The sequence below is a fragment of the Gelidibacter maritimus genome (assembly GCF_014062315.1).
GTDB lineage: Bacteria > Bacteroidota > Bacteroidia > Flavobacteriales > Flavobacteriaceae > Gelidibacter > Gelidibacter maritimus.
The window spans coordinates 74,975-132,645 of the sequence record NZ_JACGLT010000009.1; the positions used below are offsets into that span (position 1 = coordinate 74,975).

47 protein-coding genes (1 of these 47 cut by a window edge) are annotated in these 57,671 nt (G+C 38.2%); 28 read left to right on the forward strand and 19 right to left on the reverse strand.

Annotated features, from left to right (window positions below):
* The first annotated feature begins 437 nt into the window (after nt 1–437).
* Both H3Z82_RS12155 and H3Z82_RS12160 read left to right on the forward strand, forming a co-directional pair.
* On the forward strand, nt 438–722 hold the full coding sequence (locus tag H3Z82_RS12155; protein WP_182205783.1) for a GIY-YIG nuclease family protein: 285 nt from the start codon (nt 438–440) through the stop codon (nt 720–722).
* A gap of 313 nt (nt 723–1,035) precedes the next feature.
* Entirely contained in the window at nt 1,036–1,320 is a 285-nt protein-coding gene (locus H3Z82_RS12160) for a GIY-YIG nuclease family protein (protein ID WP_182205784.1), read from the forward strand.
* 157 nt (nt 1,321–1,477) lie between these two features.
* Here H3Z82_RS12160 and H3Z82_RS12165 read toward each other — a convergent pair whose 3' ends face one another.
* A complete protein-coding gene (locus tag H3Z82_RS12165) occupies nt 1,478–2,803 on the reverse strand; it encodes an MATE family efflux transporter (protein WP_182205785.1) in 1,326 nt (441 codons plus the stop codon).
* A 183-nt stretch (nt 2,804–2,986) separates the two neighbouring features.
* Between H3Z82_RS12165 and H3Z82_RS12170 the strand changes: the two genes are divergently transcribed.
* Complete coding sequence (locus H3Z82_RS12170; protein ID WP_182205786.1) at nt 2,987–3,673, forward strand: response regulator transcription factor; 687 nt, start codon at nt 2,987–2,989, stop codon at nt 3,671–3,673.
* 213 nt (nt 3,674–3,886) lie between these two features.
* Entirely contained in the window at nt 3,887–5,272 is a 1,386-nt protein-coding gene (locus tag H3Z82_RS12175; protein WP_182205787.1) for a HAMP domain-containing sensor histidine kinase, read from the forward strand.
* A gap of 84 nt (nt 5,273–5,356) precedes the next feature.
* Here the strand turns inward: H3Z82_RS12175 and H3Z82_RS12180 are convergent, their stop codons facing one another.
* Nucleotides 5,357–6,313: a cadherin repeat domain-containing protein gene (locus H3Z82_RS12180; RefSeq protein ID WP_182205788.1), complete on the reverse strand. Its 957-nt coding sequence runs from the start codon at nt 6,311–6,313 to the stop codon at nt 5,357–5,359.
* A 348-nt stretch (nt 6,314–6,661) separates the two neighbouring features.
* Here H3Z82_RS12180 and H3Z82_RS12185 point away from each other — a divergent pair, with 348 nt between their 5' ends.
* From H3Z82_RS12185 to H3Z82_RS12215, 7 genes are all read left to right on the forward strand, one after another.
* Nucleotides 6,662–7,921 (forward strand): TolC family protein, encoded by a 1,260-nt coding sequence (locus H3Z82_RS12185; protein WP_182205789.1) that lies wholly within the window; start codon nt 6,662–6,664, stop codon nt 7,919–7,921.
* Nucleotides 7,921–8,925 carry an efflux RND transporter periplasmic adaptor subunit gene (locus H3Z82_RS12190; protein WP_182205790.1) on the forward strand — a complete coding sequence of 335 codons (1,005 nt, stop codon included), beginning with the start codon at nt 7,921–7,923 and terminating at the stop codon, nt 8,923–8,925. Before H3Z82_RS12185 ends, H3Z82_RS12190 begins: the two co-directional genes overlap by 1 nt.
* 11 nt (nt 8,926–8,936) lie before the next feature.
* On the forward strand, nt 8,937–9,236 hold the full coding sequence (locus H3Z82_RS12195) for a DUF190 domain-containing protein (RefSeq protein WP_129017367.1): 300 nt from the start codon (nt 8,937–8,939) through the stop codon (nt 9,234–9,236).
* A gap of 52 nt (nt 9,237–9,288) precedes the next feature.
* Entirely contained in the window at nt 9,289–12,432 is a 3,144-nt protein-coding gene (locus H3Z82_RS12200) for an efflux RND transporter permease subunit (RefSeq protein ID WP_182205791.1), read from the forward strand.
* A gap of 424 nt (nt 12,433–12,856) precedes the next feature.
* Nucleotides 12,857–14,149 (forward strand): S28 family serine protease, encoded by a 1,293-nt coding sequence (locus tag H3Z82_RS12205; RefSeq protein ID WP_182205792.1) that lies wholly within the window; start codon nt 12,857–12,859, stop codon nt 14,147–14,149.
* 551 nt (nt 14,150–14,700) lie between these two features.
* Nucleotides 14,701–15,189 carry a YqiA/YcfP family alpha/beta fold hydrolase gene (locus H3Z82_RS12210; RefSeq protein ID WP_182205793.1) on the forward strand — a complete coding sequence of 163 codons (489 nt, stop codon included), beginning with the start codon at nt 14,701–14,703 and terminating at the stop codon, nt 15,187–15,189.
* A gap of 202 nt (nt 15,190–15,391) precedes the next feature.
* Nucleotides 15,392–16,381, forward strand: a complete 990-nt coding sequence (locus H3Z82_RS12215) for a bile acid:sodium symporter (RefSeq protein ID WP_182205794.1) — start codon at nt 15,392–15,394, stop codon at nt 16,379–16,381.
* A gap of 138 nt (nt 16,382–16,519) precedes the next feature.
* On the opposite strand, the gene H3Z82_RS12220 is transcribed toward H3Z82_RS12215, so the two are convergent.
* The 3 genes from H3Z82_RS12220 to H3Z82_RS12230 all read right to left on the reverse strand — a co-directional run bounded on the left by H3Z82_RS12220 (nt 16,520) and on the right by H3Z82_RS12230 (nt 18,260).
* Nucleotides 16,520–16,882 carry a hypothetical protein gene (locus tag H3Z82_RS12220; RefSeq protein WP_182205795.1) on the reverse strand — a complete coding sequence of 121 codons (363 nt, stop codon included), beginning with the start codon at nt 16,880–16,882 and terminating at the stop codon, nt 16,520–16,522.
* Nucleotides 16,879–17,373 carry a thermonuclease family protein gene (locus tag H3Z82_RS12225; RefSeq protein WP_235982446.1) on the reverse strand — a complete coding sequence of 165 codons (495 nt, stop codon included), beginning with the start codon at nt 17,371–17,373 and terminating at the stop codon, nt 16,879–16,881. Before H3Z82_RS12225 ends, H3Z82_RS12220 begins: the two co-directional genes overlap by 4 nt.
* A gap of 236 nt (nt 17,374–17,609) precedes the next feature.
* Entirely contained in the window at nt 17,610–18,260 is a 651-nt protein-coding gene (locus H3Z82_RS12230) for a fasciclin domain-containing protein (RefSeq protein WP_182205796.1), read from the reverse strand.
* Nucleotides 18,261–18,571: 311 nt separating this feature from the next.
* On the opposite strand from H3Z82_RS12230, the gene H3Z82_RS12235 reads away from it, so the two are divergent.
* From H3Z82_RS12235 to H3Z82_RS12290, 11 genes are all read left to right on the forward strand, one after another.
* Nucleotides 18,572–23,560 (forward strand): translocation/assembly module TamB domain-containing protein, encoded by a 4,989-nt coding sequence (locus H3Z82_RS12235; protein ID WP_235982447.1) that lies wholly within the window; start codon nt 18,572–18,574, stop codon nt 23,558–23,560.
* 85 nt (nt 23,561–23,645) lie between these two features.
* Nucleotides 23,646–25,928 carry a translocation and assembly module lipoprotein TamL gene (gene tamL, locus H3Z82_RS12240; protein ID WP_220459188.1) on the forward strand — a complete coding sequence of 761 codons (2,283 nt, stop codon included), beginning with the start codon at nt 23,646–23,648 and terminating at the stop codon, nt 25,926–25,928.
* A gap of 64 nt (nt 25,929–25,992) precedes the next feature.
* Nucleotides 25,993–26,238 carry an AbrB/MazE/SpoVT family DNA-binding domain-containing protein gene (locus H3Z82_RS12245; RefSeq protein WP_182205798.1) on the forward strand — a complete coding sequence of 82 codons (246 nt, stop codon included), beginning with the start codon at nt 25,993–25,995 and terminating at the stop codon, nt 26,236–26,238.
* Nucleotides 26,229–26,552, forward strand: coding sequence for a type II toxin-antitoxin system PemK/MazF family toxin (locus H3Z82_RS12250; RefSeq protein WP_182205799.1), 324 nt, complete (start codon nt 26,229–26,231; stop codon nt 26,550–26,552). Before H3Z82_RS12245 ends, H3Z82_RS12250 begins: the two co-directional genes overlap by 10 nt.
* An 11-nt stretch (nt 26,553–26,563) precedes the next feature.
* Nucleotides 26,564–27,043 carry a nucleoside deaminase gene (locus H3Z82_RS12255; RefSeq protein ID WP_182205800.1) on the forward strand — a complete coding sequence of 160 codons (480 nt, stop codon included), beginning with the start codon at nt 26,564–26,566 and terminating at the stop codon, nt 27,041–27,043.
* Between the two features lie 192 nt (nt 27,044–27,235).
* Entirely contained in the window at nt 27,236–27,571 is a 336-nt protein-coding gene (locus H3Z82_RS12260) for an arsenosugar biosynthesis-associated peroxidase-like protein (RefSeq protein WP_182205801.1), read from the forward strand.
* Nucleotides 27,572–27,736: 165 nt separating this feature from the next.
* Nucleotides 27,737–28,789, forward strand: a complete 1,053-nt coding sequence (arsS, locus tag H3Z82_RS12265; protein ID WP_182205802.1) for an arsenosugar biosynthesis radical SAM (seleno)protein ArsS — start codon at nt 27,737–27,739, stop codon at nt 28,787–28,789.
* Between the two features lie 328 nt (nt 28,790–29,117).
* Nucleotides 29,118–29,792, forward strand: a complete 675-nt coding sequence (locus H3Z82_RS12270) for a TIGR04282 family arsenosugar biosynthesis glycosyltransferase (RefSeq protein WP_182205803.1) — start codon at nt 29,118–29,120, stop codon at nt 29,790–29,792.
* Complete coding sequence (locus H3Z82_RS12275; RefSeq protein WP_182205804.1) at nt 29,789–30,601, forward strand: purine-nucleoside phosphorylase; 813 nt, start codon at nt 29,789–29,791, stop codon at nt 30,599–30,601. The genes H3Z82_RS12270 and H3Z82_RS12275 overlap by 4 nt, the downstream gene beginning before the upstream one ends.
* Nucleotides 30,602–32,396: 1,795 nt before the next feature.
* Nucleotides 32,397–33,293, forward strand: coding sequence for a sterol desaturase family protein (locus H3Z82_RS12285; protein WP_182205806.1), 897 nt, complete (start codon nt 32,397–32,399; stop codon nt 33,291–33,293).
* Nucleotides 33,294–33,551: 258 nt separating this feature from the next.
* Nucleotides 33,552–33,920 (forward strand): hypothetical protein, encoded by a 369-nt coding sequence (locus tag H3Z82_RS12290; RefSeq protein WP_182205807.1) that lies wholly within the window; start codon nt 33,552–33,554, stop codon nt 33,918–33,920.
* Between the two features lie 39 nt (nt 33,921–33,959).
* Here H3Z82_RS12290 and H3Z82_RS12295 read toward each other — a convergent pair whose 3' ends face one another.
* On the reverse strand, nt 33,960–34,715 hold the full coding sequence (locus H3Z82_RS12295) for a metallophosphoesterase family protein (RefSeq protein ID WP_182205808.1): 756 nt from the start codon (nt 34,713–34,715) through the stop codon (nt 33,960–33,962).
* A complete protein-coding gene (locus H3Z82_RS12300) occupies nt 34,712–35,734 on the reverse strand; it encodes a glycoside hydrolase family 113 (protein WP_394368112.1) in 1,023 nt (340 codons plus the stop codon). The genes H3Z82_RS12295 and H3Z82_RS12300 overlap by 4 nt, the downstream gene beginning before the upstream one ends.
* 92 nt (nt 35,735–35,826) lie before the next feature.
* On the opposite strand from H3Z82_RS12300, the gene H3Z82_RS12305 reads away from it, so the two are divergent.
* The 5 genes from H3Z82_RS12305 (at nt 35,827) to H3Z82_RS12325 (ending at nt 42,912) form a co-directional block, all read left to right on the forward strand.
* Nucleotides 35,827–37,125, forward strand: coding sequence for an NAD(P)/FAD-dependent oxidoreductase (locus H3Z82_RS12305; RefSeq protein WP_182205809.1), 1,299 nt, complete (start codon nt 35,827–35,829; stop codon nt 37,123–37,125).
* A gap of 55 nt (nt 37,126–37,180) precedes the next feature.
* Complete coding sequence (locus H3Z82_RS12310) at nt 37,181–38,779, forward strand: 4Fe-4S binding protein (protein WP_182205810.1); 1,599 nt, start codon at nt 37,181–37,183, stop codon at nt 38,777–38,779.
* Nucleotides 38,780–38,990: 211 nt separating this feature from the next.
* Complete coding sequence (locus H3Z82_RS12315; protein ID WP_182205811.1) at nt 38,991–39,683, forward strand: glycosyltransferase family 2 protein; 693 nt, start codon at nt 38,991–38,993, stop codon at nt 39,681–39,683.
* On the forward strand, nt 39,680–41,170 hold the full coding sequence (locus tag H3Z82_RS12320) for a cellulose synthase family protein (protein ID WP_182205812.1): 1,491 nt from the start codon (nt 39,680–39,682) through the stop codon (nt 41,168–41,170). The genes H3Z82_RS12315 and H3Z82_RS12320 overlap by 4 nt, the downstream gene beginning before the upstream one ends.
* Nucleotides 41,171–41,493: 323 nt before the next feature.
* Nucleotides 41,494–42,912, forward strand: coding sequence for a mannosyltransferase (locus H3Z82_RS12325; RefSeq protein ID WP_182205813.1), 1,419 nt, complete (start codon nt 41,494–41,496; stop codon nt 42,910–42,912).
* A gap of 343 nt (nt 42,913–43,255) precedes the next feature.
* Here the strand turns inward: H3Z82_RS12325 and H3Z82_RS12330 are convergent, their stop codons facing one another.
* From H3Z82_RS12330 to H3Z82_RS12370, 9 genes are all read right to left on the reverse strand, one after another.
* Nucleotides 43,256–43,669 (reverse strand): VOC family protein, encoded by a 414-nt coding sequence (locus H3Z82_RS12330; RefSeq protein ID WP_182205814.1) that lies wholly within the window; start codon nt 43,667–43,669, stop codon nt 43,256–43,258.
* Nucleotides 43,670–43,870: 201 nt separating this feature from the next.
* Complete coding sequence (locus H3Z82_RS12335; RefSeq protein ID WP_182205815.1) at nt 43,871–44,218, reverse strand: hypothetical protein; 348 nt, start codon at nt 44,216–44,218, stop codon at nt 43,871–43,873.
* Nucleotides 44,219–44,220: 2 nt separating this feature from the next.
* The gene (locus H3Z82_RS12340; protein ID WP_182205860.1) at nt 44,221–45,201 is read right to left on the reverse strand and encodes a deoxyhypusine synthase family protein; all 981 of its coding nucleotides are present in this window, start codon (nt 45,199–45,201) and stop codon (nt 44,221–44,223) included.
* Nucleotides 45,188–46,132 carry an agmatinase gene (speB, locus tag H3Z82_RS12345; RefSeq protein ID WP_182205816.1) on the reverse strand — a complete coding sequence of 315 codons (945 nt, stop codon included), beginning with the start codon at nt 46,130–46,132 and terminating at the stop codon, nt 45,188–45,190. The genes H3Z82_RS12340 and speB overlap by 14 nt, the downstream gene beginning before the upstream one ends.
* Before the next feature lie 70 nt (nt 46,133–46,202).
* Nucleotides 46,203–47,612, reverse strand: a complete 1,410-nt coding sequence (locus H3Z82_RS12350) for a type III PLP-dependent enzyme domain-containing protein (RefSeq protein WP_182205817.1) — start codon at nt 47,610–47,612, stop codon at nt 46,203–46,205.
* An 883-nt stretch (nt 47,613–48,495) separates the two neighbouring features.
* A complete protein-coding gene (locus H3Z82_RS12355) occupies nt 48,496–49,407 on the reverse strand; it encodes a pseudouridine synthase (protein WP_182205818.1) in 912 nt (303 codons plus the stop codon).
* A 67-nt stretch (nt 49,408–49,474) separates the two neighbouring features.
* Nucleotides 49,475–50,377 (reverse strand): geranylgeranylglycerol-phosphate geranylgeranyltransferase, encoded by a 903-nt coding sequence (locus tag H3Z82_RS12360; protein WP_182205819.1) that lies wholly within the window; start codon nt 50,375–50,377, stop codon nt 49,475–49,477.
* A gap of 60 nt (nt 50,378–50,437) precedes the next feature.
* Entirely contained in the window at nt 50,438–51,367 is a 930-nt protein-coding gene (locus tag H3Z82_RS12365; RefSeq protein ID WP_182205820.1) for a mevalonate kinase family protein, read from the reverse strand.
* 58 nt (nt 51,368–51,425) lie between these two features.
* Complete coding sequence (locus tag H3Z82_RS12370; protein ID WP_182205821.1) at nt 51,426–52,541, reverse strand: diphosphomevalonate/mevalonate 3,5-bisphosphate decarboxylase family protein; 1,116 nt, start codon at nt 52,539–52,541, stop codon at nt 51,426–51,428.
* A 434-nt stretch (nt 52,542–52,975) separates the two neighbouring features.
* Here H3Z82_RS12370 and H3Z82_RS12375 point away from each other — a divergent pair, with 434 nt between their 5' ends.
* The gene (locus H3Z82_RS12375) at nt 52,976–55,189 is read left to right on the forward strand and encodes a response regulator (protein WP_182205822.1); all 2,214 of its coding nucleotides are present in this window, start codon (nt 52,976–52,978) and stop codon (nt 55,187–55,189) included.
* A gap of 18 nt (nt 55,190–55,207) precedes the next feature.
* On the opposite strand, the gene H3Z82_RS12380 is transcribed toward H3Z82_RS12375, so the two are convergent.
* The 3 genes from H3Z82_RS12380 to H3Z82_RS12390 form a co-directional block, all read right to left on the reverse strand.
* Nucleotides 55,208–56,437: a BaiN/RdsA family NAD(P)/FAD-dependent oxidoreductase gene (locus tag H3Z82_RS12380; protein WP_182205823.1), complete on the reverse strand. Its 1,230-nt coding sequence runs from the start codon at nt 56,435–56,437 to the stop codon at nt 55,208–55,210.
* The gene (locus H3Z82_RS12385; protein ID WP_182205824.1) at nt 56,434–57,120 is read right to left on the reverse strand and encodes a glycerophosphodiester phosphodiesterase; all 687 of its coding nucleotides are present in this window, start codon (nt 57,118–57,120) and stop codon (nt 56,434–56,436) included. The genes H3Z82_RS12380 and H3Z82_RS12385 overlap by 4 nt, the downstream gene beginning before the upstream one ends.
* Before the next feature lie 190 nt (nt 57,121–57,310).
* Nucleotides 57,311–57,671 carry the final stretch of an acyl-CoA thioesterase gene (locus tag H3Z82_RS12390; protein WP_182205825.1) on the reverse strand. 500 nt of this gene lie beyond the right edge of the window, so 361 of the gene's 861 nt are visible here — the last part of the coding sequence; its start codon lies off the right edge, out of view — the gene reads right to left on this strand; its stop codon occupies nt 57,311–57,313.

Here is a 57,671-nt window from a genome sequence, read left to right on the forward strand (position 1 = left end):
CTCCGACGCTTCGGAGCTGGAGGCACCACCATCAATCCCGAAGTATCGGGACGGACATTCGTTCGGGTTTTTTGGTTTTAGCAGGTTTTTAATTGATTCCTGTTTCGCGCAATGTACGATAAGATGGCCCCTGGCTCCTCCGACGCTTCGGAGCTGGAGGCACCACCATCAATCCCGAAGGGTCGGGACGGACATTCGTTCGGGTTTTTTGGTTTTTAATTGGTTCCTATTTCGCGCAATGTACGATAAGATGGCCACTGGTTCCTCCGACGCTTCGGAGCTGGAGGCACCAAAATAATCTCTGATCATCTTAATTGTTTCGAAACCAATTGTTTGTTCAGGTTTATTAGTTGTTTTACTTTCTTAGCTTAGCCTAAGTACACAGATTTACGAAGTGCCTAATTGCTAATCTATTGATTGTATTAAATCCCAAACCTATGTCGCACAATCTATATATTATATACAGTAAAAGTCAAGACAAGTATTATGTAGGAGAAACTATTGACATTAACCTAAGGATAACGAAGCACAATAATCATAGCTATAAAGGAAGTTTCACGAAAATCGCAACGGATTGGAAGATTGTTTTAGACTATGAATGTTCAACAAAAGATGAAGCATTATTCTTAGAAAGATTTATTAAACGTATGAAAAGTAGAAAGTTTATTGAAAAGATTATTGAAAACAATCAAATTTTGAATGATATTCTCAACAAGCGATAAGATTCCCCTAGTTCCTCCGACGCTTCGGAGCTGGAGGCACCACCATCAATCCCGAAGGGTCGGGAAGGACATTTGTTCGGGTTTTTTGGTTTTAATTGGTTCCTGTTTCGCGCAATGTACGATAGGATGTCCACTGGTTCCTCCGACGCTTCGTAGCTGGAGGCACCAAAATAATCTCTGATCATCTTAATTGTTTCGAAACCAATTGTTTGTTCAGGTTTATTAGTTGTTTTACTTTCTTACCTTAGCCTAAGTACACAGATTTACGAAGTGCCTAATTACTAATCTATTGATTGTATTAAATCCCAACCCTATGTCGCACAATCTATATATTATATACAGTAAAAGTCAAGATAAGTATTATGTAGGAGAAACTATTAACATTAACCTAAGGATAGCGAAGAACAATAATCATAGCTATAAAGGAAGTTTCACGAAAATCGCAACGGATTGGAAAATTGTTTTAGACTATGAATGTTCAACAAAAGATGAAGCGTTATTCTTAGAAAGATTTATTAAACGTATGAAAAGTAGAAAGTTTATTGATAAGATTATTGAAAACAATCAAATTTTGAATGATATTCTCAACAAGCGATAAGATCCCCCTGGTTCCTCCGACGCTTCGGAGCTGGAGGCACCACCATCAATCCCGAAGGATCGGGACGGACATTTGTTCGGTTTTTTGGTTTTAATTGACAGATACACACTACATTATTTTAGTGGAGACGCAATGCATTGCGACTCTAATTACATATTTATTTCACCTCCAACATCCTCAAAATCCCAGGATAATAAAGCCCCAATGCAAGCCCTCTTACCACCACATAAAAAATGAACGACAGCCACAATCCTGTATTTCCGTAATAATGCACCAATAGCATTCCTAAACCAATAAATGCCACCATGGACAACAAGGTCGCGTTTCGCATTTCCTTACTTCGGGTTACCCCGATAAAAACGCCATCCAACTGGAAAGCTATAAAAGAAAACAAAATATAAAATACCGCATAGTTCTTATAATTGGAAGCTATGGTTTGCACTTGAAGATCTTTGGTCAGTAAGGGAATGATGGTATTTCCACTTATATAAACAAGCAGGGCAAGCACCACCGCAGTAGCACCAGCCAACACTGTCGATTGTTTGACCTGACGCATAAAAAGTGATTTGTTCTTAGCTCCAAAGGCTTTCCCAGCCAGCATTTCTACTACATGGGCGTAGCCATCCAAGAAAAACGCCGATAAGGTCACAAATTGCAACAACACGTGATTGGCGGCAAGCGTATGATCTCCAAACTTTGCGCCTTCATTGGCAAACCAAGCAAAGCCACTCAACAAGGCCAAGGTGCGAATCATGATATCCGAATTGACCCTAAACAAGGCTATAAGCTTGGGCATATCAAAAATTTGTGTCTTCAATTCTTGAATTCGCTCCCACGGTCGGTTAAGTTCGAGTCTTTTAAACAATATATATCCCGCAAAAAATAAGGTCAACCATTCTGCCAAAACGGTTCCGAGGGCAATACCCGTCACCCCCATTCCAAATCCGACGACAAAAGTGACATTAAACGCAATATTTAAACCGTTCAAAAACAGTTGCACCCAAAGCAATCGCTTGGTCCACCCCATACCGATGAGCGTGCCCAATAGTGAGAAGGTAATTAATGTTGCCGGTGCACCCCAAATTCGAATGTAAAAATAATCTTTAACTAAATCTTTAATTTCATCACTCGCACTCAATAAATAAACCGACAGTTCGCCAATTAACTTTTGTAATATAACCAATACCAAACCAATGGCTGCCCCAAGAAATACAGATCGGAACACCAAAGCGTGGAGCTCATCCTTGTCTTCTGCGCCCGAGGCTTGAGCGATAAACCCAGTAGTGCCCATTCTTAGAAAACCAAATCCCCAATACACAAAACTAAAAATCAGAGCGGCAAGCGCAATGGCACCCAAATCGGAAGCCGAGGCGGTTTGGCCTATCGCAGCGGTATCTACCAATCCCAATAGTGGCACGGAGGCATTGGCAATGATGATTGGGATTGCCAATTTGATGATATAGAGATAATTGTTTTGTTTCATTAAAAGATAAAGGTTGAGAATAAAAACCGCATCCGATTTAAACCTCAGCAAACCTACTTAACTTTTTAGGAAACACTTTAAAGAATTTTGATTTTTTGAGACGATAAAATGCTATGACTACAATCAAATAAGTATTATTTTGTTCCCATGTAAAAGCGCCAATGAATTTGTAAATTTGCATCTATGAGGATTTTAATTATTGAGGACGATTTGCGGGTGGCCGAACTTTTACAAAGAGGGTTGGAAGAGCACGGCTTTACCCCGACATTGGCGTATGATGGCGTCTCTGGTAAAAAACTTGCGCTACAAAATGATTACGATCTCATCATCACCGATATCATCCTGCCAAAAATGGACGGTATTGATTTGTGTAAATCTCTTAGACAATCCAAACCCAATATGCCCATCATCATGCTGACCGCTTTAGGCACCACCGATGATAAAGTGGATGGCTTTGATGCTGGTGCGGATGATTATCTGGTCAAGCCTTTTGAAATGCGCGAACTCATAGCACGGATCCGTGCGTTGCTGAACAGACGGACAAACAGCAATAACAGTTCCGTTACCATTCTCAATTATGCCGATCTCGAAATGAATTTGCATACAAAAATGGTCAAGCGCAACGGACAGGATATCAGCTTAACACCGAAAGAATTTAAGCTTTTGGAGTATATGCTTAAAAATCCTGAGCGCGTGCTCTCGCGAACTGAAATTGCCGAAAAAGTCTGGGATACGCATTTTGATACCGGCACCAACTTTATCGATGTCTATATCAATTATTTACGCAGGAAAATAGACCGAGAATTTGAACACAAACTCATCCACACCAAATCCGGAATGGGTTTCGTATTGAAACGGGAAGACAGTTGATTTTTTTTAAAACAGGCTGAAAGTCTGTTTAATTCGTGAAATGGATCGCGACCTATTTTTTCAAAACTTTTAGGAAGAAATCCGTGACTATCCGTGATCCCGACTGATATCGTAACGTGTCTAAAACTTTTCCAGAATTGGGCGGTATACACTAAATAAATAAGTTTAATTCTAAATGAGACTAATAAACACTTTTAATTTTTAATCCCTATTTTGAAAACCAGAACACGACTCGCCTTATTATTTACAGTAATTACTGCCACCATTTTATTGGCCTTTGCAGCTGTGATTTATTTTTCCACCCAAGAAAGTCGCGAACGTGAGTTCTATGCTTTGCTTAAAAAAGAAGCCGTCACTAAAGCCAACTTGGTTTTTAATGCTAAAGTTAATCCACAGACCCTACAGGATATCTACCGCAGTAACCGTCAAGTTTTAAACGAAGTTGAAGTGGCCATCTACGATCAGGATTTCAATTTGTTGTACCACGATGCCGTGGATATCGATTTTGTCAAGGAAACTAAACCGATGATTGACGACATATACAAAAAAGGTGAAATAAAGTTTTACCAAGAAGGTTGGCAAGTGGTGGGAATGCGATTTGAGTTTGAAGACCAAACCTATATTATTACCGCTACTTCGTATGACCAATACGGATATAACAAGTTGAACAACTTACTTAAAACCAGCATTTATGTTTTCGTTATTTCCATTGTTTTTATTTATATCGCTGGGGTTTTCTTTTCAAAAAAAGCGTTTGAGCCAATCAGTAAAATGACCGAAAAAGCACAAGAAATCACCGCGACAAATTTGGATTTACGCTTACCTTCCAAAGACAATAAAGATGAATTATCCGAACTCGCACAAACCTTTAATGCGATGTTGGATCGGTTGGAACAGTCCTTTGAGGCCCAGAAACATTTTGTATCGAACATTTCACATGAACTCCGAACGCCCTTAGCGGCAATAATTACTGAGTTGGAACTATCTCTCGGAAAAGAGAGAAAGAGTGATGATTATAAACTCGCCATCCAGAACAGTTTAAAAGATGCAAAAAAAATTGTGCGGCTTTCCAATAGTCTTTTGGATATGGCGAAAGCAAGTTACGACCCTTCTGAAATCTCTTTTAAATCGGTACGCATTGACGAGGTTTTATTGGATGCCAGGCAGCAAGTGCAACAAGCCAATCCTCATTATAAAATTGACATTCACTTTGAAAATGATTTTGAAAACGATGATCAAATTTCCATCTACGGGAATGAATATCTCTTAAAAGTCGCTTTTGCCAATCTCTTTGAAAATGGTTGTAAATTCTCGGATAATCAGCATTCAAAAGCATCCATTCTCTTTAAAGACGATAGCATCCAATTGAAATTTTCAGATCGTGGGATTGGGATTTCAGAAATTGATCTAAAAAACATCTTCAAACCATTCTATCGTGGTGACAATCAGAAATTTGCCGATGGCAACGGCATAGGCTTGTCACTTACCAAAAAGATCATCGACCTGCATCATGGTCAAATCAGCACCTCTTCGCAAGTATCTAAAGGCACGGTTTTTAAAGTCTCATTAAAAAATTTGGTGGATTTGCCTCCGCTTTAAAAAAAAGTGTTGATTTAAAAAAACCTTACTTCTGTTTGAAACAAATAAAAGTAAGGTTTTTTAAATACTCTAGTCAATTTATAACTACCACTGTTTTTGGGTTGTACTTAAACCCTGATACAACAATCTTCCACCGTAGGATTGGTCTAAGTTTTTTCGATCACCGTTTTTATAGACATACTTGTCATTTCCCGTCAAATTCACATAACCGATCTCACTTCCTGATGGTTTATAAAATGCTAAATACCCCGTATCATTTGCCTGGGTATCATTTCCCTTTAGAACAAAATAGAGATCTTCATTAATTCCAGAATGTTTTGGCAACGCATATCCCAAATCAGAATATCCTTCAGTTACGGAGGCAGTTGACAGTTTGATTTTTGTATTATTACTATTATCAACTGAAACAGCATGATATTTTATCGCAAAAACATAACTATCCTTTACCATTGAACTATTGATTGCGTTTGCTAAGGTAGCTTCTGAAGAGCTGGTTCCGTTTATTGGCGTTCTATTATAATTAGCATCAGATGTCACCACTTTGGACACCTTATTTAAATTATTGGCCAAGCTATTGTATTCCTTTTTACTAATTTCAATCCAGTCGCCATCAGAAGCATTCTGATAATCTTCCTTAGAATCTGACAACCAATGTTCAATATCATCTAAATCGTTCAGATTAATAGTCACATTAATATTTTTTGAAGTTCCTGACGTAATTACACTGACTACCGCAGTAATGACCGGATGGGTTTCAAAATCGAATAACACTGGATTCGCAACTTTCAATTCTCCTGTATCAGAAACTATACTGATAGCTCCAGCGGGTTCTTGCGATACAATCCCAAAACTCAGAGTCTGTTCACTGGCCGCTTGTACAGTACCAATACTTTCTCCATCTGTTGGGTTTTCATCAAAATTGACCGTGAAATCTGTTGTATTAATTCCACCGCTATTAGAATCGTCATCGCTACTACATGAAAATATAGTCAATAAAATGGTTAAAATTAAAAATTTCGAATACTTAAAAATTGTTTTCATAATGGGGTTTTTTTAAAGATTTGTAACTCCACAACAATACAAATTTAGGCTCCCAAGCCCAATACGGATTGTATGCTTGGCTGTAAATATTGTATAGTTGGTAGCATCTATGTATAGTTGGTAATTATCCCAACATAAAGTGCATAAACACAGCCAGCTCATAATCAGAAAACTAGGACTCTCGATGATTTCATGAAATTTTTGACATGCATAACTTATTTTAAGCTTAAAGACCTTTCTAATGAAATTCTAATAATTTTCTATGGGTTCTCTAACTGACAAATAGAGAAATGAGGTCAATATTTGTAATTCTATGCAAACCGAAAAAGAATTCACTAAAAAGCTGACATGACCTTCATTTTTAAAATATTTCTCTATTTAGCTATCGTTGTCGGAGGATTACAGTCTCTACATGCGCAAACACCATATACTTTGGAAAAGGTCTTAAAAACGACAAGGCTCAACAATCCTATTTTGAAATCTGAGCACTATAATGTAGCTATTGCTGAAAGTGATATCCTAAGTGCTGAGTTGCGGCCGAATCTTGTATTGAGCAATGAAACCATTCAGATTGCCAATTCGTCAGATTTTGAGAATAGCACGAATTGGGGCCATCCTAAAAACCGTGAGGTCCTTTGGCAATTATCCAAGACCTTCCAAATTATGGGTCAGCGTCAAAACAAAATTGAGGTCGCTCAGAAAAGCGCCCAATTATCACAAAAGGAATACACCGAAATAGAAAGTGCCGTGCTTTTTGAAGTGGCCCAAAAATGGAACGACGTTTGGACCGCACAGAAACAACTGGAACTTATAAAATCTGCAAAAGATAATATTGACAGTTTGGTGATCACCAATCAACATCGGTTCAGAAATCAAGTCATCACCCAAACAGACGTTTTTCGAACGGAATTATTAGCCAAACAATATGCCTTACAATACGCTACAGAGCGTCAAGAATTGGCCAATCGTAAAAAGGAGCTTCAATTTATTATGGGTATTCAAGATACTATCCAAATTGATACCTCGGAAGATTTAGGTAGATACGGACTGACTTCCTTAAACGAATTGTTACAGCAATCGATGGAGTTTCGAAGTGATATCCAAGTTGCCAAATCCATGATTGAAGTTTCTGAAAGCAATATCCATCTGCAAAAAAGCATGGCCTATCCACAACCTGAAATTGGCGTGATTTATAATGCACAAAACAAAGTACCCCATTTCGGATTTGCCGCGTCCATCGATTTACCGTTTTTTGATCGGAATCAAGGTGAGGTCAAAAAATCACTTATCCAAAGAGATCAGGCTGAACAGCAATTTCACACCCTGCAGACCCAACTTCAAACTGAAATCACCACGGCTTATGAAAGTCATCGAGTTCAGCTACAAAATATAAAAAATTATCAATCGGTTTTGGAGCAATCACAAACCATTTTAGATAATATAAAGTACGCCTACCTCCGAGGAGGCACCAGCATCGTCGATTTCCTGGAAGCCCAAAGCAGTTGGCTGGAAACGCAAGAACAATACAACGACGTTTTAGAGCAATACCGTCAAAGTCACATACAACTGCTGTACGTAGCAGGTTTAATCAATCAATTAGCACAATAATGAAGAACGTAATTTTCACCGCTTTTGTTTTACTGTTGTTGTCCTCCTGTGGCAGCGAAACCAAAACAGAACCGACCCATAGAGCCTCACCCGTTATCACCAATGGTGGGACGACCATTCAATTTCCAGAAGCTGCACACTTGGAGTTTTTCAAGACGGAGCATCTCAATAACGATACGCTTTCGGCAAAATTTACGGCACCGGCAAACGTCGCCGCCACCGTATTGCCATCACGCGAAGGTGCAGGACGACATCTGATTTTGTTCGAAAACCCTGAACTATCGAGCCATTATACACAGCTGAATCAATTACAGATCAGCATCAATCAGATTGCCAACGTCAACCTCAAGCAGCGTCAGTTGGAATTGGAACGAACAAAAGATTTGAGTGCTCACGGCGTCGCAACAGGTCAAGATCTGATGGATGCTGAAAGTGCTTTGACCATGGAGCAAAGCGCACTTTCCAATGAGAAAGCAGCCCTGACTGAACACGAATCCAAATTGATTTCCGAAGGATTTTCACCTGATGTCTTGCGAAAAGCAAAGGCGGGAACGGCATTCCTGATTTGTGATATTCCAGAAAATCAAATCGGAAATATTAAAGAAGGTGACACGTGCGATATTCGATTCAATGCCTTCCCGAATACCGAATTCACTGGAAAAGTGGATGCCATTGCCGACGTTGTCGATCATAGCACACGCATGGTCAAAGCGCGAATTATCGTCAATAATTCCTCTAAAAAACTGAAATCAGGCATGTTTGCCAATGTGAGTTTTGATCTGAGCGATGACCATAATGTTAGTGTCAACAAGAATGCACTGGTCACGGTCCAGGGCAAGCATTATGTATTTATAAAAACTTCCGAAAACGAATTTGAGTGTAAAGAAGTCAAAATCGGTCAACATATTGGCGATCGGATTATCATTTTTGATGGCATTTCTGCCGATGATGAAATTGCCATTGAAGGCGTTTTACAGCTTAAAGGTCTATCGTTCGGATATTAAAAAATAAAAACATGTTACAAGCACAAATTTTCATCGATAAAGACGAACTCAAAGGCGTCAAACCTTTACATGAGTTTATTATGAATTTACTCATAGACAATGGGATTGCAGGTGCAACCTCCGTGATGGGATATTCGGGTTTCGGCAGACATCATCGATTGAAACAACCTTCCCGACTATTTTCCTTTGATGAAGCATCCATGCTGATCACCTTTGTTGATTCTGAAGAAAAAGTAAAAACAACATTAAGCGTTCTAAGAGAACAGTATCGCGGCGGATTCATCATCACCCACCGGGTCGATCTCTGGTAGATCATCTTTACCTCCTCCAAATAAAACATTTAATTTTTAAATCATTTTTCCTGTGATTAAAAATCTCCTCATATTTTCACATAAAAACCGCCCTTTGGTAGTCGTTTTAAGTCTACTGATCATGGCCATCGGGTATTATAGCTTTACTGAACTTAAAATTGAAGCCTATCCGGATATTGCCGATACCAACGTGATTGTGGTGGCGCAATACCAAGGTCGCGCTGCCGAAGAAGTGGAGCAGCAAGTCACCATTCCTTTAGAGCGGGTACTGCAAGACGTACCTAATGTCATTGACCGAAGAAGCCGAACCATTTTTGGACTTTCTGTGGTTCAACTGACATTTAAGGATGATACGGACGATTATTTTGCACGTCAACAAGTGATGGAGCGACTCGCAAGCGCCGAATTACCAGATGGCGTTATCTCCGAATTGGCGCCACTTTCCACCGCTGTGGGTGAGATTTTTAGATACGTGGTAGAAGCACCGCCAAGCTATTCGCCTACGGAGTTAAGGGATTTACAAGATTGGGTCATTGAACCGTATTTACTACAAACCAATGGCGTTGCCGATATTACCACCTTTGGAGGTCCGTTAAAACAGTTCCATATTCTTATTGATCCTGACAAACTCCGCAAATACGATCTGTCGTTTTCTGATATTGAAGAGGCTGTGGTTGCCAACAACCATAACACAGGAGGCAATATCATGGAACGCGGCGGTCAGGGTTTTGCCGTACGCGGTTTGGGTGCCATAAAAGGCGAAAAAGACATTGAGAATATCGTCTTAAAAGTGGTTAATGGCGTACCAATATTTATACGTGATGTGGCGAGTGTAGAAATTGCACCTCCGCCGCCGAGTGGCGTTTTAGGTTATTCGGTACCTGACGAAAATATCGAGGTCTACAATGGCGTAGAAGGTATTATTTTACTTCGGAAATTTGAAAACCCGAGTGAAGTTCTGGTAGAACTCAAACAGCGTATTGCCGATTTACAAGCAAATGAACTCCCGCAAGACGTGACCATCCGAACGCTATATGATCGTGGATTTTTAATTGATCACTCGTTAAATACTGTGGGATGGACCTTGTTTGAAGGTGTGAGTATTGTGGTCATCATCCTAATTTTCTTTTTGGGAAGTGTCCGAAGTGCTTTAGTTGTGGCCTTGACCATTCCATTTTCAATGTTATTCGCGTTTATCATTATGCGATTCACAGGAATTCCAGCCAACCTCCTCTCGTTGGGCGCTATTGATTTTGGAATTATTGTGGATGGCGCCGTGGTCATGACCGAACATCTCATTCGGAAATACCGTACCTCAACCCCTGAAGAACGCAAAAGTGGGATTGTTAGAATTACCCTATTGTCTGCCCAAGAAGTTGGTCGTGAAATCTTTTTCTCAGTAACGATTATTATTTTGGCTTATCTACCAATTTTATTAATGACACGTGTAGAAGGCAAACTGTTTTCGCCAATGGCATTAACGCTATCGTTTGCCGTTTTAGGATCGATGTTGGCAGCACTGACTTTCATTCCTGTGGTCATTTCGTATGTGTACAGTAAAACCATGTCGCAACCCGACAAAAAATTCAAAGAACCTAAAAACTTTGTCCTTACATTTTTAGAAAAACAGTATGTCAAGGTTTTGAATGTTTTTACATCACATTACAAAAAAACCGTGGTCATTGGGTTTGCCATTGTACTGGTCTTGATTTCTTTTGGAACGAAGTTAGGCTCGGAATTTTTACCGGAATTAGATGAAGGGTCGATTTTTCTGCAAGCCAACTTTCCAGCAGGAATCACCATTGCAGAAAATGCGAAATACGCACCTAAAATCAGAGAGGTGATTTCCAAATTCCCTCAAGTGTCCTATGTCATTACACAAACCGGACGTAACGACGATGGTACGGATCCGTTTCCAGCCAATAGAAACGAGGTATTAGTTGGCTTAAAGGATTATTCTACTTGGAGTGATACGCTTTCAAAAAACGAATTGGTGCAAAAAATGCGCAGCGATCTGGAACATGAATTCCCAGGGGTTGCCTTTGCTTCCGGACAACCTATTATTGACCAGGTGATGGAAATTGTAACGGGTAGTGCTGCCGATTTAGCCGTCTCCATTGTTGGTGATGATCTAATCATGATGCGCGAAAAGGCTGAACTCATTTCGGAAATTATGCGTGGAATGGAAGGAAGTGAAGGAGTAAACATTGAGCAAGAAAACACCCAAGACCAATTGGTGATTAATATCAATCGGGAGCAGGCGGCACGTTATGGAATTAACGTAGCAGATGTTCAAGATATGATTGAAGCCGCTATTGGTGGCAAGGAAATCTCTGTCTTGTATGATGGTGCCAAACGCTATGATATTGTGGTGCGCTATCTTCCAGAATACAGAGAGAACATTAATGACTTAAAAACCTTGTTGATTCCTTCAGCTACTGGCGCATTGATCCCGATGGATCAATTGGCAGATATTGGTTACGTGGACGGACAAACCAACATTTACCGTCTTAATAATAAACGTATGGTGACGGTGCGTGCCAACATCCAAGGCAGGGATCAAGGCGGCTATGTGAAAGAGTTACAGGATAAAATAGAGGCACAAATAGATATCCCTAAAGGTTATGAGATTGTTTATGGCGGACAGTATGAAAACTTGGAACGTGCCGGAAAGCAGCTGGCATTTACCATTCCGCTGACCTTAGTTCTGGTGATTGCCTTTTTATTTATGTTGTATAAAAACTTCGGACACACTTTAATCACGGCCAGCTGTATTCTATTTGCTTTGGCGGGAGGCGTCATTGCCTTGCTGCTTAGAGGCTATTATTTTAACGTCTCTGCTGGCGTTGGATTTGTTTCTATTTTGGGTATTTCGGTGATGGCGGCCGTATTATTGGTCTCCGCATTGAACAGAGCCTCCGCAAATAAACCGCTGAGCAAAACCATGATTACAGCAACCTCAAAGGAGCAATTAAGAGCGGTATTGACCATTCTTGTTTTGGCCATTTTCGGATTGGTACCAGCAGCCACTTCAAGCGGCATCGGTTCGGATGTTCAAAGACCGTTGGCAACAGTGATTATTGGTGGATTGACGAGTACCTTAGTGTTTGCGCCACTTATAATTCCGCCATTGTATTGGTGGGTGAATAAGCCGAAGGGAAATGACGTTGAAGTTGAAATTGAAAATGAAGAGTAGTCCCTAAACAAAGACCTTTCAGGTTTTTAAAAGCTGAAAGGTCTCGATCATAGGTTCGACCCCGCTGGGGTCAGGATCAATCTACATGCTAGATTCTATAAACGTTTGAATCCTACGGATTCAGGATATCGGCTATTTCAGTTGCGGGGATTTATAATGGTTTTGATTTGTTTTGTAACCTATTGTTGGCAAAAAAAACATCTTCGTCCGATCACAAACAAATCTCGTAGAGACGGAATCTTTGTAACAAAATAAAAATTACCTGTGACCTCAGCAGGTCGATCAAAATATCAACACACGTATGGGTCCACTGAATTCATATCAATAGCTTGAAATTTTAGACATATTTAAAATTTTGAGCCCGTTTTCTCCGAGTAGTTCTTAATTTTACCAAAACACATCTTTACTCTATTTCAAAGTACTTATGAAAAAATCAATATGCACTGTGCTTTTAATCTTCGGATTATCATCTTTTTTAAATGCGCAATCAGAGACACTGGAACAACTCCTTTACGAATTGCCCGATGTTATTTTCACAAAAATTGAAACTCCCGATAATTATGAAGCGGCTTATGAATTAAAGATTAAACAGCCTCTTGATCATAAAGACCCTTCCAAAGGCTATTTTTATCAAAGAGCTTATTTGTCCCACAAAGATTTTAAGCTGCCCACAGTGATGATCACGGAAGGTTACACTGCTATCAGAAATAGGGTTGATGAATTAACGCATTTTATCGATGCTAACCAGCTCAGGATTGAGCATCGCTATTTTGGAAAAAGCAATCCCGCCGAAACCGATTATCAATACTTGACTTTAGAGCAAGTTGCCGCCGATTTACATCACATCAACACTCTTTTCCGAAATTTATACCCGATAAAATGGGTATCTACAGGGCGTAGCAAAGGAGGTGCAACGACCTTATTTTACCGCTATTTTTATCCTGAAGATGTTGATGTTAGTGTCAATTATGTGGGACCAATCAATACGTCGTTTGAAGAGCAACGTGTTTATAAGTTTTTAGATACTGTAGGAACTGCAGATTGTCGTAAGAAAATCGAAAAATTCCAGAGACATGTTTTAGAAAACAAAGACGAGATTCTACCACTAATGAAAGCTTACAGCGTGGGTGCCAAAGCGAATTTCACTTATCAAAATATCGAAAAAGCCTTTGAGTTTTCAGTGATGGAATACCCGTTTTCATTTTGGCAATACGGCTCAGACTGTGATTCAATTCCTGATGAAACCGCTTCTGCTTATGATTCCTTTTTATACTTAACCCAAGTGTCGGATATCACCTTTTTTAGTGATCAGACCATGACGGATTATGCCTCTCATTATTATCAATCGGCCAACGAATTTGGTTATTACGGTTATGACACCAGTAAATTCAAAGGACTTTTGGACGAACTACCTACCGATAAAAATCCACATGCCGCTTTTACACCTAATCATATGAAGGTTCCGTATAACGACAAAGCTTTAAAAGGACTTAATGCTTGGCTTCCTAAGCATGGTAATAAAATCATACATATTTATGGAACTTTAGACACTTGGTCTGCTTCAGCTGTGCCAAAATCTGATAAAGTGGATGCCTTATGGTTTATGATGAAAGGAAAACATCACGGCACGGCAAATATCACAGAAATGACACCAAGTGAGAGAGAAAAACTCACAAAAGCATTGGAACGTTGGCTAAATATTAAAATTGGAAACTAAAATTCCTTTATATTTTTGAAGGCGTTTTTGATTAGTGTTTTATCTTATCTTTAAGGATTGTTGGTGGAAAACACTAACATTGACGTCTATCATCAACAATGACCGAATCAATATCCATAATATCGACACATTAACTCCAAATTAAAAAAAGTGGAAAGCACGCCTGAAAAAAGAGTCGCACTGATAAATAATGTGGCGAGAATAACAATTTTTTTTGGTGAACGGAAATTGACATAATTCAGCACCACTTGAAAAATCAAGGCAATAGATTGCGCGATCAACATTCGTTTGGCACAGTCTATAAAAGGCTCTTTGTAGTACACAAAATATGTCGCTAATATTAAACCGATATACAGTGCGGTGATTACAGATACCACTGTCTTTGGGAATCTAAATCGCTGAAGGTTTGTCATGAGAACCAGCTTTACTCCAAAGATAGTGAATCAGGAAACACACATCCTATATTATACAGTCTAAAAACAAAAAACCTACTAAGAATTCTGTATGAGATTCATAAAAATTTCTTAGTTTGAGCACAAATACTTGACAACATGAAAATCCTATATATCCACGGCCTTAACGGTAGCCTAACCCCCGAAAAACGAGAAATTTTAGAGCGCTACGGTAATGTTGAGGCGCCATCCATTGATTATGAAAACAGTCCAGATAGCATTTTATGGCTGCATGATCAATATAAAGATGCCAAATTTGATCTGGTCATGGGCAGTAGTATGGGCGGATTTGCGGGCTATCATCTATCAAAATTACTGCAATTACCCGCGTTGGTATTCAACCCCGCGCTGGCCGAAAGAAGCGTGCCACAAAATCTACCTGCTACACCGGAGACCAATAATGACCACATCTCTATTGTATTAGGCTCAAAAGACACTGTTGTCAATCCTAAAGATACGCTCCACTTTTTGGGCGATTTATTAATGCAGGAACAAGATTATAAAATCAGCATCAGGCACGACTTGGAACATCGGATTCCGTTGGATGTTTTTGAGGAAGAAGTGGTGAGATTTATGGGAGGCTTGTAATTAAGATTGTTGGTAGAAAACACCAACAATGGTGCTGTTGATTGAGAGCATTTCGGGCATCACAATTTATAAACAGTATTTCTTCAGTAAATTCAATTACCGCCAAGAGATACTAACACTATCAAACGTCCTGAATCTTTGATATTTTATCACATTCATAACGTCTATGCTCCTTATATTTGCACTAAACCCAACGACTTAAATGCTCAAAAAATCACCAATAGACACTTTTGTCATCGCCATTGTCATTAGTATTGTCATTGCATATTTCTTTCCGCAGCTCGGCGCTTCTGACAGCCCCGTACCGATGAATTTCATTAGCAGTTTGGGTATTTCCTTAATCTTCTTTTTTTATGGTCTGAGCATGAGCTCTCAAGCCATTAGAAACGGACTTAAAAACTGGAAACTGCACATCTCCGTTCAAACCTCAACCTTTGTGCTCTTTCCGCTGCTGATTTTACCTTTTTTCCCGTTGGTAAAAGACACCTCCTATGAATTGCTTTGGTTGGCTTTCTTATTTATGGCAGCCCTACCTTCTACCGTGTCCTCGTCGGTGGTCATGGTCTCCATGGCAAAGGGCAACTTGCCTGGCGCCATCTTTAATGCCAGCATCTCAGGGATTATCGGAATTATTCTGACACCTCTATGGATGATGCCGTTTATAAAGCAAACGGATGTGACATTCGACTTTTCTACAATTTACTTCCAACTGATTACCGAGATCGTCATTCCATTGATATTGGGATTGTTGCTCAGACGATTCCTTGGTGCATGGGCACAGAAAAACAAACGCACCCTGAATAAGTTTGATAAGTCCATCATATTATTGATCATTTATAAAAGCTTTGTACAGTCCTTTGAAGACGATATTTTCAGTAGCGTCAGCCTACTCGAAATGATAGCCATGGTCGTCTTAGTGCTATTTTTATTTTTCTTGGTGTATTTTTTAACCGGTTGGATTGGGAAATTATTAAAATTCAATCATGCTGACCAAATCACCAATCAGTTTTGTGGCACCAAAAAATCGCTAGTTCATGGCACGGTCTTCTCTGAAGCCTTATTTGGTCAAACGGGTATCGTGGGCATTATGTTATTGCCGTTGATGTTTTATCACGCCCTGCAGATTTTGATCATCAGTGTGATTGCGACGAATAAAGGGAGAGAACAAATGGAAGCGGTGGACAAGCTATGAGTGCCCGCCTCCGCTAGAGCTAAGGAAGGGTGGCCAGTGTTCCCGCCTCCGCCAAAGCCACGGACGGGCAGGCAGTGCTTTAAGCGATCATTAAAAATCACAACCACCTAAATTTTAATGAACTAATAAAAGAATGTTTTAATGTTGATAACAGCGCCCATTTACGCTTTTGGTCATGCGTTTACAGCGTGCTCCGGCTTTCGTTTTCCCAGTACATTGGGTGCTTTCGGTAGTTTTCACGGTTGGGGTGGTGGTAGATTTTGTCGATGTAGATCTGATGTCTAACGATCTCACATTGGCAGTTGGTTTGCATATTAAACAGGCAGTATAATAAAGATCTATCGCCTTTTCAAAAGTGATTTCAGTTTTGGAGTTTTTCAGGTAATGGCAGTTGGATTTATGATATTTCTTACCCGTTTTAGTGACGTAAACGGTTTGCGCTGAGAGCTCACAAACAAATGTCATTACCCCGATAAACAGGAAAAGTCGAAATAGTTTCATTCAGATTTCACTTTTTTCTTCTTTTTAGAACTACGCCATTCCCAAGGTGCTATGGGCTGAGGATCTTGCCAGAGTCCCACTTTAGCAGCTTTGGCCTTATCTTCCATTTCCTGTAAGATTTTATCCTTTGAGTATTTTACATAATGCCAAGCCAAGCCATTTTTAACCAATTCATGGCACAAGCTTAAAGAGTCATTATAGATCACGTTGCTGATATAACGTCTATAGCGATCTGTTTTCTGGATGTTGATGGTCACCATTTTACCGAAAATGGCATCGGCGGTGAATTGTGTAGCCTTTGCAGAAAAAGGCTGCTTTTTTTCTGGGCAGTCAATATTGGCCAATCGCACTCTAACCACTGTCGAATCAAGCGTAAGGAGTTTAAAACTATCGCCATCCATGATGCCTACAACCTTTCCGGTTAGTGATTGGGAGAAGACAATGGCACAAAAGCATTGAAAAACAACAAACAGTATAATATGCTTAATCAAAAAGAGGTCTTTAAATTTCTCACAAGATACATTATTCTTTGAATTCTAATTTTTTGTTACAACACTAAGTGCCATCGTCAAAATAACTCATTTGCCATTATACAAAAACTTGAGTTCTGAATTTATTAACTCATCGTCCATAAGACTCTGATCACTACCCCATTCGACCTTATACTTAATAAAAAAAGACCCAACTTTAGGTTAGGTCTTCATTTATCAAAAAAATAAAATAGGTCTTATTTTTTAGCCATCAATACGGTATCAATAATATAAATAATCCCATTTGAAGCAGGTACATTACCCAAAATAACTTGTGCCTTCTTACCTGAGCCATCTTTAATAACAAATTGATCTCCGTTCATTGAAGCGGTCAATTCTTCACCCGTTACAGTTTTAAACGTATAAGATCCATCAGCGCCTTTTATAGCTGCTGCGAATTTTTCAGAATTAATTACTCCAGGAACCACGTGATAAGTCAAGACCTCACTTAGCATTTCCTTGTTTTCCGGTAGCATTAATTCATCACGTTTTTTCTGCGATAATTTTTCAAAGGCGTGATTTGACGGTGCAAATACCGTGTACTCTCCCGGTTCAGAAAGCATGGTTGACAAGTCAGCAGCTTGCAAAGCACCTGCCAAAGTAGTCAAATCCTCATTCATCATGGCTTGTCCGGCAACACTATTGGCTCTTGCCTCTTCTTTAATCTTAGCCTCTTTAGCCTTTTCGGCTTCCTGTTCCATTTTAGCCTTTTCAGCAGCCTCCATTTCCACACGTTCGGTTTCAATTCTCATCTGCTCTTCTTTCTTTTTTCCGTCCTCACATGAGGTAATAAAAACAAATGCTGTAACAACAGCTGCAAATAATATACTCGATTTCTTAATAATCATAATTCAGTCATTTATTGGTTTATAATTATATATACGTATGAAATGAGCCGATGTAGTAAAATTTGTACAACTTTAACATAATCGTCCTAAATCCTTAAATAGATGTTAATTCCGCCAATTTTTGAGGTTAGAGTTATTAATAATCGTGTTTAGAGACACGTCGCAACTTCTAATATGATAAATTTGTAATCATATATATATGATAGTTATTGGAAGAGAACGACAGCAATAAAAAAAAACCTAAAAAAAGAAAATATAGGGCCCTCAGAATAATCGGAAGAATTATTTTGGGCATTCTTGTATTCTTAATTTTGTTGATCTTATTTATCAGAAGTCCTTGGGGCCAAGGTATTATTGTTGACAAAGCCACATCTTACGTTTCCAATAAGACAAACAGCACAGTCGAAATTGAACGTCTATTCCTGACATTTGACGGGAATCTCCAAATTGATGGTTTATTTCTGGATGATACTAAAGGTGATACTTTAGTGTACTCAAAATCTTTAGAAGCCAACGTCCCTTTATGGGCCATGATCCGTGGTGAAGGCATCGGTGTTGACGCACTGTCTTGGGAGGGGCTTCGTGCCAATATTAGTCGTAAAGATTCCATTAGTGGTTATAACTTTCAATTTTTAATCGATGCTTTCGCTCCAGCGGACACCACTACCGTTGCAACAGACACTACGGCTGCACCATTGAATATTGTTATAGGGAAACTTAATTTTAAAGATTTCGATATTGTTTTTGATGATGCCGTTGCCGGGATTGATAGCCGATTTAAAATCGGGACGCTCAATGCCAATATGAAAACCACTGATTTGGAGCAAATGCTATTTGAAGCCTCCGCTTTGGAACTTTCTGATGCCCAAATTAAATTCATCCAAACGCCAGTACCAGTTATCCCTGAGGAAGACCCAACGCCCTTACCGTCTCTTGCTGTTGAGACTTTAACTTTGAACAATGTTTATGCCGATTACCAATCCTACGGCGATCGGATTGCGGCAGAAATTGATATTCATGAATTATTCGCTAAAATCCCAAAAGTAGATTTAACCAATAGTGATTTTGTAGTGGAAACCTTTCATCTAAGAAACTCTTCCGTCCTTCTAAATACTGAAACTGACACTAATGCTGTCACACAAAAAGTGGTGGAAGTTACCCAAGACATCAAACAGGATATTCAGACTTTTGAATGGCCGGAATTAAGGTTAGCAATCGGTTCGGTTGATTTTACCAATAACAAATTCAGCTATTTTGTCGCTTCCGCAGAAGCTAAAACAGGACAATTCAATCCGGATGCTTTTGTATTAAACGATTTAAACCTGCAAGCCAATAACATCAATCTAAAGGATAAAAAAGCAGAACTTCATATCGAAAATTCCACCTTTAAGGAAATTTCTGGTTTTGATTTAAAGGAACTAAGCCTTAAGTTCAATGCTGACGATAATACCTTGACTGTATCTGATCTGAAAACTGCATTAAACAACAACAGCCTAAACGCCAATTTGCGACTTGATTACCCGAAATTATCGGCGTTGATAGAAGCGCCAGAAAAATCGAAGATTGCTATTGATATTCCCACATTCCGAGTGTCTCTGAAAGATGTATTCCTGATTCAACCGGAACTGAAAAAAAATGAATATCTCAATACTCTCAGCCAACATTTACTCACCGGGAATACCACGGCCAACGGGTATTTATCGGATATCAACATTAATCGTATGAATGTCAATTGGGCAAACACGCACATTTCGGCAAACGGAAAAATTCAAAACATCACAGAACCTGAGAACATTCAATTCAACATTCCCAATTTTTCAGCCATTTCCACCCGAGCTGATATTGTTCAATTTGTTGATGAAAAAGACTTGGGTGTGAAGCTGCCCGAAGATGTTAAACTAGCAGGAAACATTAAAGGGAATCCCAACGATATTTATGCCAATGCAACGTTGACCACCACACAAGGTATCGCTAATGTGGACGGACATTTTAAAAATGGAAAAATTTTAGAGTTTGATGCCAATCTTACCATTGATGATTACAAACTGAACGAGTTGTTGCAAAATGAACAATTGGGCAATTTGAGTTTATCTGTAAAAGCCAACGGAAAGGGGAAAAATATAAATGATCTTGACGCCCATGTAGAGGCAACCGTTTCCAGTTTTAAATACAATAATTATGATGTTAACGACTTAAAACTTATTGGAGATATCAAAGATGGGCGCGGAAAAGTAACCTCTAAATATAAGGATTATAATCTCAATGCAGACTTATATGCCACCGTAGTTTTGGATTCCGTGGCACCTGAAGCTAATGTAGAGTTGAATATTATTGGTGCCGATTTAAAGGCTCTCGGACTCATGCAACGTGACGTTAAAACAGGCATGAAAATCTATGCCGATTTTAAGGGTAATGCCATTAATTACGATGTGGCCGCCATTGTAGATGAAGGAGTCGTGGTTTACGATAACAAAACCTACCTGTTAGGAGATCTCAATGCTCTTGCCCACGTGAGAAGAGATACCACATCGGTGTCCATTAAAAATAAATTGGTGGATGTATTGGTGCAGTCCAATACGGATCCGGAAACGTTTAGCAAATCCATTAGACGTCATGTTTTAAGTTATTTTTATCGTGATGAGGAAGTGCCCGACAGTATTGCTGATCCCGTAAATTTAAAATTGCGCGGCAAAATCATCGAAGCCCCAATTCTAAATGAAGTATTTTTAGTGAACGTGAAAAAGTTGGATACGGTTAAATTTGATGTTGACTATATAGAAAAGGAACGACAGTTGACAGCAAAGGTTACTGCACCGCACATCAATTATAGCGGCTACGAGCTGGACAGCTTGGCTTTTTCAATGGATACGGACAAGGATAAATTTATTTTCGACCTCGGGTTCAACAGAGTTAAAGCTGGTCCGTTAAACATTCAAAAAACAAAAATGTCAGGAAATCAATCTAACAATGAACTTTCCCTGGCATTTATAGCCTATCATAAGGAGGACATATTAACACAGATAACTAGCAAAATAACAGGAAGTCGTGAACGTTTACGCTTTCATGTCAATCCTGAAGATTTGATCTTAAACAAGTCGCCTTGGCATACGCCAGAAAACAATGAAATCCTGATCAGTGATAATAATATGGAATTTAATGAGTTTGTGTTCAATCGTGAAGATCAATCTTTTGAGATTACTGATGATCTACCTTCCGAATCCAAGAAGCATATTGCTGTTGACTTTAGGAATTTCAAACTGAGTGAGTTTTTAAATTATTTAAATCCTGATGAGGAATTGGCCACGGGCAACCTCAACGGCAACTTTATTTTGGTAGAGCCTTTTTCTAACACTGGAATCGTTGCTGATTTGGACATTTCGACCTTGAGTTTTATGCAAGTTGATATGGGCAATTTGAGTCTTGATGCCAAATCGCTTGGAAGCGATAGTTATGATTTTAATGTTGACATGAACGGCGGCGAGATTGATTTGGATATTAAAGGGGATTATGTTGCATTTCCAGGTGGTGCCAACCTCGATTTAACGTTGGATATCAACCAATTTAACATGAACGCCCTGAGTGGATTCTCTCAAGGTGAAATCACTGAAACCGACGGCAGTTTTAAGGGGAACTTCCAACTGAGCGGCTCTCTAAGCGAACCTAAATATGAAGGTAGTTTGTCGTTTAACGACGCCGATTTTAAGATAAAGATGTTCAATTCGGCTTTTACATTGGCCAATGAAACCTTGCACGTCAATAATGATGGTTTGTCCATGGACAGCTTTACCATTACCGATGAAAATAAAAACACTCTGATTGCGTCGGGAAGTATAGGTACTGAATCATTTATCAACCCGACTTTTGATTTACAGGTACTCGCTGATAATTTTCAAGTTCTCAACGCCACCAAGGAAGATAATGATTTCCTTTACGGGAAAGTTTCTTTTGATGCAGATGCCAAAATCACAGGCGATTTACAGATTCCGATCATTGACATGAAAGCCACTGTGAGTTCAGACACAGATGTTACTTATGTGATGCCTTCAGCCACCGTTAACATTGAAGAGCGCGATGGGGTAGTTATTTTTGTGAATCGCGAAAACCCTGATGCTATCTTAACCAGAACGGATGAAAAAACTGCTACCATCACTGGGTTTGACATGAACGCCTTATTAAAAATTGGTAAGGATGCGGCGGTTACCATCATTATTGATGAGTCTACTGGAGATAATTTTAAAGTGTCAGGAGAAGGCGATCTGACCTTCAGCATGAAGCCCAATGGAAACATATCTCTGGCGGGCTTGTATGAAGTTGAAAGCGGCCATTACGAAATGAACCTTTATAATATTGTGAACCGTAAATTCAATCTTGTTTCAGGCAGTCGTGTCACTTGGTCAGGCGATCCTTTTGATGCCAAATTGGATATTTCGGCACTATATGAAGTCAAAACTTCGGCATCGGCCTTAATGGCACCAACCACGTCCAACCTGGACGCTTCTGCTAAAGGAAAATTCCGTCAAGTGCTTCCGTTTTATGTCTACCTCAATATTGATGGACAATTGACAGAACCTAAAATTAATTTCAATCTTGATATGCCCAAAGATGAACAAGGTGCCATAGGCGGACAAGTTTACGGCAGGGTGCAGCAACTTAATCAACAGGAAGACGAGCTGAACCGACAGGTGTTCTCACTATTGGTACTGAACCGATTTTATCCTGATCCAGGAAGTGATGGAAGTACTGGTGGGGTAGCCTCAATTGCAAGAGATAACTTAAATGATGCCGTGTCTGATCAACTTAATATGTTCTCGGATAAACTATTGGGCAACTCTGGTTTTGAACTTAATTTTGGTCTTGACAGTTATACTGATTATCAAGGCAGCACCCCTACGGACCGGACACAGTTGGATATTGCTGCTCAGAAGAAAATGTTTAACGACCGATTGATTGTCAGTGTGGGTAGCGAAGTGGATGTTGAAGGCAGCAGTCCGACCGGCGAAGAAACACCCCTTGTTGGGAATGTCACCATTGAATATCTATTAACAGAAAATGGACGGTACAGGCTAAAAGGCTTCCATAGAAACGAATTTGAAAACGTTATTGACGGACAGATTATTGTAAACGGTATTGCCGTAATATTTACTCAAGAGTTTAATAAGTTTAATGAACTCTGGGACGCATTGGTTAAATCGACCACAAAAGCAGAAAAGGAAGAAAAAGCCAAATTAAAGGCGGCTGAGGAAGCTCAAAAGGAGAAGGAAGAAAAGGTTGACGCCAGTATCGAGAAAAAGAAGAATTAACAAAATTGTCAGTTCAGAAAATAAAATAGATGTTCAACATAAATTTGGATATCAAGAACTGAAAAACCTATAAATAAAGTACATCTTGAAATTATATTTTAAATACCTCATTTTTCTTCTCTTCATATTCGGAGGTCTTTATTCCTGCAGTATTGCCAAGCACATTCCTGAAGACGAACGCTTGTACACGGGCGCCGAACTTAACATCGTTTCGGATTCTATCATAAAAAATGAGGCTGGATTAAGAAAGGAACTTGAGTCTGTGTTGCTTCCAGAACCGAACTCAAAATTTCTGGGCATGTATCTCGGACTTTATTACCATTACAAAAACCAAAATGGCAAACCAGGGTTCATCAACCGCTGGTTGTATAAAAAATTAGGGGAAAAACCGGTCTATCAATCGGATGTGGAAACTTTTGAAGTCCAAGACTTACTCCTTAATCGCCTTGAGAATAGAGGTTTTTTCTATAGTAGGGCATCTTCGGAATTTGAAGAATCCGAGAAAAAAGCATCTGCTTTATACACCGTTGATGTCCCGAGACCTTACCGAATGGAAACTTATCAGTTGGACTCCTTACCTGCTCCTATCTATAAGGAAATAGATTCTTTGGTCAAAGAGTCTCCGTTAAGTAAAGGCATGCGCTTTGATTTGAATAAGATGAAACTGGAACGTCTCCGTATTGATTCCAATCTTAAAGAAAGAGGCTATTACAATTTCAATGAAAGCTTTCTGATTTTTGAAGCCGATACGAATCGCTATGACAACAAAAGCTTTGATTTATTCCTCAAATTAAAAAAAGCAGTACCCTCGAAATCGATAGTTCCCTATAAAATTTCAAAAATCAATGTTTACGCAGACTATAACACTACCGATTCTATTCCTTCAGAAATTATTCGTTACAAAGACAAGAATTATCTAGAAGAGGACATGTTTTTTAAACCAAAATATTTAGATCCATTTATTACTTTGGAAGAAGGGCAATTTTACAATCCGGAAACCTCTCGTAACACCGCAAGACGTCTCTCCACTATTGGGGCCTACAAATATGTTAACATACAGTATAAAGAGGTGGACACCTTGGCGACGGACGATTTAGGTCTTTTGGAAGCCAATATCTACTTATCACCACTAAACAAACGTGCCTTTTCAGCAGAGTTACAAGTTGTCAATAAATCGAACAGTTTTACTGGTCCTGCACTTGCACTGACTTATAGCAACAGAAACGTTTTTGGCGGTGGAGAAACTTATAATACCACCTTAAAGGTAGGTTATGAAGCTCAAATTGGTGGCGGAAAACAATCAGGAGACAGCAGTTTTGAACTTGGTTTGAAGAACGAATTAATTTTTCCGCGAGTTATTTTTCCAATAAAAATAAATGATGACTTCTTTGAATATTCCATTCCAAAGACCAAAACCTCGTTGAGTCTCGATTTTCAAGATCGCAGAAAGTTATACACCCTAATTTCTGGCACCGCATTATTTGGCTACGTATGGGATGCTAATAGGTACGTGACCCACCAAATCAATCCGATTTCTGTGAGTTATACTGACCTGATGAAAACCACTCCAGAGTTTGAGCTAATTTTGGATGACAACCCCTTCCTGAAACGTAGTTTTGAACAGCAATTTATTTCAGGGCTCACTTATTCGTTTACCTATAATGAGATGGTTGACCAACAAAAAACGCATCAAAAATTTTTAAACTTTATGTTGGACGTGGCCGGGAACTCCATCAGTCTTTTCGGAAAAGACCAAGGTCCTGACGCTCCTAAAACGTTCCTTGGGATGGAATATGCGCAATATGCCAAAGCAGATCTCGATTTGCGCTATCACTTTAATTTTGGCAAGGAACAAACTATTGCAGCCCGTGTTTTTGGTGGCTACGGAATGGCTTATGGCAACTCTGATATCATCCCCTTTGTAAAACAGTATTATGCCGGTGGGCCTTATAGCATCCGGGCTTTTAGAATTCGCTCTTTAGGGCCTGGGACTTATAACCCAGAAGAAGACCCTAACAATACCAGCGAAAACTTTTTTGACAAGACAGGAAATATTATTTTGGAGGCCAATGTTGAATATCGTTTTCCAATTGTTTCGTTTTTAAAAGGAGCCGTTTTTGCCGATGCCGGAAATATTTGGAATTCCAAAGAAAATCCAACCTTTGGAGGGAAGGATAAGTTCACTAAAAACTTTATCAATGAACTGGGCATGGGCGCTGGTGTTGGACTTCGTGTCGACATCCAAAGTTTTGTCATCCGATTTGATTTGGCGGCCCCTTTTCATGATCCCTCACTTAAAAAAGGGGAGCGTTTTAATTTTGATGTTAGCAACCCCATCCTGAACTTTGCAATTGGGTATCCGTTTTAATATCTTCCATAAGTATTGTTTTACGACTTAATATGTAATAACTTTGTAACTACATTTTAAAAATATGGAAGCAGCAATCATAAAAATCGGAAATTCAAAAGGACTTCGCTTGAGCAAGACCATTTTGGAAAAATACAATATTCAGGACAAAGTTCAATTGATCCTTGAGGATGACCAAATAATCTTAAGACCTATTAAGGAGCCACGAAAGGGATGGGAGAAAGCATTTAAAAAAATGAATGTTCAAGGTGGCGACAAGCTGTTGATCGACGATGTTTTTGAGGACGAAAATCTTGAAGAATGGAACTAAATCAATATCGGATTGTTTTGGTCAATTTAAATCCAACACTTGGGAGCGAAATTCAGAAAACCAGACCTTGTGTTATTATTTCACCTAATGAAATGAATACCTATTTGAATACCATCGTTATTGCTCCAATGACCACAAGTTTAAAAAAATACCCCACAAGAGTTTCGGTAAAACACAATGGAAAAAAAGGAATGATTGCCATTGACCAAATCAGAACTATTGATAAAATTAGAATCATCAAAACCTTTGAAACGTTGACCTCAATTGAAATCACCAAGTGCAAAGCCATTATCAAGGAGACTTTTGTAGATTAATAATTTAATAAATGAAGACAGAAAACAAAAATAAATTCATGCTCGAAGCGGTTAACGCAGCACTCAAAGGCATGAACAATAACGAAGGCGGTCCGTTTGGCTGTGTCATCGTAAAAGACGGAAAAATCATAGGTCGTGGCAATAATAAAGTCACCTCCCATAATGATCCTACCGCACATGCCGAGATTATAGCCATCCGCGATGCTTGCAAAAATCTCAATTCATTTCAATTGGAAGGTTGTGAAATCTACACCTCCTGTGAACCGTGCCCAATGTGCTTAGGTGCTATTTACTGGGCCAGACCTGATAAAGTGTTCTATGGATGTAGTCAAGAAGATGCGGCAGACATCAATTTTGATGATGCCTTTATCTATAAGGAAATTGAATTGCCCCATGATAAACGCAGTATTCCTTTTGAACAATTGGCACGTGATATCGCCTTGGAACCGTTTCAAAAATGGCGCACCAAAGACGACAAGACTGTCTATTGATTGTCTCAGATCAGATTTTTAAAATTTAATCGGTAGAGGATGTAATTCTAAGCCAAGTGGTTCGACTCACATCTATAATTCCAACTTTGACTTAGAGTATCGTCTAACTGTCCCTTAAAATCAGATCGACAACAAACGGCATTAAATTTATATAATTTACCCTTTTTATAAGTTCAACTAACAATCCAACCCATGCAAAAAACCTATTACGACCCAGCAGATTTAAAAAAATTCGGAAAAATCACAGAATGGAGTGAAGAACTTGGCAACAAGTTTTTTGATTATTACGCCAAGGTTTTCGAGGAAGGGAAACTTTCCGCTCGTGAAAAATCATTGATTGCTTTAGCGGTTGCCCATACCGAACAATGTCCTTATTGTATTGATGCCTACACCCAAGATGGTTTGCAGCGCGGCATCACAAAAGAAGAAATGATGGAAGCTTTGCATGTTGGAGCCGCCATTAAAAGTGGCGCAACCTTGGTGCACGGGGTGCAGATGATGAATAAAGTCAATAAATTAGAAATGTGAGCAGAGAACCACTCCCGATTTTTATCAGGATCTTAAAAAAGTACGAAGTAGGAAGATAGAGATTTAAAAGTTTTGGGTCTAACCGAGGGGTTGAACCTAAAACCTTGAACTGTTGATTTTGAATTCTGAACCTGGAACTTTAAACCTTAAATTGTAAACTTAAAAATGATCAAATCCCTACAGAAAAGAAATAGTGAATTAGCAAACAGTAAAAGACAGCTCGAAATCTTATCCAATGGAATTTTTCAAAATGGAGATTTACCAAAATTCAAGGATAAGATTGCCGAGACGGGACAATTTCCATTAAGAGCCAAAAAGCTTGAGATCCTACAAATCAATGTTGGGTATATGTGTAATCAAGTTTGCGAACATTGCCACGTTGATGCTGGTCCAGATCGAAAGGAAATCATGACCAGAGAGACCATGCGACAATGTCTCGAAGTCATAAAAAATACGGGAGCACATACTTTAGATTTGACCGGAGGCGCTCCTGAAATGAATCCCGATTTCAGATGGTTTGTAGAAGAAGCTTCTAAAGTTGGCGTTAAGGATTTTATTGTGCGTTCAAATCTGACGATTATTAGGGCCAATAAAAAATACTACGACTTACCTGAATTTTTCAAAAAACACAACGTTCATGTTATTTCTTCCATGCCTCATTGGACCAAAGGAAAAACGGACAAACAACGAGGGAGTGGTGTTTTTGACAAATCCATAAAAGCATTACAAGAGCTCAATGCGGTGGGTTATGGCATGCCGGACAGCAATCTGCGATTAGATTTAGTGTATAATCCGTCGGGCGCATTTTTACCAGGAAACCAAGTCAGTATGGAAAAAGATTTCAAAAAAGCTTTGATCGACGATTTTGGCATCCGTTTTCACAATTTATTCACCATTACAAATTTACCTATCAGCCGATTTTTGGATTATTTGATTGCCTCTGAAAACTACGAAGATTATATGTACGCTTTGGTAGAAGCTTACAATCCGCAGACCGTTGACAATGTGATGTGTACCAATACGCTCTCTGTTTCATGGGATGGTTATTTGTATGATTGCGATTTCAATCAGATGCTGAATCTGCCAGTAAACAGCAAAGTCAAACATATTTCAGACTATAACGAAGAACTTTTGGAAGGAAGAACGATTATGATTTCCCAACATTGTTACGGCTGCACAGCTGGCGCAGGAAGTAGTTGTCAGGGGAGTGTGACTTAGATGAAATTGAAGTTGAAATTGAAGTCGAAATTGAGGTTTGAGAGATGTGGTGACTTAGATGAAGTCGAAATTGAAGTTGAAGTTTAATTTCCTTGCGCTATTGCGCACAAGTTCGCACCTTCAAAAAGCTAATAATAATCAGGTTTTTCATTAAGCTTCGAGTTTCCCGCCATCGCAAATGCTACCAACCTTCGCAGAAGCTTCCGACTGGCAGGCGGACGAGCAGGCAATTCTCTTTTGAGTTAGCGGAACTCAGCTCCTATTTAAATAACTTCACAATCCAATAGTTTTTCCCGAACTTTGAATACTAAACTTTGAACTTTCACGAATGGGTATACTTTCATCCAAACATACTGACGGCGCTAATGAAATGGCCACCGAGTTCCATTTTCCTACCTCCAAAAAGGCACTGATCATTTTCACCCGTAATCCTGAATTGGGTAAATGCAAAACGCGATTGGCACAAACGATTGGAGATGAAAATGCTTTGGAAGTCTATAAATTTCTTTTAAATCATACCGCTTCAATTGCAAAAGAGGTTAAAGCAGATCATTACGTTTTCTATTCTGAAAACATCATAAAGGACGACCTTTGGGATGTTGGCACATTCCGAAAAAAGCTCCAAAAAGGTAACGATTTAGGCCAACGGATGCAAAATGCTTTTGTAGAATTATTTGAAATGGGCTACGAAAAGGTCGCTATTATCGGAAGTGATCTTTTAGACTTGGACGTAGAACTCGTGAACAATGCCTTTTCACAACTCGAATTTGACGATGTGGTCATTGGACCAGCTTTAGACGGTGGATATTATCTCTTGGGAATGAAAAATCTGTATCCCAAAGTGTTTCAAAATAAAGCTTGGGGCACTTCTTCAATCTTAAATTCCACTTTGCAGGACCTCCAAAATTGCTCGGTCTATTTGTTGAAAGAATTGAATGATATCGATACCTTTGAGGACATGAGAGATTATGAACAACTAAAAAAATTTCACATAAAAAAATGATAAAATTCATCAACGAAACCACAGAATACTTACAAAAAAAAGGTTTCGATAATCCAGAAATCGGTATCATCCTTGGCACAGGCTTGGGTCAATTAATCGATGCCGTTGAAATCATTCACGAAGTCAGTTATAACCATATACCGAACTTCCCGACGGCAACGGTCGAATTTCATAAAGGTAAACTGATTTACGGGATTATAGAAGGAAAAAAAGCCATCATCATGCAAGGACGTTTTCATATCTATGAGGGTTATTCATTGCAAGATGTGACCTACCCTGTTCGCATTATGGAAAAATTGGGCATTCATACGCTTTTGGTATCCAATGCATCCGGAGCGATCAATCTCGATTTCAAAAAAGGAGAATTGATGCTCATTGACGACCATATCAATCTACAGGGCAGCTCACCTTTGGCCTTTAAAGGTGTAGAACAAATGGGCGAGCGCTTTACGGATATGAGTGCGCCTTATGATGCGGAAATCAATTCTAAATTTGAACAAATTGCTAAAAACCACAACATCACGCTTCACAAAGGTGTGTATGCAAGCGTGGTCGGACCTCAATTGGAAACGAGAGCAGAATATCGCATGCTGAAAATTATTGGTGCTGATGCGGTTGGAATGAGTACAGTTCCTGAGATTATAGTGGCCAATCATTTGAAGTTAAAAGTGGCAGCGGTATCGGTTTTAACGGACGAATGCGACCCAAATAATCTAAAACCAGTAGATATATCGGAAATTATTGCCATGGCGGAAAAAGCAGAACCGGATATGATTGTATTATTTCGAGAGTTGATTAAGAATTTGTAAAAACATCTGAGACAGAGACCTTTCAGGTTTCAAAAACCTGAAAGGTTTATCGGCTGAATGCAAACAGCATTTCGCAAACTCCGTAAAAGCGAAAAACAGAATTCATATTTTTGGGAAAGGGAATATGTGTAAGTAATTATTAAAAATACGGCTATAATACTAACCATGTGAGATTTACCTTTTCAGAAGAAAGGTGTTTTTAACGTTTGAACTATGAGATTCCTGCCTGCGCAGGAATTTGCGGAACCAGATATGATTGTATTGTTTCGAGTGTTAATTAAAAATTTGTAAAGCATCTGAGGCAGAGACCTTTCAGGTTTCAAAAACCTGAAAGGTTTATCGGCTGAATTCAAACAGCATTTCGTAAACTCCGTAAAATTGAAAAACAGAATTCATATTTTTTGGAAAAGGGAATATGTGTAAGCAGTTATTAAAAATACTACTATAATACTAACCATGTGAAATTTGACTTTTAGAAGAAAGTCGTTTTAATCGTTTGAAATAAGAGATTCCTGCCTGCGCAGGAATTTGCGGAACCAGATATGATTGTATTGTTTCGAGAGTTAATTAAAAATTTGTAAAGCATCTGAGGCAGAGACCTTTCAGGTTTCAAAAACCTGAAAGGTTTATCGACTGAATTCAAACAGCATTTCGTAAACTCCGTAAAATTGAAAAACAGAATTCATATTTTTTGGAAAAGGGAATATGTGTAAGCAGTTATTAAAAATACTACTATAATACTAACCATGTGAGATTTACCTTTTCAGAAGAAAGATGTTTTTAACGTTTGAATTATGAGATTCCTGCCTGCGCAGGAATTTACAGAACCGGATATGATTTTATTGATTAGGGAATCGATTAAGAGTTTGTAAAGTATTTTCAGGTTTACCTTTCAGGTTTTCAAAACCTGAAAGGTCTTGTTTAATTAGAGCTTTTGTAATGGAGAGAATTGAAGAGAGTCATTACTATCACATTTATAATAGAGGAAATAATCGAGAAAACATTTTTTTTGAACATGCTAACTATTTGTACTTTCTGAAACTTCTTAAAAAACATATTGAACCAAATTGTAGTATATTTTGTTATTGTCTTCTCCCTAATCATTTCCATTTGTTATTGAGAATTAATGACAATTTATCAAACCCTTCACAGCAGTTTTCATATTTATTTAACGCTTATACCAAAGCCATGAATTTGAAATATCATCGAACTGGAAGTATATTTCAAAAACCATTTAAAAGAATCAAAATAAATAAAGAGGATTATTTAAGATCACTTGTTTTATATATTCATCTGAATCCTGAGCATCATAGTATGAGTGATAATTTCTCACAATATCCATATTCTTCTTACAATTCATTTTTATCAAATTCAGCTACCAAGCTTAAAAGAGAAGAGGTGATTTCTTGGTTCGACAATCTCGAAAACTTTGAATATATTCATAAGTAAAGAAAGCTCTTAATGAATAAAGAAGTTGAAAAATTATATATAGAATAGAATTAAGACCTTTCAGGTTTCAAAAACCTGAAAGGTATCCCAACTAAATATTGTTAAAATTTGGGTGTAGCCTGAAGGCTTTGCCATCAATGATTTTTTCAAATGAAGATTCAGAGATTTACTTAGAGCAGAAAGCGCTATATAAACAGTAAATGACATTCATATTTTGAACAAAGGAAATATGCGTAAGCAATTATTAAAAATACGACTACAATACAAGTTATATGGAATTTATCTTTCAAACGAAAGGCGATTTTAACGTTTAAAAAAGGAAATTCCTGCTTTCGCAGGAACTAGTATGGAAAAATACATTGATATTATTTTAAAATCCTATTCTGGGTATTGGAACTACCTCAAATATGAGTTAACCCATGTTTACCATTGGGACAATTACTTTTACGGATTAATTGGAATTTCCCTAATCGTTTGGCTGTTGGAAATCCTGTTCCCTTGGCGAAAGGACCAATCCATTTTCCGAAAGGATTTTTGGCTGGACACTTTTTATATGTTCTTCAATTTCTTCTTGCTGAATTTGATTGTCCTTATCGCACTGTCAAATACGGCCGCAGAGTTTTTTAATGATATACTTGGGCTCTTTGGTTGGCATATTGATAGTTTACAGGTTTTTAGTGTTAGTGAATTACCAAAATGGTTAGGCCTGCTGATCTTCTTTTTGATCATCGATTTTGTGCAATGGAACACACATATCTTACTACATCGGGTACCATGGTTATGGAATTTCCACAAAGTGCACCACAGCGTTAAAGAAATGGGGTTTGCCGCTCATTTGCGCTACCATTGGATGGAGCCTGTAGTCTATAATTCGATATTGTATATACCCATTGCCATTATTGGCGGCTTTAATGTGCAGGATGTTTCCATCGTTTACTTTTTCTCCATTGCCATTGGCCATTTAAATCATGCGAACTTAGGTTGGAATTACGGTCCATTGAAATACATTTTCAATAATCCAAAGATGCATATATGGCATCACGTCAAAGAATTGCCTGAACATAAAAAACACGGTGTAAACTATGGATTGACTTTAAGTGTTTGGGATTATATCTTTAACACACATCATGTGCCGCATGACGGAAGGGATATTGAACTTGGATTTGACGATGAAGATGATTTTCCAAAAACATTTGTCAGACAGACTATGTATCCGATAAAATCAGGAAGTAAAAAGGAATAGACTTACGAGACCTTTAATTTCTCGCTTATTTTGGAGTTTTTTACTCTCCCAAACCCTTGTCATCTTTCAATATTACGGTTTTGAATTTTAAGATTAATGGAGATTTAAGTCTAAAATAATTTCTAATTCACAGAAAAGTTTTCAGCTATGGACTGACCTTAAGCATTTGGGATTATCTCTTTAACACCCATCACATTCCACATGACGGCAGGGACATTGGACTTGGTTTTGATGACGAAGAGGACTTTCCAAAAACATTTGTCAGACAGACTATGTATCCAATTAAAACTTAGATATGATTTTTCTGGTACCAATAATGTATATTTAAAGAACATCATGAAACGACTGGCTAAATTTACATTTCTTACAGTGGTAGTTTTCACTTTGGGCAGTTACAATTTGACTGTGGCCGCAGGTACTGGCAGCCAAGGTCAACCAATTAAGGTGGTAGGCGATAAATTAATCTCTTCAACAACCAATACAACAAATAAAGTAGGTTATTGCGACTGGGATAAATTGCTGAAAAAACATGTCAACAAGGAAGGCCTTGCTGATTATAAAGGTTTTAAACCAATAACACTTTTGGACCATTTATCTCAAGAAGTGGCTGGGTGCAATCCCAAATAAATTACTTACCTATTACAAAAAGCATCTTAGTTAAATCTCCTATGCTCCTAAAATCTGATTTAATGAACGTTGATTACGGCCTTTTTCATTAGGGTATAATTCCATTAGCGCATCACTTTGAAAAACCGCTTTTGAATCGATATCCATTGCCGACAATTTGCCATAAAATGCGGCACCAGTGTCCACGTTCCAAACATTAATGGCGTGTAATGGTTGTTCAGAATCGAAGTAAATAGTTGGTGTATGTCCAATGTAAATTTCTTTATAACGTCGTAGGCGTTTCGGAAACAACTCGGAGTTTTCATCAATGTCCTGATCCAAATGCAATGCCCTTTCCCAAAGCGTACGGTCAAAATAAAAATTACTTTCTAAATTTTCATTCTCAACTCCTTTTCTCGAGGTAAATCCGCCGTGGACGAACAATCGGTTCTGATCATCCACATAATACAGTTTCATCTGCTCAAAAAACTTCAGATGTGCCTTTTTTTCATCCTTGGAGAAACCTTTATAACTTTCTATGGCACCTCGCCCACCGTGCTCTAACCAAACTTTATCTGGCTTATCAGTTCTCAGCCATTTTTCACACCAGGCATCATGGTTTCCTTTGATAAAAACACATGCTTTCAATTGAGATAATACCATTAAATACTCAATGACCTGCGCCGATTCGCTCCAACCATCCACATAATCGCCCAAAAACACCAATCGGTCGTTTTCTTTAACCATTGCCCGTTCCAAAAGCTGCTTTAAACCTTTCAATCCGCCGTGAATATCTCCAATTACCAATGTTCTCATAAACTATATTTTTTATAAAATGTCCGAATGACCTCTTCAGCAGGCTTGTTCTGGGGTGTAAATCGGTTGTCGTCCTTCCCACCAACGGCGTTATGCTTATGAAACCACTTCCATACAAAACCGCCAGCAAACCAGTTCTCATGCCAAAACTCTTCAAGCAATGCTTGAGTCAAAATGGCCTGGGCTTCCAAATTAACCTGTTTCTCCACCCGATCAACCGTCCATGGTGCCCGTCCTGCAAAATCAATACTTCGATACCCAAATTCGGTAAATAAAATTTGTTTCTTGTGTTTCATCGCATAATTTTTTATTGCTGCTTTATGGACTTGCCAGCCTTTTTTTGCGCCTGATATGGTTGGCGATTGTTTGGCGTCTACTGGGAAATAGGCGTCGATTCCAATAAAATCAAGATCATCCCAAAATGGGGTTCGCTCATATTCATTCCAATTGGCAGCATAAGTCAATTTCCCCTTATATATTTTCTTCACCTCAATAATCAGTTCCTTCCAATAGGAAGGCCTTTCATCAATAAAATTTTCCAATTCTGTGCCAATGCAGAAGATATCGACATTGGCTTCCTGGGCCACTTTTGCATAGGCAAGGATGAAATCGGAATACGAGTTTTCCAAAAGCTTCCAATCGGCTTCATGCGTCATTTTTATAAATCCCGTAAACTCGCCACGCCAGACCCAAATCTGGGGTTTTAACATCACCTGAATATCACTGTTATGCAGGAGGTTGATGTATTGTTTAACGCCTTCTTCGGTTTCACCAAACCATTGTCTACCGGTATTAAAACTGATTTCCGGATGAGCCAAGTCCTTGACAAAATCAAAGGGCATAATGGCTGCATAATTCGCACCGAGATTAACCACAGGTTCAATATGATGTTGACCAATGCTATCTCTTGACGCTACATAACTCACACCATTAATTTTTTCTTGTCTTTCAACGGTCGCGCTACAAGAGAGCATAAAACAAAGGGATACAAAACATAAAATACGAAAAATCATTCCCATACCATTTATTTATTCCTAAATTTAAACAAACTGAAATTAAAATATTAAGTTTTTCCAAAAACCAACGACAAACAACTTTTAAAGGCTCAACAATGGAACATATTGTTATCATCGGAAATGGTATTTCTGGGGTTACTGCGGCACGACATATTCGAAAGCTTTCCAACCATAAAATCACCATAATTTCGGCTGAGACCGAATATTTTTTTTCGCGTACCGCGCTTATGTATATTTATATGGGGCACATGAAATACGAACACACTAAGCCTTATGAGGATTGGTTTTGGAAAAAAAACAGGATCGACCTAAAATTCGGTTTTGTTAAAAACATTGAGACAAAAAGCAGCACCTTGTATTTTAAAAATGGCGATACGCTTCAGTATGATAAACTCATCATTTCCACGGGGAGCAAATCCAACAAATTTGGCTGGAAAGGTCAGGATTTGGAAGGCGTTTTAGGTCTGTACAGTAAACAGGATGTGGATTTGCTGGAAACACTCGCTCCCAACAATGAGATTTGTAAACGTGCTGTGATTGTCGGTGGTGGATTGATTGGTGTTGAACTGGCCGAAATGCTGCACACCCGGAAAATCCCCGTGACTTTTTTGGCTCGAGAAGATCATTTTTGGGATAATGTTTTGCCTAGTGGTGACGCTTCGATGATTAGCCGACATATAGCAAGCCACGGCATTGATCTGAGATTAAAATCCAATTTAAAAGAAATTCAATCGGATGACAATGGACGTGTAAAAGCTGTCGTCATTGAAGAAACCGATGAAGTCGTTCACTGTAACTTAGTGGGTTTGACGCCAGGTGTCTCTCCAAATATTGATATGGTCAAACAAACCAATATAGAAACTGACCAAGGTGTTTTGGTGAATCAATTTTTGGAAACCAATATAGAAAACGTCTATGCCATTGGCGATTGCGCCCAACAACGGGAGCCAATTGGCCATAGAAAAGCCATTGAACCACTTTGGTACACCGGTAGAATGATGGGCGAAACCGTTGCCCAAACCATTTGTGGCAATAAGATGAAATACAAGCCCGGTCATTGGTTCAATTCCGCTAAGTTTTTTGATATCGAATATCAAACTTATGGTTGGGTGTTTCCAAAACCAAAAGAAGGAAATGCACATTTTCATTGGAAATATGAAGATGATACCAAATGCATTACCATAGAATATGAGAACGCTACCAATCAGTTTTTAGGCATCAACACCTTCGGCATACGAATGAAGCATGAGGTTTTTGACCGATGGCTGACTGAAAAGCGTTCTGCCGATTATGTGATGGCACATTTGCAGGAAGCCAATTTTGATCCTGAATTCTATAAAACTTTTGAACCAGAGATTTTAGAGCGTTATTCTGAATCATTTAGGATGGCTTAATCCTACTAATATTAAGACCTGTCAGGTTTTAGGTCTAACCAATAAGAAATCAATCATGAGCAACAAATTAAATCCGAGCATGTCTCTTGCCAAACCCGACTCGCAGGCACTTTCCAAAACGCAAAAATTGGGAGTCGCCATTGGCGTTATAGGCCTTTTCATTATGATATTGGCATTTTTCAATGTCGATTTCCCCAATAAAACCCTGTTTCTATCCTTATCGTTGGGAATGATTACCGTGGGAACCATCATATTTTCCAACAACGCCTATCTCACAAAACAAGCAGGAATTAAAAATGATGGTGTTTGGTTCAAATCCATTGCATCACGAGGTTTTTGGGGTTGGATTTTGGGCATTGTACTTACACTGTTTTATATCGTCCTCTATTTTAAAGCCGAATGGCTCGGGTTGGCAGCCAAGGGTGAAGCGAATAGCGGACTCGTTGCATTGTTCGACCCTCTCAGCCAATTATTAAATGGCGGACCAGCCAGCCAATGGTTTGTTTATGGTACACTCTATACAGTAGCAATATTAGTTTTCGGCTATAAATTCATGCTGAAATACCGTCACAACAAACATCAGCTGTTAAGGACGGTTTCTGTCATGTTCTTTCAACTGGCATTTGCTTTTTTGATACCCGAGTTTATGGCGCGGCTCAATTCTGATTCTTTCAGTCTTCCTTATTATGATTTAAAAAATATCTGGCCACTTAACTATTATAATTTTGACAAATACCGTGTGGATTCCATGATTGAGGCTGGAGATATCGGATTAGCATTATTGATTTTTGGGATTTTATCCATATTTGTCATTACGCCAATTTTGACCTATAAATACGGAAAACGTTGGTACTGCTCATGGGTTTGTGGGTGTGGCGGACTCGCGGAAACTGCTGGAGATCCTTTCAGACACCTGAGCGACAAAACTCAAGTGGCTTGGAAAATTGAACGTTGGGTGGTGCATAGTGTCGTAGTTTTTGTTACGCTGATGACTACCGCAGTGATCTATTCCTATTTAGGTCATGATTCCAGTAAGTATTGGCTAACAAAAGATGTTTTTCTCCTAAGCGTAGCCGGCATATTAACTATCGTGTTTGCCTTGGTCATGATTTTTAAGCGTAAAGAACTGGCAAAGGATGCGCAATACGGTGCCATTGGTTATTTTGTAATCATCATGGTACTCATTGGTATGCATTATTTTAGCAGTACCAAAGATGTCTTTTTAGTAAAATCTTATACGCTACAATCCTCCTACGGATTTTTAATCGGTGCGATATTTTCAGGGGTGATTGGCGTAGGCTTTTATCCTATTTTTGGAAATCGGGTGTGGTGTCGATTCGGTTGTCCAATGGCCGCTATCTTAGGCTTTCAACAGCGCTTGTTTTCAAGATTTAGAATTACGACCAACGGAGGACAATGTATTTCTTGTGGCAATTGCTCCACCTATTGCGAAATGGGTATCGACGTACGAGCATACGCCCAAAAAGGTGAAAATATTGTACGAAGCAGCTGTGTAGGTTGCGGAATATGTGCTGCAGTTTGTCCAAGAGGGGTTTTAAAATTAGAGAATGATTCTTTAAAGGGACGAATCAACAGTAATGATATTTTATTGGGTAATGATGTGGATTTGATGGATCTGGTGAATCAGAGATAGTGGTCAGTTTTCAGTCGTCAGTCCCAGTACTCCCTCTTCACAAAAGCTACGGACAGCCAGGCAGTGTTCTGGGTTCAATTGCTAAGCATATTAACAATCCTTAGTATATCCGTATAAAATCTCTGTGTCCCATTGTGCAAAACTCCGCATTGCTCTGTATAACTTATTTCAATAAACTATTCTTACTTTTGCCCCAACTTTAAAATATCAAATGCCCAATATCAAAGTCATCATTCCCGCTTATAACGAAGCGGACTCCATCGCCCTCGTCATTAATGACATTCCTTCCATAGTTGACGAAGTTATCGTGGTCAACAACAATTCCACTGACAAAACCGCTGAAGTTGCCCAGAATGCAGGAGCCACCGTACTGTACCAGCCTCAAATGGGCTACGGTTATGCCTGTTTAAAAGGAATGGATTATGTATCTACTCTATCAAAAAAACCAGAAATCATCGTTTTTATGGACGGCGATTATAGTGATTATCCAGAGGAACTCACCCAGATTATCGCGCCAATACTTGACAATGATATCGATTTCGTCATAGGCTCAAGAGTCAAGCGCTTACAGGAAAAAGGGTCCATGACGCCACAACAGCACTTTGGAAATTGGCTGGCCACTTTTTTAATGCGTATTTTATTTGGCGCCAAATTCACCGATCTCGGACCATTTCGAGCGATAAAATATCAAAAACTATTGGATTTGAAAATGCAGGACAAAACCTATGGTTGGACCATTGAAATGCAATTAAAGGCTTTAAAACAAAATTTAACCTATATTGAAGTTCCTGTAAAATATAAAAAAAGAATTGGTGTTTCGAAAGTATCAGGAACCATAAAAGGTACTATCTTTGCGGGCGTAAAAATCCTAGGTTGGATTTTTAAATACAGTTTTAAGAAATGATTCTAGAAACCTTAATCATAGTTGTTTACACCATTGCCCTCCTCCTTATTTTATTATATGCATTAGCACAACTCAATCTGCTATTCAACTATTTGTCTGCTAGAAAAGCTAAGGATTCCTCAGAAATTTTTGATTTATCCAATCCTGATGAAGTGCCATTTGTCACTATTCAGCTACCAGTTTATAACGAAATGTACGTTATGGAGCGGCTATTGGACAATATTGCCTTAATGGATTATCCCAAGGACAAATTGGAAATTCAGGTTCTTGACGATTCTACCGATGAAACCGTTATAACCACCGCCCAGCATATAGAACAACTTAAAAAGACGGGATTGGATATTCAGCATATCCGACGGGTCGATCGCAGTGGCTTTAAGGCAGGTGCGTTAAAAGAAGGTTTAAAAATAGCTAAGGGCGAATATATTGCCATTTTTGACGCTGATTTTCTACCAAAACCAAATTGGCTAAAACAAACCATTCCATATTTTAAGGATGAAGAGATTGGCGTGGTACAAACCCGTTGGGGCCATATCAACAGAAACTATTCCATTCTCACCAAAATTCAAGCTTTTGCTTTAGATGCACATTTCACCTTAGAGCAAGTTGGCCGTAACAGTAAGGGTCATTTTATCAATTTCAACGGTACCGCTGGCGTATGGCGCAAAGCTTGCATCCTGGATGCCGGGAACTGGGAAGGCGATACTCTAACCGAAGATCTGGATTTAAGCTATAGAGCACAACTTAAAAACTGGAAATTCAAATATTTGGAAGATGTTGAAACGCCTGCCGAATTGCCTGTGGTCATTAGCGCCGCACGTTCACAGCAATTCCGTTGGAACAAAGGTGGGGCTGAGAATTTCAGAAAAATGATGTGGCGTGTCTTGACCTCTAAGAACATTTCACCAAAAACCAAACTCCACGGCCTGCTGCACCTATTAAATAGCACCATGTTTTTAAATGTTTTTTTGGTGGCTATTTTAAGCATCCCTATGCTTTATATTAAAAACGAATATGCACATTTAAGATTCTATTTTTATTTTATGAGCTTTTTCGTAATGAGCACCATCATCTTTTTTGTCTGCTATTGGATGATGTACCGAGAAATTTATGGTGCAGGGTTTAAAAACTTTTTTAGTTACGTTTTCTTATTTTTTACGTTCTTCTCTATTGCCATGGGCTTTTCACTCCATAACTCAATTGCCGTTATTGAAGGGCATATTGGAAAGCGAAGTGAATTTATCCGAACACCAAAATTCAATATTAGTTCTCTAAAAGACAGTTGGAAAGGCAATAAATATCTACGTAAAAAAGTATCCATGAACGTCATTTTTGAAGGGGCCCTCATGCTCTACTTCGGATTTGGTCTTTACCTTGCCTTTGCTGTTGGCGATCAAGGAGGCGATTTTGGTCTCTTCCCATTCCACCTGATGCTTTTTGTCGGATTTGGCTATGTGTTCTTCCAATCATTGACCTCAAAAGTATAACGTATTTTTTATTTGGGCGTTTCCTTTCGGCCAAACCACAATCCACATAACCAACAAAACAAGGCCGCGCCTCAGGTCGCGCTATCCACTATATCTTTTTGCGCCAGTGGCTTCCCTTCGGTCAGACACTGGCGTAAAAAGGATGCCGTTTCTATCGCTAACGCAAATTCGCCGGTCAAAAAATTATAAGCTTAGTTCTCAGACCTGACAGGTTTTAAAAACCTGTCAGGTCTTTTTATAAGACATCAAAATAAACAACTTATCTTGCAACGACAACCAAATCCAGATTTTACGTGTTGAAGTCGGACTTTTTATAGCGTTTAATGTTCAATCCATCAGTTCTAAGATTAAATAGATCGCCCATTCTTTTAGTACTTATAAGTGCTATTCTTTACACCATTTTTGCCTATAATTTGGTGAGAACAGAACACACCAAACTAATCGTATTATACACTCTTCTGTTTGTTTTATTCTTTCGGTTAATAAAAAAACACTCAGAAAACTTTAGGCTTTTGGTAATTTTTGCCATTCTTTTGAGGGTCGTTTTTCTAATGGCAACCCCAAATCTCTCGCAAGATTTCTATCGGTTTATATGGGATGGACGCATGATTATTGAAGGGTTCAATCCTTATCTTTATACACCTGAATCGTTTATCAGTATTGGTGAGTTTCCAGTGGCTCAAGCCCAAGCACTCTATCAAGGTATGGGCACACTCAATGCCAGCCACTTTACCAACTATCCACCAGTAAAACAATTCATTTTTATGATGGCTGCGCTCTTCTCAGGAAACAGTATCTTGGGCTCTGTGTTGGTTTTTAGAATATTTATCATTGCTGCCGACATTGGAACACTCTATATTGGAAAAAAGTTGTTGGAACGTCTTAATGCACCTGTGCGCAACATTTTCTGGTATATTCTCAACCCATTTATCATCATCGAGTTGACGGGCAATTTGCATTTTGAAGGAATCATGATTTTCTTTCTCATCTTAAGCTTATACCTTTTGCATTTGGGCAAGTGGAAAACTGCAGCAATCGTCTTTGCGCTATCCGTATCGGTAAAATTAATACCCTTACTTTTCCTGCCACTCTTTTTTCAGTTTTTTATAAAAAATAATACCACTGTCAACATTTCAGATCAACCTGGTATAAAACCAGCTGAGACCGAACTCAGTTTCGCAAAACTCATAGGCTTTTATGGTATTGTTGGCATCACCACCTTGATTTTGTTCGCCCCTTTTTATTCATCTAATTTCATAAATAATTATTCAGAAACCGTTGGACTTTGGTTCAGCAATTTCGAATTTAATGCAAGTCTTTATTATGTTGCGCGCGAGATAGGCTATAAATTGACTGGTTACAACGAGATTGCCATTATTGGTAAATTCATCCCGATACTGACTATTTTAACTGTTTTGGCTTTGACGTTTATCAGGAAAAACACGAATATCAAACAACTTATAATCAGTATGCTTTTTGCATTAAGCGCTTATTATTTTATGTCCACAACGGTCCATCCTTGGTATTTGGCAACACTTGTCATCTTATCCGTATTCACCAACTATAAATTCCCCTTGGTGTGGTCATTCATGATTATTTTAAGCTATTTGGCCTATGCCAATACCCAGAACACAGAAAATTTATGGATCATCGGACTTCAGTACGTGGTTGTATATGCTACTTTTATATGGGAAGTTTTCATAAAAAGAGACCACTCAAAGCCAGTCTTTATTACAGAATGACGTTAGGGCTCTAAAATCTTGAGATGGGTTAGAGTCAAATCCTCCAGCCTCTCATCAAAGCCAACCTCGTCCTTTGTTACAATTGGTTTTAACTTTGTAGGTCCCTTTAAGATTCTGAAGTAGAAAACGGAAGTATCTAAAGGAAAAGGCGGCACGGACTATACCAAAAGGCATCATACCGAAATGGCCTTTAAAAATTACAATTTGCTAATATTTTCAATGTTGTATAGCAATTGTTCGTTTTATGGAAATTTGGCACATCAAGCACATACTTTTCCACCTGGTCTTGCAAAGGTTTACACCTGAAGTCCAATTAAGAATCAAGTCTATAGACATTTATTTATTAAACATTGAAGATATCTGATAATTCATCAAAACATTTAAATTCAACTGTAAAGTCGTTTGGATCTTTGACAAAGAACGACTGATGCTCTCCTGTTTTGTTTTCCAAAAACTTTACTTGTGAGACAATGGATACGTTTTTAGATTTCAAACGCTCCAGAACAGTGTTCCAGTCTTCCTTTTTCAATATCACACCAAAATGGAAAGACGGTAAAATATCGCCATTAAAATTATAACTGTTAGAGTCAAATTTAAACGGTCCACATTCGGTAAAGGTCATTTGATGTCCAAACAAATTGATGTCTGCCCATTTTACAGCAGAGCGACCAATGTCAGCTCCAAGAACATCATTATAAAACTGTCGGGTTTTGCTGATGCTTACACAAGGTAAGGCGAGATGAAATAATGTTGCCATAAGCTCTTTGTTTTCAACCTATTATTAATGCACTTAGGTTAAAGTTACGTTATTTTTAGACACATCATTAGGTTCTATTTGTCTTTTTTTCCCATCTCTTATAGCCTCTACAAAAAAAAGTTGCTCGTAATGAGCAACTTTTAAGTCAATATAGTATCAAGATCTATATAAATAGACCATAGTATTGTATTTTAATCAGCACTAATCTAGGTCATCGTCAATATCCTCCAATTCCATATCAGGATCATCCTCACCCAAAGCCGGATCTTGCACTGCATCTGGATCATCCTCTTCAAACTCTTCATAATCATCTTCATCATAGTTCTCCATGGTCAACTGAAGCTTGGTACTGACTTTAACCAAGTACTTTGTGTCACTTGTTGTAACTTCCACAGCTTCTACTATTTCATTGTTGGCATTTTTGAAAGTTATGATATTATCATCATCATAACCATCAGGATACTTTTCAACCAACAAAGAGAGGATTTCTGGTGTCAATTTTTTAAAATCGACGATAACGCGTTTTAGATTGTCTCTTTTGTTCCTCATAATTACATGTCTAATATATAGGCAAATATAAGTGGTGCAACAATAGTGGCATCACTTTCTATTATAAATTTCGGGGTATCAACATTTAATTTCCCCCAGGTTATTTTTTCATTAGGAACGGCTCCTGAATATGATCCATAGCTTGTAGTAGAATCACTGATCTGACAGAAATAACTCCAGAATGGTGTATCTGGTCGTTCCATGTCCTGATACAACATTGGTACCACACATATTGGGAAATCTCCCGCAATGCCACCACCAATTTGGAAGAATCCAATACCGTTTTCAGAATTATCAGTGTACCAATCTGCTAAGAATGTCATATATTCTATTCCCGATTTCATGGTACTTGCTTTTAATTCTCCTTTAAGAACATAGCTGGCGAAAATATTACCCATGGTACTGTCTTCCCAACCTGGTACAATTATAGGTAAATTTTTCTCTGCTGCAGCAAACATCCAAGAATTTTTTATATCAATTTCGTAGTATTCTTCAAGCACACCGCTCAACAACATTTTGTACATAAATTCATGTGGGAAAAAACGTTCGCCCTTATCTTCGGCGTCCTTCCAGATTTTGAAAATATGTTTCTGCAAACGTCGGAAAGCCTCTTCTTCCGGAATACACGTATCGGTAACTCTATTCAAGCCTTTTTCCATCAAGTCCCATTCATCTTGAGGGGTCAAATCACGATAATTTGGCACGCGTTTGTAATGTGAATGCGCTACCAAATTCATGATGTCCTCTTCAAGATTGGCACCTGTACTTGAAATAATATGCACTTTATCTTCACGGATCATTTCCGCAAATATCTTACCTATCTCAGCCGTACTCATTGCTCCGGCCAAAGACACTAACATCTTTGAGCCTTGGGCCAATTGAGCCTCGTAGCCTTTGGCAGCATCTACTAATGCAGCAGCATTAAAATGAAGATAGTACTTTTCAATGAATTTAGAAATTTCTCCTTTATTAGTTGTCGTCATCATTATCGAATTTAGAAAATTTATTAGTGTTTGAACCCGTTTCATTAAAGTTACTTTCGTAACCGTCATCTACATTATCGTCCAAGAATTTATAAGTTAACATTTTATAATACAATTTGGCAGCCAAGAAATCGGATGATTTTTCTTTAGGATCCGGACAAAGCTCAACAATGTCAAACCCGACCACATTTTTATCCTCAAATACTTTTCTCAAAAAATCTAAGGTTTCATACCAAAGTAAACCGCCTGGTTCAGGTGTTCCGGTTGACGGCATGATGGAAGGATCAAAAGCATCTAAATCAATAGTAATAAACACATTATCCGTCATTTGGTCAATGGCACTGTCCATCCAAAACTCATCATTGACCATCTCGTGGGCAAAATAGGTTTTTTCTTTGTCCATGACCGTGGTCTCTATAGCATCCATACTTCTGATACCTATCTGAATCAAGTTGGTAGTTTGGCTTGCTTCATAAACGGCGCAGGCATGATTACATTTACTGCCTTGGTATTCTTTACGTAAATCGGCATGTGCATCAATTTGAAGTACCGTCAAATTATCAAAACATTCATTAAAAGCACGAATGGTACCTATAGAAATAGAGTGCTCTCCACCAAAAGCGGTGACAAACTTATTGCGTTTAATATACTTTTTTACAGTTTGATGCACAGCCTCTACCATTTTCTCAGGAGATGAAGCCTCCGTCACAGCATCAGCAAGATAAACACCTTGTTTGTAAACCTCAGTTTCTGTTTCAATATCATAAAGCTCCATATTTTCAGAAGCGTCCAAAAAAGCTTTAGGGCCCTGATCTGCACCTTTCTGCCAAGTACTTGTACCATCATAAGGTACAGGTATCAGTACGATTTTAGCGGTTTCTAATTTGGAATATTCCTCTGGTATTCCGGCATACGTTATATTACTGTTCATTTTGTAATAATTATTAATGTTTTAAGGTAAAAGGCAATTGGTCTTATTTTATTTTACGTTGTTTAAACGGTTAGTGCTCATTTGTTTCATTATAACCCAGAATTTCAAGTAGGTTCTCACTTTTCTGTTGCTCAGCAAAGACTCTGGTAGCTAATTTACCATTTTCATCTTTATCAATCAGAATATGTTTGGGTGAAGGTATTAAACAATGCTGCAATCCGCCAAATCCACCAATAGTTTCCTGATAAGCACCTGTGTTAAAAAACCCAAGATACAATGGTTTTTCTTTATTGTATTTAGGAAGGTAAATAGCATTCATGTGCTGCTCACTGTTGTAATAATCATCGCTATCACAGGTCAATCCTCCCAAAAGCACGCGCTCATAAGTATCGTACCAACGGTTTATTGGCAACATTATAAAACGTTTATTGATGGCCCAGGTATCTGGAAGCGTTGTAATAAACGATGAATTGATCATGTTCCATTTCTCCCTATCATTTTGTTGTTTTTGGTAAAGCACCTCATAAATGGCACCACCGCTCTCCCCTACCGTAAAACTTCCAAATTCAGTAAATATATTCGGGACTTCTACTTCTTCTTGCTCACAGAACTCTTGGATCTGATTGATGATTTCGTCCACCATATATTCATAGTCAAAATCAAAGGCCAATGAGTTTTTAATTGGAAAGCCGCCACCAATATTCAAACTGTCCAAAGACGGACAAATACGTTTTAAATTGGCATATACTTTCAAGCATTTAGAAAATTCATTCCAATAATAAGCGTTGTCACGAATGCCGGTATTGATAAAAAAGTGCAACATTTTTAGTTTCACCTTCTTATTGTCCTTGATTTGGTTTCTATAAAATGGTAAAATATTTTTGTAGCCAATGCCCAATCGAGAGGTATAAAACTCAAATTTCGGTTCCTCTTCGGAAGCTATTCGGATACCGATATTAAACTTACCGTTGATTTCCTGAGACAGTAAATCAATTTCTTCATAATTATCAATAATCGGGATGCAATTCTTATGGCCGTTATTTATCAATCGTGCAATATTAGTCACGTATTGCGCACGTTTGAACCCATTACTGATCACATAAGTTTTGTTGTTGATTTTACCTTCTTCCTTAAGTTTTTCTACAATATCAATATCAAAAGCAGACGAGGTTTCAATATGAATATCGTTTTTTAAAGCTTCATTCAACACATGTTTAAAGTGTGAGCTTTTAGTACAGTAGCAATAATGGTACTTTCCTTTGTATTTATGTTTCTTGATGGCCTTTGCGAACCAATCCTTGGCACGACCAATATTATTTGAAATTTGCGGCAAGTAGGTAAACTTTAAAGGTGTACCGTAATCCTCCACCAATTGCATCAAATCAATATCGTGAAATTGAAGGGTTTTGTCTTCCAACTTAAATTCATCTTGTGGAAAATAAAAGGTTTGATTGATGAGATCAATATATTTTGTATTCATTATAAATTATTAAGGTTTAAAAATCTAAAAAAAAATTCAATTAGAGTGCTAATTTCCCAATAAATAATGACTGTATCAAACTTGGATTTGCTGATGCGAAGGAAAAGACACGTTCCGTCGGTGTTTCCATTTAGATAATTTAGAAGTAAGCTTTAAAATTTGGTGACTTATCTGATAAGTTGCTTTTGAAAATGACTTCTTGAATTTCAAAAGCCCAAACATAGAAACACGTTTCAAGGGTTCAGCTAAATAAAGTGCAAAAGAACTATAAAATTTTTATAAAACAAGCTACATGAGTTAAAATTATAGTCGTTGTAGATGATATTTCAGTGTGTTTCCAAAATTTTGAGGTGTTATAAGCCGAACACGTGCTGTGTACATAGAGCTAGAGTTCTACTGCTGATTGACTGAGCAGCATTACGCTTTACTTTATTGGCTCTATAAATCGCCTTGAACAATCGAAGAGTTGGATAAGATAATTGCAATCGGAGAGGTTAAAGGGGTCCGTTCCGAATAGTTGGAAGCGCTCACCTTGACATTTGGCCTCATCTAATTATCAGTGCTAACCTGTATAAGGCGCTCTCCAGTCATCGCGATGAAATACTAAGTGCAATGGGGATACCTGACTTTAAACTCAACTGTAACACGGCGCTGTCGCACGGTCATTCCAATGTTGAGGATCAATAGGATGTCGACTGTGATCGATCTGGCACTAAGTCCAATACACTAAAAATAGTCATCTTAAAGCAATTAAACATTGGTCAAACCCAAGCTTAGACATCTAACGTCTTAAATATCAATTACATATACCCACCTAAAACAAATGAGATCTCTGATGGATATATCAAAAAAATGAAGTTAAAAAGCTTGAACTTAACCTTTACTAAGACAACATCTTTAAGGTATTTACTTCTTGCTCTGTAAGATGTTTCCAATGGCCACGAGGAATATCTTTCTTGGTCAAACCGGCAATCGCAACACAGTCTACTTTTATAATTTCATAATTCAAATGGGCAAAAATAGAGCGTATAACGCTACTACCAGTGTTTTTAATTTTCAAGCCAATTTGGTTTTTCGATTGACCGGTCACAAAACTAATGTCTTCAACAGTCACCAATTTACCCTCAATCTGCAATCCATCTTGGATTTTCTTAAGATCTTCAAACTTTAGATTCTTATCCAATTCTATTTGGAACAATCGCGGGACGCCGTTTTTGGAATTGGTGAATTTTTCTACCAATGCATCATCGTTTGTAAATAAGATCAGCCCTAAGGAGTTTCTTCCCAAACGTCCAATAGGTTTTATGCGGGAGGTTGTTGCATTAGCAACCAAATCCATGACGGTTCTGCCCTTGCCTTCACTTGTAGTCGTTGCAAAACCCTTAGGTTTGTTCAGTAAAACATATGCTTTTTTCTCAGGGTTGATGCGCGATCCATCAAAACGTACATCGTCATCTAACTTGACCTTATAACCCATTTCGGTAATAATTTTACCATTAACCGTCACACTTCCCGTAGCGATATGCAAATCGGCATCACGCCGCGAACAAATACCCGAATTCGCAATGTATTTATTTAATCTTATCTCGTCTGTTTTCGACTTTTTTGTTGGTGATTTTTTTTCCGGGGCCGATTTTGAAATGTCTTTGGAAACTTTTCTCATTGGCGCATTGCCCCGCGAAAAACTCTTACCTTTTGAATTATCACGCCCTCTTCCTGAAGATGGTCCATTGGATTTATTTTGGCCTCTTCCTGATGATTTTCCTTTTCCACTACTCCCTTGATGTCTACTCATGACTTGAAATTTTACGCAAAGATACTTTATTATATACCGATTTAAGAGCTTTCAATTTACGATTTTGTCAAATCCTATTCAGCACTACATCCACATTGATCAATACAATACTAAAAACACCTGCAACTATGATGAATTTTAAAATGTTGTGAAGGATGAGATAATGCAATTTTGTTTTGGACTTCCATAACAATACAATGAATGCAAGGAGCAAGAACGTACTAAAATAAAAGAAATAATTCATGTGGCCAATATCAAAATAAACGATGAGCAAGAGGTTAGGTATTAATGTGAAAAGTGCCAGAGAGGTCAACATAGCTTTTGATACTTGCTCTCCATACACTACTGGTATGGTATGATAACTTTGAGCCAAGTCGCCTTTTATATTCTCTAAGTCCTTGGTCAGTTCGCGCATAGAGATGATCAAGAACAAGAACATGGCATGGAAAAATATAACAGTTTCAAAGTTTCTGTAGTAAATGAAGATAACGAAAAAGGGCGTAATGGTTAAAATAGCAGAAACCAGATTACCAATAAAGGGCAACCTCTTTAGCTTATGTGAATACAGCCAAATTCCGAAAATATATAATGAAAAGAAAATAACAGCATTGAATGACACATAACTGGCCATAACTACCGATAGAAAATTTAAAACAAAGTAAAAGGACAATTTTGTGTTCTGACTTACCAATCTATCCAGCATGGATTTGGTGGGACGGTTGATCAGATCCTTTTCCGAATCGTAAAAATTATTGATAATATAGCCCCCGGCAATCGTAAAAGCCGATGAGAGCACCAACACAAATAAATTCAGATCAAATACGACTTCGCGCAACGGCAAATCATGCGCCAAGATATAAATGGAGGTTAAATACTGCGCAATGACAATAATAAGAATGTTATAGCCCCTTATAACAGAAAACATGCTAAAAAACTTGAGCAGCAGGTGTTTTTGTTTTCTGGTCAGCATAACAACAGAGTTAAAACAGTTTGGTAAGTGTAACTCCAGAAGCCTCGGAAGAACATCAACTTAAAAATTATAAACCACTTCTAATTTGTAATCATTAAGCGATTGTTTCGCTTTTTCAATGTCTTCAGTAAATCCCAAAATATAACCACCCCCACCTGAGCCACACAATTTCAAGTAATAATCGTTGGTATCGAGACCCTTTTTCCAAAGTTCATGAAACTGCTGTGGGATCATTGGTTTGAAATGGTTCAGAGCCACTTTTGAAAGTTTTTTGGTATTGAGAAACAACGATTTAAAATCACCTTTTAAAAAGTCGTCCACACAGGCATCCGTATGCTTTATAAATTGATTTTTCAACATTTTTCGGAACCCTTCCTGCTTCATGTTTTCCATAAAAATACTGACCATTGGCGCTGTTTCTCCAATCATGCCGCTATCCAATAAAAATACAGCACCTTTCCCATCACTTTTTTGCGAAGGTATTCCGGTAGCCTCAATATGATCTTTTGAATTGATTAAAATAGGGATACTCAAATAGCTGTTCAACGGATCCAATCCTGAAGATTTCCCGTGGAAAAACGATTCCATTTCAGAAAAAATGGACTTAAGAACCATTAGTTTTTCCCGTGTCAAATTCTCTAAAACCGTAATCTTATCGTGTGCATATTTGTCATAAATAGCAGCTACCAATGCGCCACTACTCCCAACGCCGTAGCCCTGTGGAATTGAAGATTCAAAATACATACCTGATTCAACATCCTTTTCTAAAGTTTCCAAATCAAAAGTCACCAATTCAGGACTGATGCCTTTAAGATATTCGACAAATCTTTTTAAGTTTTTGTTGGATTTTATGGCATTTTCAGAGTCAAGCCCATCAGTCTTTAATGCACCATTATAAAAATTGTACGGAATGGATAAGCCTTTGGAATCTTTAATGATGCCATACTCGCCAAAAAGTAGGATTTTAGAGTAAAATAGAGGTCCTTTCATCTTATAGTTTTCAGTTCGCAGCATACGGTTTATGCGAAATACTCAACAAATATACGTATTAATATTGTATTTGGTTTGCCCCAAAACCAATTTGGTCGCAAATATAATGTCCGTTTTGGCAATAGGCAACCAATTCACTCTTAATAAATTGCAAGATTTCCTGACTTTCCTTTTTTGGATAAAGCACATGCACATTAGCTCCCGCATCTAATGTAAAACTTATGTTTAAACCTGTATGTTGTCTGAACTCCCATATTTTATTGATAATCTCTAAAGTATTGGGCTTCATCAAAATGAAATAAGGCATACTGGTCATCATCATGGCATGCAAGGTCAAGGCCTCACTTTCAACCAAAGCATTAAATGCTGTTAAATCTCCCGATTCCAAAATTTGTTTAAGAGATTCCAGGTTCTGATGGGCCTGCTCAAATCTATTCTTTGCATAAGGATGGTTGTGCATTAAGTTGTGCCCAATGGTGCTGCTTACTTGCTTTTCTCCTTTATCAACCAATAAGATTGTATCCTGGTACTCTTTAAAATTGTCATGGATCTTATAGGGATATTTTATTCCAAATAAATCCGTACTGCCTTTAACAGACTTGGTTTCACCCCAAACTATCATATCACCCTCAATACTTCTGCATGCACTTCCTGATCCCAGTCGCGCCAAAAAAGATGCCTTTTGATTAAAATAGGTACTATTAAAATCCTCTTCAATTGCACCTGCAATCACATCAGAGTTAATCAATTGCTTTTCAACACTCATTAAACATAAGGCCAATGCGCTCATACCACTGGCTGAGGATGCAATCCCTGAACTGTGAGGAAACGTGTTTTCTGTTTTTATTGTAAACTGATATTGCTTTAAGAATGGCAGATACACTTCTATCCTTTCAAAAAACGTTTGAATTTTAGGTTTGAATTCGTCCTTCTTTTCTCCATCCAAATACACTTCAAAATCAAAATCATCAAGATCAGTCTTTTTAGAAAACTCCAGTGTCGTAATCGTTTTACAGTGGTCTAAGGTGAAACTGATAGAAGGATTTTCAGGAATCTGATCCTTTTTCTTCCCCCAATACTTCACCAAAGCTATATTACTGGGCGATTCCCAAGTAACGCTTCCTTTCTCAATAGTGGCGTTATAAATAGGTGGTATAAAATGGCGTTCGGTCATTTGTTATTTTTGTTGTGATATAGGATTATTGAACATATAGCAGTAAAATTCAATACGTATACCTGTTCGAAATTGAAAAGGTAATGCTGCAAAAATAGGAAATCTAAAGGTTCTTTTCCATCAGTAGATGACATTGCTATCAATTTTACGTCGATTTGGCAGTTTCTTGTTATTCCTGTTATCTCGTGAATTGGTTTAAAAATATGTCAATTGCAATTTTTATAGGATATCACAGTTATAATTGTGTCTTTATATGACCTATAGAAGCCATACATCTACTGTTTAAACAGCATAATGTAATGTAATTAAAAACAGAATTAACATAAAAAAATCAACATTTTCCAACCACAATAACACCTGTTGTCGATAAAATACGTAGTTTTGTCGATACCATTGCATAAATTTTTTTAGCATAAATACATATCCCCCAGATCATGAATTTATTAAAATCATTTTTGATATTAATAGCGACTGTCCATATTTCAGATTTCGGCTATTCTCAATCGACTATTAATCAAAATTCTGTAACTGAACGGTTAAAGCATTCTATAAATGCCACCGACAGTATTTACCAAAAAACACTGTTATTAAATGAAGAAATTGCGCATGCCAAAAGTAATCACTTACCATTATCGCTTGCCAATACACTTCGAACCTTAGGTGATGTTTATTCGAGCATTGAAAGTCATGAAACGGCAGCTTTACACTATACGAAAGCGTATCGTATTTATGACTCTCTCAAGAAACCACAAGAAATTGATGACATCCTTACTGTGTTGGCGCACACCTACGTTGATGGAAAAAAATATGAGAAATTTGACAGCCTTATCCCTATAGCTTTAAGGCATTCAAAACAACTTAACAGTATTAACCACTTTTATAACTTAGAATCGAAAGTCCGAAGAAACTATTTCGTCAAACAATATGATCTTGCATTACGCTATTCGGAAATTGGTTTACAACAATTAGATAAATTTGAATTTTCGACTGAGAAAAACAAGAAAGAGAAAATAAATTTAGTTGAAGTTTTTCGTTACTATCAATCTTTAGCTTTGATTAATCTGAAGCAATATGACAAAGGTTATGAGCTTTTATTTAAACTCAACCCTGAGGAGTTTCAAGTTAAAGGCAATGATCATCTTGCCGCACTCAGCCAAACGGCTACATTGAATTATTACAAATTTAGATACTATAACGAACGCGAAAAGCAGTTAGATTCAGCTACCAAATACTTACTGATATCAGACTCCCTAAAATACATTGCTATTAAAAAATTTCAGGAAAGACTTTCAGATAATGGCAACTTGATCTATAAAATCATCTCCACCGAAAAGCAATTACAACTGGCCAACGTTAAAAGAGAACACCATAGAGTCACATCAAATGCTTTTTTAATGTCTACCATCATTCTGAGTCTATTACTTACCGTATTGGCAACCTTCTTTTATTACTATTACAACAATAGAAAACGCATTAAGACCATAAATTTACGACTCAAGGAGTCCAATAGAAAGTTAAAGATTATTGATAAGGAACGGCTTGAATTTTTCTCCATCTTAAGTCATGAGTTAAGAACACCAATTTACGGAATCAATGGCCTTGCCACTTTAATAGATCAAGAAAAAAACCCGAAAAAATCAAAAACATATCTCAACGCGCTACTCTCCTCCAGCCATTATATTTCTGTGCTCATTGATAACGTTTTACAGATATCAACCGTAAAGTTTGAAAAAAAGAGCCTGCATTTGAAACCTACAAATATTTTAGAGTTGATAAAAAGGGTATCAAGTTCCATAAAGATTTCGGCAGATCAAAAGGGTTTAAAACTATATACCAATATTGAAAAAACAAATTGGGGTGAGAGTTTGTTAGTTGACAACGTTGTGCTGAGCCAAATCCTGATTAATCTTACCTATAATGCCATTAGGTACACCTCCAAAGGATTTGTGGCCATAAACATTACCGAGCAAAGAAGAACCGACACCCACGTAAATTTACTTTTTGAGATTAAGGATTCAGGTATTGGCATTAAAAACAAACACCGCGACCTCATATTTAATGCGTTTGAAAATAAAACATTCTTAGAAAAAAACAGCACTGGATCAGGCTTGGGGCTTTACATTGTTAAAACCTTGCTCAAAAGTTATGATGCTGAAATTAAATTTTTATCCAAAGTCAATGAGGGAAGTACTTTTTACTTTGATATAGACTTTGAGATTGCAGCAGCATCCATCCAGGAGCAAGAGGAAATTGAATCTTTTACCGATGTTCCATCCAAGATTCTCATTGTAGATGACAATACTATTAATTTAATGGTGACCAAAAAGAATGTAGAAAAAATTCCTGGTTGTTTTTCTGAAACCGCCACCCACGGAAGAGAAGCTATTTGCTTGGTTAAGGACAAGGATTTTGACTTGGTATTGATGGATATTAACATGCCAGATATGGACGGCTATGAAGCTACAAAACATATCAGATTGTTTAATCCGGACATACCAATATTGGCATTGACCGCTTTAAATTCTGACGAAACTAAAAGCAAAGCCATGGCTTGCGGCATGAATCACGTGATAACCAAACCTTATGATTTTGAAGAGTTCCAGTCCATTGTTTTAAAATACTGTCAGACCTTACAAGCCCAAAACTAAACGCCTCAAACGTCTGAATTAAATATTTTTAGCAATAAGATATGCACCGGTCCAAGCGTTTTGGAAATTAAAACCACCCGTTACCGCATCTACATTAATGACCTCCCCGGCAAAGTATAGATTTTTGTGAAGCTTACTCTCAAAATTCTTGAAGTTGATTTCTTTTAAATCCACACCTCCAGCGGTTACAAACTCCTCTTTAAACGTGCTTTTTCCATCTACTTTAAAAACAGCTTGCGTCAATTGCGACGCTAAATTCTCCAACTGCTGCTTGTTTAAATCGGCCCAACGTGTTTCCTGATCTATACCTGAGGCTTGAACCAATTTGTGCCAAAGGCGTTTTGGCAAATCAAATTGCGTCAGTTTGAATACTGTTTTCTTGGCAATATTCTGTTTTATAGCTTTTAGATGTTCCAGACACGCTTCAAATGACTGTTGGATAAAGTTAATTTCAATGTCAAATTTATAGTTTCGTTCAGCAAGTTCAATAGCTCCGTATGCTGAAAGTTTTAAGATGGCCGGAGCACTCATGCCCACATGGGTAATGAGCAATGGCCCTTCTGAATACAAATTGGATCCCACAACCTTGACCTGTACATGCTGTGCCACCACACCAGGAATATCTTTTATACGCTCATCTTTGATATTAAACGTAAAAAGTGATGGAACAGCTGGCGATATCCTATGCCCCAAGTCTTCCAATAGTTTCCATATTTTTGGATTGCTTCCGGTTGCGATAACGAGTTTTTTGCAATAGAATACTCCCGACAGGGTTTCTACATTAAAATTATGATCAAAATCTCTGGTCCCATCTGGAGATGACAGTTCGATTTTTTTGACACTCTCATTATAGAACACCTCAACCTTATGGTTTTTCGCTTCATTTAAGAAACAATCGATGATGGTTTGGGAAGAATCCGTGATAGGGAACATGCGTCCATCATCTTCAATTTTCAGTTTTACGCCCCGTTTTTCAAACCAGTCTATCGTATCTCCGGTCATGAATTGATGGAAAGGCCCAAGCAATTCTTTTTCACCTCGCGGATAATTGGAGACCAATTCTGTTGGCACAAATTCGGCATGGGTCACATTGCAACGTCCGCCACCAGACACCTTGACCTTCTGAAGCCCTTCTTTGCCACGCTCAAGAATTGCTACTGTTAAATGCGGATGGCGTTCTGCAATATTAATTGCTGCAAAAAATCCTGCGGCGCCGCCTCCAATAATGATGATATCTTTTACATTCATAACCGATCAGGATAATCTGAAATTATACCATCTACACCATAAGATGTTAGGCGTGCAATAGCTTCAGGTGCATTAACCGTCCAAGTATTGACTTTATACCCCGAGTTTTGTAGATACTTCACCTCATTATGATCCAATAAAAAATAATGCGGATGAATGGCCTTAGCTTTAATGGATTGTGCAATGTTGGTAGCCAACTCAATATCTGACTCCGTTAAAACGGCTAAATGGATATCCTTATTGATATTGTATACGGTTTTCAATTCATCGTAATTAAAGCTGGACACCACAAAATCATCAAACGTCCAACCTTTTGCTTCCGTGTATAGTTGAATACTCTTACAGGCTTCAAATGCCGTCCCAAGTCCCTTAAGCTCAATATTCAGCATACATTTTTTATCAATAAGATCTAAGACCTCCAATAAGGTGGGTATTTCAAATTGCCCATTGATTTTTAACGACTTGAGCTCATCAAGAGATTTCATCGCAATTTCGCCAGTTCCGTCCGTCAACCGTTCCAATGTAAAATCGTGATAAACGACCAACTCGCCGGTTTGACATAAATGCACGTCAATTTCGATACCATCAACACCCAAATCCAATGCTTTTTCAATGGACTCTAAGGTGTTTTCGGCAACATGACCCATGGCGCCGCGATGGCCGATTTTTAAAGGTTGATTCACGAATTATAGATGTTTCTGGTTTCTGTTGTTTCTGGTTCCTGTTGTTTCTGGTTCCTGTTGTTTCTCTCCTTTAATGAAGTTACGAACGCGCAAGCTTGTTTCCTGCCTCTACAAAAACTGCGGACGGGCAGGCTTATGTCTCCCGATTTTCTTTTTGGAATTTGGGATTTGAAATTTTGAATTTTAAAGCTTATTTCGGTCGCAACAATCCTTCCTGAGCCACTGAAGCAATAAGTTTTCCATCTCTGGTAAAAATCTTCCCTTGCGCAAATCCTCTGGCTCCAGAAGCGTTGGGCGATTCAATGGCATACAACAACCAATCATCAAAGTCAAAATCCCTGAAGTACCACATTGAATGGTCCAAACTTGCGGTTTGCGTATTTCCCCAATGCGCCTTACTGGCGTGACGGTTCATTACAGCAGCCAAAATATTATAATCTGATGCATAGGTGAGAATCTGCTGTTTTGTGGCTAAATCCAAGTTTGAAACATTACCTTTAAGTTTAAACCATACATTGGTAAATGATGGTAAATCTTCTTTATTAAACGGA

Bases quoted from the DNA above. Each gene is read 5' to 3' on its own strand.
- H3Z82_RS12155 (WP_182205783.1), top strand. From the start codon at position 438: ATGTCGCACAATCTATATATTATATACAGTAAAAGTCAAGACAAGTAT.
- H3Z82_RS12160 (WP_182205784.1), top strand. From the start codon at position 1,036: ATGTCGCACAATCTATATATTATATACAGTAAAAGTCAAGATAAGTAT.
- H3Z82_RS12165 (WP_182205785.1), bottom strand. From the start codon at position 2,803: ATGAAACAAAACAATTATCTCTATATCATCAAATTGGCAATCCCAATC.
- H3Z82_RS12170 (WP_182205786.1), top strand. From the start codon at position 2,987: ATGAGGATTTTAATTATTGAGGACGATTTGCGGGTGGCCGAACTTTTA.
- H3Z82_RS12180 (WP_182205788.1), bottom strand. From the start codon at position 6,313: ATGAAAACAATTTTTAAGTATTCGAAATTTTTAATTTTAACCATTTTA.
- H3Z82_RS12185 (WP_182205789.1), top strand. From the start codon at position 6,662: ATGACCTTCATTTTTAAAATATTTCTCTATTTAGCTATCGTTGTCGGA.
- H3Z82_RS12190 (WP_182205790.1), top strand. From the start codon at position 7,921: ATGAAGAACGTAATTTTCACCGCTTTTGTTTTACTGTTGTTGTCCTCC.
- H3Z82_RS12195 (WP_129017367.1), top strand. From the start codon at position 8,937: ATGTTACAAGCACAAATTTTCATCGATAAAGACGAACTCAAAGGCGTC.
- H3Z82_RS12205 (WP_182205792.1), top strand. From the start codon at position 12,857: ATGAAAAAATCAATATGCACTGTGCTTTTAATCTTCGGATTATCATCT.
- H3Z82_RS12210 (WP_182205793.1), top strand. From the start codon at position 14,701: ATGAAAATCCTATATATCCACGGCCTTAACGGTAGCCTAACCCCCGAA.
- H3Z82_RS12215 (WP_182205794.1), top strand. From the start codon at position 15,392: ATGCTCAAAAAATCACCAATAGACACTTTTGTCATCGCCATTGTCATT.
- H3Z82_RS12220 (WP_182205795.1), bottom strand. From the start codon at position 16,882: ATGAAACTATTTCGACTTTTCCTGTTTATCGGGGTAATGACATTTGTT.
- H3Z82_RS12230 (WP_182205796.1), bottom strand. From the start codon at position 18,260: ATGATTATTAAGAAATCGAGTATATTATTTGCAGCTGTTGTTACAGCA.
- H3Z82_RS12245 (WP_182205798.1), top strand. From the start codon at position 25,993: ATGGAAGCAGCAATCATAAAAATCGGAAATTCAAAAGGACTTCGCTTG.
- H3Z82_RS12250 (WP_182205799.1), top strand. From the start codon at position 26,229: ATGGAACTAAATCAATATCGGATTGTTTTGGTCAATTTAAATCCAACA.
- H3Z82_RS12255 (WP_182205800.1), top strand. From the start codon at position 26,564: ATGAAGACAGAAAACAAAAATAAATTCATGCTCGAAGCGGTTAACGCA.
- H3Z82_RS12260 (WP_182205801.1), top strand. From the start codon at position 27,236: ATGCAAAAAACCTATTACGACCCAGCAGATTTAAAAAAATTCGGAAAA.
- arsS (WP_182205802.1), top strand. From the start codon at position 27,737: ATGATCAAATCCCTACAGAAAAGAAATAGTGAATTAGCAAACAGTAAA.
- H3Z82_RS12270 (WP_182205803.1), top strand. From the start codon at position 29,118: ATGGGTATACTTTCATCCAAACATACTGACGGCGCTAATGAAATGGCC.
- H3Z82_RS12275 (WP_182205804.1), top strand. From the start codon at position 29,789: ATGATAAAATTCATCAACGAAACCACAGAATACTTACAAAAAAAAGGT.
- H3Z82_RS12285 (WP_182205806.1), top strand. From the start codon at position 32,397: ATGGAAAAATACATTGATATTATTTTAAAATCCTATTCTGGGTATTGG.
- H3Z82_RS12295 (WP_182205808.1), bottom strand. From the start codon at position 34,715: ATGAGAACATTGGTAATTGGAGATATTCACGGCGGATTGAAAGGTTTA.
- H3Z82_RS12300 (WP_394368112.1), bottom strand. From the start codon at position 35,734: ATGGGAATGATTTTTCGTATTTTATGTTTTGTATCCCTTTGTTTTATG.
- H3Z82_RS12305 (WP_182205809.1), top strand. From the start codon at position 35,827: ATGGAACATATTGTTATCATCGGAAATGGTATTTCTGGGGTTACTGCG.
- H3Z82_RS12310 (WP_182205810.1), top strand. From the start codon at position 37,181: ATGAGCAACAAATTAAATCCGAGCATGTCTCTTGCCAAACCCGACTCG.
- H3Z82_RS12315 (WP_182205811.1), top strand. From the start codon at position 38,991: ATGCCCAATATCAAAGTCATCATTCCCGCTTATAACGAAGCGGACTCC.
- H3Z82_RS12320 (WP_182205812.1), top strand. From the start codon at position 39,680: ATGATTCTAGAAACCTTAATCATAGTTGTTTACACCATTGCCCTCCTC.
- H3Z82_RS12325 (WP_182205813.1), top strand. From the start codon at position 41,494: ATGTTCAATCCATCAGTTCTAAGATTAAATAGATCGCCCATTCTTTTA.
- H3Z82_RS12330 (WP_182205814.1), bottom strand. From the start codon at position 43,669: ATGGCAACATTATTTCATCTCGCCTTACCTTGTGTAAGCATCAGCAAA.
- H3Z82_RS12335 (WP_182205815.1), bottom strand. From the start codon at position 44,218: ATGAGGAACAAAAGAGACAATCTAAAACGCGTTATCGTCGATTTTAAA.
- H3Z82_RS12340 (WP_182205860.1), bottom strand. From the start codon at position 45,201: ATGACGACAACTAATAAAGGAGAAATTTCTAAATTCATTGAAAAGTAC.
- speB (WP_182205816.1), bottom strand. From the start codon at position 46,132: ATGAACAGTAATATAACGTATGCCGGAATACCAGAGGAATATTCCAAA.
- H3Z82_RS12350 (WP_182205817.1), bottom strand. From the start codon at position 47,612: ATGAATACAAAATATATTGATCTCATCAATCAAACCTTTTATTTTCCA.
- H3Z82_RS12355 (WP_182205818.1), bottom strand. From the start codon at position 49,407: ATGAGTAGACATCAAGGGAGTAGTGGAAAAGGAAAATCATCAGGAAGA.
- H3Z82_RS12360 (WP_182205819.1), bottom strand. From the start codon at position 50,377: ATGCTGACCAGAAAACAAAAACACCTGCTGCTCAAGTTTTTTAGCATG.
- H3Z82_RS12365 (WP_182205820.1), bottom strand. From the start codon at position 51,367: ATGAAAGGACCTCTATTTTACTCTAAAATCCTACTTTTTGGCGAGTAT.
- H3Z82_RS12370 (WP_182205821.1), bottom strand. From the start codon at position 52,541: ATGACCGAACGCCATTTTATACCACCTATTTATAACGCCACTATTGAG.
- H3Z82_RS12375 (WP_182205822.1), top strand. From the start codon at position 52,976: ATGAATTTATTAAAATCATTTTTGATATTAATAGCGACTGTCCATATT.
- H3Z82_RS12380 (WP_182205823.1), bottom strand. From the start codon at position 56,437: ATGAATGTAAAAGATATCATCATTATTGGAGGCGGCGCCGCAGGATTT.